Genomic DNA, 55,339 nt, shown 5'->3' with positions numbered 1-55,339 from the left:
TTCCGCGACAGGGCGCTGGGCATCTTCGTGGACCGGGAGCACAGCTACGCGCGCACGTGCGTCAGCGGCCCGGGCCGCCCGTCGAAGGCCGTGGAAGGCGAAGTGCTGGACGTCATGCGCCAGGCCGCGCGCTGGCTGGACGTCGAGACGGGCATGCTGGCCAAGCTGTTCGGTGGCGGCAACGCGGCGCGCAACCTGCTGGCCGCCGCGGTGGACTTCGGGAACGAGCCGGGCAAGCCCATGCCCCCGCCCGAGCCGGACGAGGATGACCGCTTCGTGGAGGCCAAGCTGGCGCAGGCCAAGGTCTACATGGAGCAGTACCTCACCCACCGGAAGTAGGGGCGCGAAATCCGGGGCGCCCCGTGCTAGAGGGGCGCCCATGCCCAAGATCCGCAAAGTGCTCGTCGCCAACCGCGGCGAGATCGCCATCCGGGTGATGCGCACCTGCAAGGAGCTCGGCATCGCCACCGCGGCGGTGTACTCGGAGGCGGACCGCTCCGCCCTTCACGTCCGCACCGCGGACCAGGCGTACTTCGTGGGGCCCCCGCCCTCGCGTGAGAGCTACCTGGTCCAGCAGCGCATCATCGACGCCGCGAAGCAGGCCGGCGCGGACGCCATCCACCCCGGCTATGGCTTCCTCTCGGAGAATGCCTCCTTCGTCCGAGCCTGCGAGGCCGCCGGCATCACCTTCATCGGTCCGCCCGCTTCCGCCATGGACGCCATGGGCGAGAAGACCCGCGCCCGCGCGAACATGATCAAGGCGGGCGTGCCCGTGGTGCCCGGCTCCACCGAGCCCTTCGCCTCGCTGGAAGAGGCGCGCGCCTACGCCCTGAAGATTGGCTTCCCCATCATGCTCAAGGCCGCGGGCGGTGGCGGCGGCAAGGGCATGCGCCGCGTCGAGCGCGCCGAGGACTTCGACTCCTCGTGGCGCGGTGCCAAGGGCGAGGCGATGAGCGCCTTCGGCAACGACGCCGTCTACATCGAGAAGTACCTGGAGAAGCCACACCACGTGGAGATCCAGGTCTTCGCCGACCAGTACGGCAACACCATCCACCTCAACGAGCGCGAGTGCTCGGCGCAGCGCCGGCACCAGAAGGTGGTGGAGGAGACGCCCAGCCCCATCCTCACGCCGGAGATGCGCGCGAAGATGGGTGAGGTCGCCGTGAAGGCGGCCAAGGCCGTCAACTACGTGGGCGCGGGCACGGTGGAGTTCCTCGTCGACGTGCACCGCAACTTCTACTTCCTGGAGATGAACACCCGCCTCCAGGTGGAGCACCCGGTGACGGAGTGGGTGACGGGGCTGGACCTCGTCGCCCTGCAGATTCGCGCCGCCGAGGGCGAGAAGCTCTCGCTCACCGCCGCCCCCGAGCCGCGGGGCCACTCCATCGAAGTGCGCGTGTACGCGGAGGACCCGTCGCGCAACTTCATGCCCAGCCCCGGGAAGATTACGTACCTGCGCGTGCCGGGCGGCCCCAACGTGCGCGACGACTCGGGCGTGTTCCCCGGGTACACGGTGCCCAACTTCTACGACCCGATGATTTCCAAGCTGTCCGTGTGGGCCCCCACGCGGCGCGAGGCGATTGCCCGGACGCAGCGCGCGCTGTCCGAGTACGTCGTGAAGGGCATCACCACCAACATCCGCTACCTGAAGGCGATTCTCGCCCACCCCGAGTTCATCGGCGGCGACTACGACACCAGCTTCCTCACCCGCGAGCACGACACGCTGCTGGGCGTGGAGGACGCGAAGCTGAGCGAGATGGCGCTGCTCGCCAGCGCGGTGCACGCGTACCAGAGAGATCAGAAGCGCGCGAAGTCGCTGCCCGCCGCGAGCGGCCAGGGCGGCGGCAACGGTGGCGTCTCCCCGTGGAAGCTGGCGCTGCGCCGCCGGTAGTCCCTTCCCCTTCGAGCTTTGGAAAAGACCTCCATGCGTTACTTCACGAAGCAGCAGGGCCAGAAGGAAGCCGTGCCGGTGGACCTGGAGCCGCTCGGCAATGACCAGTACAAGGTGACGGTCAACGGCAAGACGTACCAGGTGGACGCGCTCATGCTGGAGCACGGCACCATGACCATGCTGGTGGACGGCCAGTCCTACGGCGTCGAGTTCGAGGAGAACGGCGACGAGGTGGGCGTCCTCCTGCGCGGCCAGGTGAACCGCTTCGACGTGGCGGACGAGCGCCGCCTGCGCCTGCGCGCGGGCAACGCGGCCTTCTCCGTGGAGGGCAAGCAGCTCGTCACCGCGCCCATGCCCGGCAAGGTGGTGAAGGTGCTGGTGAAGGTGGGCGACGAGGTGAAGGAGGGCCAGGGGCTCGTCGTCGTGGAGGCGATGAAGATGGAGAACGAGCTCAAGAGCCCCAAGGCCGGCAAGGTGACGGAGCTGTTCGCCAAGGAAGGCACCGCCGTGGAGAACAACGCGAAGCTGGTGGTGGTGGAGTAGGGCCCTGCACGCGCGGGGACGGCTTCCAGGGTGGAGGCCGTCACCCGTCCGGGGTCGCAGCACCTCACGCCCAGAGCTGCGCGGCCAGCGTGTCCACCAGGGCCGCGGCCGCCTCCGGCGCGGGCATGCCGGCCTCGGTGACGAGCGAATCATCGAGCGGCGCGGCCACCTCCGCGCGCAGCTTCTCCACGGCCTCCCGCTGCGCGGCGCGCAGGGCCTCGCGCTCGGAAGTCGTGAGCCGCTCCCGCGCCCAGCCGTCGATGGCCCAGGACAGCTCGGCGTGCCGCGTCTCGTCGTCCGCGATGCGCACCATGGCGCCGCGCACCTCGGCGTCCCGCGCGTGCAGGGCCTGGTGGTGCGCCACCAGCGCGCCGAACGTCTCCCGCACGCAGCCCTCCACCGCGTTGTCGAGCGCCACCTCGAACAGCGAGCGCAGCGGCAGCGCCGCCACCTCGGGCCGCCGGGGCGTGCCACCGAAGCGGCGGGCCAGCCGCGTGCTGACGTCGGTGTGCAGCACCTCCTCCATCGCGCTCTTCAAGGCCGCGTCCCGCAGCGCGACGTCCGCGCCGTGCAGCTCCAGCTCCTCGCGCAGCCGCAGGAAGGCGTTGATGGAGGCCGCCTCCAGGTGCGCCACCACCGCGAAGTGCCGCCCCAGCGCGTCCGAGCAGACCACCGGTTCCGCGCCACGCAGGCCCACCGGCCGCCGGCCGATGGAGCAGCCCGGGTCCCCCCGCTCGAGGACCTCGCGGCTCACCTCCCGCACCTCTCCGCCAGGCGACACCTCCAGCACGAAGCGCGTCACCGCCGTGCCCTCGCCGCAGGCGAAGCCCTGGGTGCCGATGACGCTGAAGCGCCCGTCGGGCTCCGCCTTCACCGCCCCCCGCGCCAGCGTCTGGCAGGACAGGTCGTAGCCCTCGGCGAAGGCCAGCAGCGCCGCCTCCTGCGTCGTGTCGATGGTGCCCAGCAGGACCCGGAGCGACTCCAGGGACGCATGGGCCTTCACCTCGTCGCCCCGCGTCGTCGCGACGTAGAACGCGGAGCACACGTCCACACAGGTGGTGCTGAAGCCCGTCTCCGAGGTGAGGTGGGCCAGGGCCGACGTGCAGGCAGGCACGTCGGAAGCCGTCGCACAGGGCGTGCCCGAAGAGGCCACCACCGCCTCGCGATGCTCGTCCGAGCCGGGATTGAACCCGATGCCGCGCAATTGCACGACGTCCACCGGCGTCGCGGGCGACAGCCCGCTCACCGCCAGGGAGCCACCCTCACACGCGGGCGCGGAGTAGCCCGTCAGGTCCACGTCCCCGTCACACCCGGCAAGCACCAGCGGCGTGACGAGCGAGGCGCGAAGGGCGCGGGAGAAGATTCGGCGCAGCGACATCGGCGTCATGGAATGGCTCCAGCAGGCGGAGTGATGCCTCCTGAAAGAGCAACACCGATGCCAACCCCTCCCCCCGGGAGCAGAGGGCACCGGGTGGCGCGGCACCCGTGACGGAGGAGGCGCTCGGACTCAGATTTCTGAAGCTCGCGGCCAGCCGCTCGGCTGCCTGCCCCCAGAGCCGCCGATATCCACTGTCCAACCGCCAATCCAGGCTCACGATGACATGAATGGGCATTCATGGTTCGGTCTGGCCACGTGTCCACCGCAGGGTCCATCCGGGATGCATGAGTCCTCCGAAGAGGAGCTGAGGCAGCTGCGGCTCCGACAGTTCCTTCAGTGGATGCTGCCCGTCGCGGTGGGCTTCCTGCTGGTCTACGCCGGCTTCGCGCTGGCGCTGCGCAGCCCCGCGCTCGCGGGGGGCACGGTGGCGGTGGGCGTCTACGCGGTGGCGCTCATCTGGGCCCGCCGGCTGGCCCGGGAAGGGCGGACGTCGCGGGCCGCGTGGGTGACGGGCCATGCGCTGCTGGTGATGGTCGTCATCGGGGCGCTGTTCGTGCACTTCCTGTTCGCCGCGCTGCTGCTGATGCCCATCGCCGGGGTGGCGCTGATGCTGCCGTACCTGGAGCGTCCCGCGCTCGGCCGCTACATGCTCACCGCCCTGGTCGTGGACGCGTGGGTGACGGTGGTGGACGGCCTGCTGCCGCCGCTCGTCGAGCAGCCTCCGCTGTGGCTCCAGCGGAGTGTGCTCGCCCTGGCGGTAGTGGCATGCGTGGCCCTGACGCTGCGAATCCTGTGGGTGGACTCCGCGCGCCTGCTCCGCAGCCTGGGGCTCGCCGAGAAGGCGGTGGCGGCACGGGACGAGTTCCTCTCGGTGGCCAGCCACGAGCTCAGGACCCCGCTCACCCCGCTCGGCCTCCGGCTCCAGTCGCTCCGGCGCGAGCTGTCACTGCCGCCGCCCCACTCCTCCCCCGAGCGCACCCTGCACCACCTGGACGTGGCCCAGCGGCAGGTGAAGAAGCTGGTGGAGCTGGTGGATGACCTGCTGGACGTGTCGCGCATCTCCGCGGGCCGGCTGGAGCTGCACCCCGCGCGGGTGGACCTGACGGACGTGGTACGCGAGGCCGTCCGGCGCTTCGAGCCGGAGGCGATGCGCGCCGGGTGCGCGCTCACGCTGGAGGTGGAAGGGGCCCTCATGGGACGGGTGGACCCGCTCCGGTTCGAGCAGGTGCTCGACAACCTGCTGTCCAACGCCCTGAAGTACGGCGCCGGCAAGCCGGTCCACGTGCGGATGGAGAAGCGGGACGGGCGGGCGCGCCTGACGGTGCGGGACGAGGGGCTGGGCATCGCCCCCGAGGCGCTCGAGCGCATCTTCGACCGCTTCGAGCGGGCCGTGTCGGGGCGCCACTTCGGCGGCCTGGGCCTGGGGCTCTACATCGTCCGGAGGATTGTGTCGGCGAGCGGCGGCACCATCACCGCGGCCAGCGTGCCGGGCCAGGGCGCGACGTTCACCGTCGAGCTGCCGCTGAGCACGGACGCCTCCCTTGTTCCGTTGGTGAGCGGCGGGCGGTAAGGTCCGCCCCGCGCTCGTCGACTCCCGCGCCCCCGAGGTCACCGCATGGAGATGCTCTGCACCCTTCGCAGCGCCACGGAGGCGCAGCGCAACGCCCTGCTCCAGGCGCCCCAGGGCCTGGAGGCCTTCCTCGACGACGAGGAGGACTTCGGCGATTCGAAGGGCGCGGCCTTCGTGGAGCTGGACATCGGCGAGGCGTGGCACGGCCTCCAGTACCTGCTCACCGGCACCCCCTGGGAGGGCGCGCCGCCGCTGGACTTCCTGGTGCGCGGCGGCGAGGACGTGGGGGACATCCCCTCGGACGAGGGCACCGCGCGCGTCTTCACGCCCGCGCAGGTGAAGGCGCTCGCCCAGGCGCTCCAGAAGGTGCCCGAGGCCACGCTGCGCCGCCGGTATGACCCGGTGGAGATGCAGGCCCAGGACATCTACCCCGGCACCTGGGAGGAGCCCGAGGAGGACGTGGACCCGCTGGAGGAGCTGCTCTCCTACTTCGAGGAGCTCCAGAAGTTCGTGGCCACGGTGGCGAAGCGCGGGGACGCGCTGCTGGTGCACATCGGCTGACGGGGCTTCAAGTCAGCCCATCACCACGTCGCGTCCCAGCTTCAGCACCAGCGCCAGCACCACGCCGAGCACCACCTTGCGCACCAGCGTGTCGCCGCCCTTCACCGCGAGGTGCGCGCCGATGTACGCGCCGGAGAACTGGGCCGCGGCCATGGGCAGCGCCACCTTCCACAGCACCACGCCCTTGAGGGCGAACAGCGCCATGGAGGCGAGGTTGGAGGCGAAGTTCACCACCTTCGCGTCCGCGGACGCGCGCGCCAGGCCGTGGCCCAGCAGCGTGGAGAAGGCCACGATGAGGAAGGTGCCGGTGCCCGGCCCGAAGAAGCCGTCATAGGTGCCCAGCCCCAGCGCGATGAGCGCGCCAATCGCCTGCGCGCGAGGGCGAGGCCCGGGCTCGGGCGCGTCGCCGGGGCGCGGGGCCCTGCGGAAGGTGAGGAACACCGCCACCGCGATGAGCAGCACGAGCACCAGCGGCTTGAGCACCTCCGGCTTCACCAGCAGCACCAGCGCGGCGCCCGCGAGCGCGCCCACGAGGCCGAAGGGGAACGTCACCCGCGCCAGCTTCCCGTCCACCAGCCCGGCGCGGGAGAAGCGCACCAGCGCGGCGAAGGTGCCGAAGACGGACTGGCCCTTGTTGGTGCCCAGTGCCACGTGGGGCGGAAGGCCGGCGGCCAGCAGCGCGGGCAGGGTGATGAGCCCGCCGCCCCCGGCGATGGCGTCCACGAGGCCCGCCGTCATCGCGGCGAGACAGAGCAGGATGATGTGCAGCATGCTGACGTCCACGTCCACCGGGGCCCACCTCCGCGCGGGAGGGCGCCTGGGTACCACGCCCCGCCCGCTTGCGTCGCGGCCGCCCGCTTCTTGCGTCCCCGCGCGCCTTGGGCGTCAATGGCGCACGCCCCCCTTTGCGCTTCTCGAGGTCCCCGTGCTCGCTTCCCTCGTCACCGTGCTGGCGCTCACGCTCGCTTCGGCGCCGCCGTCGCAGGACCCGTCCGCGCCCACGTGCCGCTCCATCGACGGCCAGGTGTCCTGCGGCTATGGGTGCAAGTCGGACGGACAGCGGGTGCGGTGCGCGCAGACGCCGCAGGGCCGCTGCCAGGTGGTGGACGGGCAGGCCGTGTGCTTCGACCCGCCGGCCTACGTGCTGAAGGCGTACGGCGACTCGCTGCCGGCGCCCGAGTGCAAGAACATCGATGGCGCGGTGGCGTGCGGCTACAACTGCGCGACGCAGCCGGGGCGGGTGAAGTGCGCGAAGTCCCCGGCGGGCGTCTGCAAGGGCCGCGGCGGCGAGGTGGAGTGCTTCGACCCGCCAGCCATCGTCTTCGCCGTCTACGGCCGCGAGACGCCCGCGGCGGACTGCCGCAGCAACGGGGTGCAGTTGACGTGCGGCTATGGCTGCGTGAATGCGCCGGAAGGGGTGCGCTGCGCCCGGACGCCGGCGGGCGTGTGCAAGCTGACCAGCGGCCGCATCACCTGCTTCGACCCGCCCGCCGCGGCGCTGTGTGCCTGGAAGCGCTCGCTGCCCACGCCCGAGTGCAAGAACAGCGAGACGGGGCCGGTGTGCGGGTATGGGTGCACGACGGCGTTCTCGAAGGCGGCGTGCGCGGCCACGCCCGCGGGGCTGTGCAAGGTGTTCGACACCGAGGTGTTCTGCTTCGACCCGCCCGCCGAGCAGAAGGCGGATGCCGCATGTCTCGCCGCGTTGGGACTGGCGGCGCTGGACGGCGCGACGCCCTGACACGGAGTGCGGGCCTGACGCCCGGCCGTATGCTTTGAGTCGAGGGAGGACGGCGGTAGGGTTCTCCTTTTCTTTCTCTGAACACCGACGGAGTCGAGCGGCGCATGGCCGAGGGTGAGGTCCGGCAGTACTGGGTTCGCAACGACAGGGGCACCATGTGGGGGCCCCTCACCCTGCCGACCATCGAGCTGCTCGTGGATAGCGGCTCCATCAAGGGCAAGCTCCAGGTCTCCGAGGACGGACTCAACTTCGCCTTCCCCTGGCGCTTCCCCGAGGTCCGCGACGTCTTCCCCCGCGCCCTGTGGGGCGACGGAGCGCCGAACGTCCCGGACCCGGCGCCGGGGGCCATCTCGCTCGGCCCCACGCCCGCGCATGGCTCCGGTGGCGTGACTCCCGGTGCGGCGCCCACGGCGGGGCCCATGGCAGGTCCGGGTGCGGCGCCGATGGCGGGCCCGGGCACGGCTCCCATGGCCGGGCACGGTGCAGCTCCGATGGCGGGTCCGGGCACGGCACACATGGCCGGGCACGGCGCAGCTCCGATGGCAGGTCCGGGCACGGCACCCATGGCCGGGCACGGCGCAGCTCCGACGGCGGGTCCGGGCACGGCACACATGGCCGGGCACGGCGCAGCTCCGACGGCAGGTCCCGGTGCCGCGCCGCGAGCAGGCCCTGGAGCCGCGCCGATGGCAGGTCCTGGAGCCGCGCCGATGGCGGGCCCCGGTGCCCGGCCGATGGCCGGCCCTGGAGCGGCGCCGATGGCAGGCCCGGGCGCCCGTCCGGTGGCGGGCACCGCGCCCATGGCCGGTCCGGGAACCCGCCCGCCCGTGGGCCCGGGTATGGCCCCGATGGCGGGAGGGGCGCCCATGGCGGGTCCGGGAGCCGCGCCGTCCATGGCCGGTCCGGGAGCCCAGGCCAACGTCGCTCCCGCGCACCGTCCCACGGTCTCCCCGCAGCCCGGTGTCGCCGGAGCCGTCCAGCGGCCTCCCGTCGCCGGAGCGGCGCCGGGCGCCCCGGGAGCCGCCGCTCCGGGCGCGGTCCCCGGCACACCGCCGGGAGTCGCCGGGGCGCCAGGAGTCGTGCCAGGACGACCGCCAGGCACGCCTCAACCGGCCGCGCCCGCCGCCGCGCGCGGCGCCACGGCGCCCACGCCTGCTCCATTCCCGAACCCCATGGCCGCGCCGGCCGCGCCCGGCCCCGCCGTCGTGGCGGCGGACGCCTCCCCCTTCGCGGTCCCGTCCCAGGGGCAGCTCGACCAGCTCTCTCCCATCCGAATCTACGGCCGCATCGCCGCCGGGGAGCAGACGGGCCTGCTGTTGCTCACCCTGTCGGACCGGGTGGTCCACATCCACTTCCGCAAGGGCAACCCGGAGTTCGTCGACTCGTCCCATCCCGAGGACGCGCTCGGCACGTCGCTGATGGGAGCGAAGCTCCTCACGCCCGAGCAGCTCCAGCAGGCCGAGTCCGCGCGAGCGCGCTTCGGCGGGGACCTGCTCGCGGCGCTCTTCGGGCTGGGCATCCTGCAGCCGGCCAGCGCCTTCACGCTCCTGGCCCAGCGCGCGGTGTTCATCCTGGCCAAGGGCCTGCGCGCCGATTCCGGCACCTTCACCTTCGAGCCCCGCGACCTGCCGGGACAGAAGGCGATGCCGCTCGGGAATCGCTGGGCGGTGCTGAGTGATGCCGTGCGCCGCCTGCCGCCCGCGGACCTCAAGCGGCGGCTGGCCCAGGTGCTCCAGCTCCCCATCATGAAGTCCGGCGGGCTGGTGGCCGCGAGCGAGCTGCGCCTCACCCCGCACGAGGTCCGCACGCTCGCAGTCATCGACGGCGTGCGCTCGGTGGCGCAGCTGCTGAACGACTTCCCGCAGGACGGCGACCACCTGCTGCGCATCGCCTTCCTGCTCCGCGAGCTGGACGCGGTGTCGTTCGCCGCTCCGTCGAGGAGCGCCGCCGTCGCGCCGCCGCCCGGAGCCACGGCCACGCCGCAGCCCGCGGCCGCAGCCACGCCACAACGCCCCGCCGCGCCCCAGCCCGCGGCCGCCGCCACGCCGCAGCGTCCCGCCGCCCCTCAGCCCGCGCCCGGCGCGCCCCGCCCGCCGCCCGTCGTGGGCCCGGCCGCCGCGGGCACGCCCCGCCCCGCTGGCGCCGCGCCAGGAGCCCCCGCCCAACCCGGCGCCGCGCGTCCCGCGCCGCCCGTGATGCACGCGGTTCCTGGAGCCGGCGGACCGCCCGTGGTGAACGCGGCCCCCGGAGCCGCCACGGCGCCTCGTCCCGCGAGCCCGCCGCCCGCGGCCGCGCGGCCCCCCGGTGCGACACCTCCCGCCGCCACGGCGGCGCCCGCGACAGGCCCGGGAGCGGATGAGATTCCGGCGCTGCGCCAGCTGGTCATGGCGATGAAGCAGCAGAACCACTTCCAGCGGCTCGGGCTGACGGAGCAGACGAACTCGAGCGCGGTGAAGATTGCCTACTTCCGCCTGGCGAAGCTGTACCACCCGGACACGCTGCCGCAGGGTGCGCCGCCGGAGCTGGAGAAGCTGAAGGCGGAGGTCTTCGCCTACATCGGCGATGCGTACCGGATGCTCTCGGACGACAAGAGCCGCGCGCAGTACATCGAGGAGCTGAAGGCTGGCGGCGGTGCGGGCACCGAGGTGGACATCAACTCCATCCTCATGGCCGAGGAGCTGTTCCAGAAGTCCTGCATCCTCGTGAAGGCGCGCAAGTTCGCCGAAGCCGTGAAGATGCTGGACGAGGCCATCAAGCTGAACGCGGAGGAGGCGGAGTTCTACGCGTGGCGGGGCTACGCGCGCTTCTTCACGGCGGCGGACAAGAAGGCCGCGCAGCCGGAGGCGTTCCGCGAAATCCAGAACGCCATCAAGCGCAATGAGCGCTGCGCCCCCGCGCACTACTTCCTGGGGGTGATTGCCAAGCTGTGTGGCGACGCTCCGGGAGCCCTGAAGCACTTCAAGCGGACCGCGGAGCTTCAGCCAGACCACATCGACGCGCAGCGGGAGATCCGCATGTCGACGCAGAAGAAGTAGGGTGCGTCCCCCGTCGCTGCCGGCCGGGGCCAGGAGCTCCGGCCATACACCCATGAAGGAGTCGAAGAACGTGCCGCTCACCGGGAAGCAACGCCGCGCCCTGCGCGCGCTAGGACACCACCTGGAGCCGGTGGTCATCGTCGGTCAGTCCGGCGTCACCGAGGGCGTCATCGCCGCGCTCGAGCAGGCCCTGAAGGACCACGAGCTCATCAAGGTGAAGATCAACGAGGGCCCTGAGACGCGGCAGGAGGCCGCGGCGAAGATGGCCGAGAGCACCCAGTCCGAGCTGGCCCAGCTCCTCGGACGCACCGTGCTCCTCTTCAAGAAGCGCAAGGAGAAGTCGAAGTTCGAGAAGTTCTAGGAGTCGAAGTCGCTACCAGGACAGGGCTTCGGGCGCCTCGCGAAAGAGCGCCCGGAGCTCGCGGTGTTGCCGCTGCTGCCGCTTCATCTCCCACCAGACCGTGGGATGTGCCGCCAGCTGGATGGCCTGGATGTGCCTCAAGAGCGCGGCCCGAGAGGCACCCCGCTCGCGCTGGGTAATGTACTCGGAGAGCCGGGCCCGATAGGCGCTGAAGGCCTCTGCCCGAGCCACCGTGAGGAGCTCCCGGTTGAGTCGCAAGATTCGCCGCGTGTAATCAGCCCGCTCGTAGTCGCGGGTGCCCTTCCGGGCACCTGGCTCGAACAGGAAGGTCCCCTGGAGGTCGAGGACGAGGAACGCCATGGGGTCCTCGCTGCGAGGGTCGATGAGCGCGGGCTCGCCCCTGGGAGGGGATGAAGCGGAAGCACCGGTCGCGGCACTGAGCTCGACGGGTTTGCGTGCACGTCGGGGGAATACGGCGAACTGGTTGTTCTTCGGCCCGTTGCACGGGCCACAGGCATACAGGTAGTTGCGCCAGGCGAAGACCAGCTCCGGGTAGAGGTCCTTGGGCCGGATGTGCTCGACCTCGTCGGCGGCGGAGTCCTCGCAGTACCCGCAGCGCTGGGCGCCCGAGCACATCGCCGTGAGCTGCCGGCGGACTTCGATGAACGTCCTGTTCCGTGGGGTATTGCGCTGCCTGAAAAGTCGCTTCGCGACCTCGACCCGCCCGGCGTGGCTCGCGAGCCCATCCACCTCGGCCTGCCAGCTCACGAGCTGCCGCAAAGCGGTCGTCGGCAGAGGGATGTCAGGCAGCTTGATCACTCCCTGCCCCACGCCTCCGATTCATGGACGGTCATCGCCGCAGTGGGCTGGCTTGCGCGCAGGGCGACCTGCTCCTTGCGCTCGGCGGCGGTCAGCCCCTTCTTCAATTCCTTCATGTTCAACTCCGCCAACCGCTGGAGCCGCTCCTTCGAGCGCTCCGAGCGGGTGATGCCCTCTCCAAACACACCTGTCCCATAAGCATCGAGCACGTTTCCGTAGATGAGCCGGTCCAGCTCCACACCGGTCACCTGTCGGGCCTCTTCATCCGTACCCGGCCGGGGCAGCCTCCAGACCGTCCCCTCTTCCGCAGCCTGACAGACCAGGGGGCTGTGGGTCGTGACGATGAACTGCATCTTCGGGAAGTGCTTCCGGAACCAAAGCCCCACCTTGCGTTGCCACGAAGGATGCAGGTGGGCATCCACCTCATCGATGAGCACCACGCCGGGAACATCCACACACGTGGGGTCCTTCGGATGGAAGACCTTCTTGGGGCCATAGCTTGCCGCGAGCTGACGGATAAGCTCGAAGGTCATGCTCAGGACGGAGCGGTAGCCATCGCTCAGTTCCTCGACCGGGACGCGGTACCCATTGCCGTCCAGGAAGACCACCTCGCGGGAAGTAATCTTCTCCAGCTGAGCATGATGCGGAAGGAAGTCGGGCTGATTGATGAACTTCGTCAGCGGCTCGAGCAGCCCGCCCTCCGGATCCTTCTCCAGTTGCTTGAACTTCAGCTGCTGAAGCCACTTCAAGCCCTCGGTGAGAGCGACGCTCTCATCGAAGACGGACAGGTGCCTGGCCAGCCGTGGATAGGCCTCAAGGTGCTGTTCGTAATCCTCATTGCCCCCTGTAAAGCGCCGGAAGGGACCAAACGCAGCCGAGAACCAACCCGCCTTGCTCTCCCACAGGGGTGAAACCTGGTGCGCCGAAGTACCGGGCCCCCACGACCAACCCAATCGCTCTCTATGTCCGAAGGTCTCAACGCCGACATGAACCAGCTGGGCTCGGCCACTCGGCTTCTTGCCCCTGAATCTGTCGAACCGGGGCTCCGGCACCAGGCTCAGTCGAACCCCCGCCGAGGCAGTGCCCCGTTTCCATCGCTCCCAGTCCTGCCGAAGTGCCAGGGCCTCAGCGGGCCCTACGAGGGCCAGCGCAATGGAGCGCAGGACCGACGACTTTCCGGAGCCATTGTCGCCCAGGATGACGTGCCAGCCTGGAGCCTGCTGGAGCGGAACCTTCCACTCCAGACTCCGGATGGCTCGAAGGTTTTCGATGGTGAATCGCGTCAGGTACATGGCTCGGCCGGGCACCCTAGCCGCATCCGCGCTCCGAGCCCAGAGTGGGCAACGAGGCTCTCGCCTGGGCCAAGACAAAGGTCCACCGGCTCGAGACTGCCGCGAGCTCCACCAGCCTCCCCGCCTGAACACCGGGGCAGCCCCGCCCCCTGCCGGATGACACCGTGTCATCCGGCCGCGCTCTGCCTGCTCAGCGCCCGGTGAAGCGCGCCTCGCGGCGCTCGATGAAGGACTGCACGCCCTCGGCCGCGTCCTCGGAGCCGACCAGCTGGAGCAGCCTGGGCAGCAGGGACTTCGCGGCGGCCTCGGGGCCCTCGTGGAGCGTCTGCCGCGCGGAGGCGAGCGTGGCCTGCACACCGAGGGGCGCCTGCTTCGCCACCGTCGCCGCCAGGGCCAGCGCGCGCTCCAGCTGTTGGCCGCGCCCCACCACCTCCTGCACGAGCCCGATGCGATGCGCCTCACGCGCGTCGAACTCGTCACCGGTGAGCAGCCAGCGCATGGCATTGCCCCAGCCGGCCACCTGCGGGAAGCGAATCGTCGCGCCGCCGAAGGGGAAGATGCCGCGCTTGATTTCAATCTGTCCGAAGCGCGCGTCCTCGGAGGCCACGGCGATGTCCGCGGCGAGGATGAGCTCGATGGAGAGCGTGAGGCACAGCCCCTGGACGGCGATGATGAGCGGCTTGGTGCGCACCTCGCCCTGGGTGGCCCACGGGTCGATGGAGCCCTTCGGTGCCAGCCCCTCGCCCTGGGCGAGCGCGGGCGCCACGTTGGCCAGGTCCAGGCCCGCGGAGAAGTGGTCTCCCACGGCATGGACCACCATGCAGCGCACGTCGGGGTTGCGGTCCGCCTGCGTCATCGCCTCGGAGAACGCGCGCAGCATGCCCACGTCGAACGCGTTGCGCTTCTCGGGGCGGTTGATGCCGATGACGGCGATGTGGCCACGCACTTCCAGGGTGATGCGGGGGTCGGTCTGGCTCATGGGGCTCCCGAGGGGGTGAAGAGTCGGCACGCATCTTCACCCGCCCGGAGGACGCCGCGCATCGCCTCGTGGCCGGAACGCGGTGGAGCATCGTCCAGGGCACATCACTCCCCCGCCTGCTCCCGCGAAGCCCCCTCCATCCTTGGAGCGACACCCGCGGCGCGCCCGGCTCCACGCGCCCCACACCCGCGACGTCAGGGCACGGAGTCCGCGGCGCGCGGCAAGCCGCGTGTCCCCCCCGTACCGGCAGCGAAGCTCAGCGCGTGAAGCCCGCCGTGCTCGCCGCGAGCTCGCTCGCCACCGCCAGCTGCTCCAGCAGGGCCGGCCCGAAGTACTGGCGCCGGGACTCACCGCGCGCGTCCTTCACCAGCGCCGGCGCCTCCACATAGCCCACGTACCCATCCGTCAGTCCCAGCACGCCCGTGGCGCCGGTGCGCCGCACCAGCTCCGCGCCCGCGTCCACCGTGGGCTCGCCCGGCACGGCCAGCAGCTCCAGCGGCCCCAGCGCCAGCGCCCCCACCTCCGCCACACGCTGCGCGGAGCTGCACAGCAGGTTGTCCCCCGCGGCGCGAGTCAGCGACGGCACCAGCCGCGACGCATCCGGCCGGGGCATCGCCACCTCCACGCGTGCCAGCGACAGGCGCACCGAGTCCCCCACCGGCGCCAGCGCCACCCGGCCCGCCAGCGCCGCCAGCGCCCGCGCGAAGCCGGACACGCGCTCCAGCGCCTGCCCTTCCGAGAAGGCCACGGAGGCGTTGCCCACCGTCCCCTGCAACAACAGCGTCACGCCGCTGCCCTCGGACTCGCGCAGCGAGCTGAGCCGCCCGGGATAGTCCGGGTCCACCGACGTCCGCTGGCGCGGCACCATCGTCGGGTGCGCGGCGAACAGGAGCAGCTCCGCCACCGGCCCCGCCTGCCCCCGCAGCACCGCGCGCGTCAGCGCCCCATCCGGCGCCGCCCCGCCGCTGCGCGTGTAGACGAGGCCCGGCTCGCGAACCTCCCCCACCTCCAGCTTCACGTCGGCCAGCGAGGCCGCCGCCCGCGTCAGCGCCGCCACCGCCGCGGTGGTGATGGCGTCCACCGACTCCTGCCGGTACCGGCCCGTCCCCACGAGCTGCGCCACCAGCCGCGAGTCATAACCGCCCATGGACGAGTGCGTGTGCGTGGCCATCACCAGCACCTCGCCCAGCCCGGCCGCGGCGGCCTGCGCGCGCACGCGCTCCAGCACCTCGGTGGTGACGGAGAGCAGCTCCAACGACACCAGCCCCACGCGCGTCCCTCCCACCTCCAGCACCACCGCGCGCGCGTGCAGCGGAGGGTCCGCCTGACCCGCCTCGGGGCGGGGCGGCGCGTACCCGGCCACCACCACCGGGAAGGGCGGCACGAGCGCCACCTTCGCCGCGCCCGCGCGCAGCGGCCCTTCGCCGCGCACCTGGGACAGCAGCACGGGCGCCCGCTCCTCCCAGACGCCACACCAGTTCCAGGACGCCAGCGAGTACGCGGCGCCCACCGTGAGCAGAACCAGGGGAATCAGGGAACGCCAGGGGATGCGTCGCAGGAAGAACATTCGCGGCCCAGACTACCCGCACACCGAGGGGGTCGGGAGGCTCGACTGCCCACATCGGCCGACTCTGGCGTCGGGTGGAATACCCACCAGAGGGGCATGCGTTCCTGTTCCGCTCACCGCCTGAAAGGAGTAAGGCAGCGCGCCATGTGCGGCATCTTCGGAATCACGGGGCACGCAGAGGCCTCCAACCTGACGTACCTGGGACTGCATGCCCTCCAGCATCGCGGGCAGGAGTCCGCGGGCATCGTGTCCTCTGACGGCAGCTCCCTGCGCGCGCACCGGCAGATGGGGCTGGTCGCGGACATCTTCGACGCGCCGGTGCTTGCTGGCCTGCCTGGGCAGGCGGCAATCGGGCACGTGCGCTATTCCACTGCCGGAGGCAGCGCGCTCAAGAACGCGCAGCCGCTCTTCGTGCAGTACGCGGGCGGCCAGTGCGCCATCGCGCACAACGGCAACCTCATCAACGCGGCCGAGCTGAAGGAAGAGCTCGAGGCCGACGGCGCCATCTTCCAGTCGGATGCGGACACGGAAGTCGTCCTGCACCTCCTGGCCCGCTCCAAGCAGCCTGGCTTCGAGCAGAAGCTCGTGGAGGCGCTGCGCCGGGTGAAGGGTGCGTACAGCCTCCTGGTCCTCACGCAGAACAAGCTCGTCGCCGTGCGAGACCCGATGGGCATCCGTCCGCTGGTCCTGGGGCGGATGAAGGAAGGCGCGTACGTGCTCGCCAGCGAGACGACGGCGCTGGACCTCATCGAGGCGGACATCGTGCGCGAGCTGGAGCCGGGCGAGCTGCTCGTCATCGAGAACGGCGTCATGCGCACCAGCCGGCCCTTCGAGGAGCCGAAGCGGCTGGCCCAGTGCATCTTCGAGCACGTGTACTTCGCGCGCCCGGACTCCACGCTGTTCGGCAACAACGTGTACGAGGTGCGCAAGCGCCTGGGCATGCAGCTGGCCCGCGAGCAGCCGGCCGAGGCCGACCTGGTCATCGCGGTGCCGGACTCGGGTGTGGCGGCGGCCATCGGCTACTCGCAGCAGAGCGGGATTCCGTATGACGTGGGCCTCATCCGCAGCCACTACGTGGGCCGCACCTTCATCGAGCCGCAGCAGTCCATCCGTCACTTCGGCGTGAAGCTGAAGCTGTCGGCGGTGCGGCAGGTGCTGAAGGGCAAGCGCGTGGTGGTGGTGGACGACTCCATCGTCCGTGGCACCACGAGCCGTAAAATCGTGAAGATGATCAAGGCCGCGGGCGCGGTGGAGGTGCACCTGCGCATCTCCTCTCCGCCGACGAAGTGGCCCTGCTACTACGGCATCGACACGCCGAGCCGTCAGGAGCTCATCGCCGCCACGCACACCACCGACGAGATTGCGAAGTACGTCACGGCGGACTCGCTCGGCTACATCTCCATCGAGGGCCTGGGCGAGGCGGTGGGCGACAAGAAGCGCGACAAGTTCTGCACCGCGTGCTTCTCCGGGCAGTACCTCGTGGGCGAGCTGAACGCGCCCACGGAAGCGCCCACCAAGCTGATTGCCTGAGGCCGCGCGCGTCCCGCGTGGACGGCTTCACGAGGCCCCCTGCCCTCACGGGTCGGGGGCCTTGGCATTTCGCGGGCGTCACGGGACAGGCTCGCGACGCGTGGACGCGGCCATGCAGCCCCGGCCCTTACGGGCCTGGGTGTTTCCGGGCGTCACGGGACAGGCCCGCGACGCGAGGACGCAGCCACGCGCCCCCCTGCCCTCACCGGGCCTGGGTGTTTCCGGGCGTCAGTGCTGGTTGTCGAACTTGATGCCCTGACGGACCTCGTTGAGGGCGCCCTCGGTGAGCTCGATGGCCTTCACGCGGTGGCCGCCCTTGTCGGCATTGGCGTTCTTCAGCGACGTGAGGGCCCGCTCCAGGTGGGCGAGCGCATCGCGCATCTTCGGCTGACGGTCGGCGTACGCGTGATTGGCGAAGCCGCCCAGGAAGAAGGCGGCGGTGGCGGCGACGAGGGTGCGGCGCATGGTGGGCTCCTGGAAGGAAAAAAGGTGTCTTCCCTCCTGAACCCGGGTGCCCGCCGGAAGTTGCGGGGCACGCTCAGGCCGCGTCCGTTTCCGACTCCGGCCGGGCGCCGGGCAGCGGCCTGCCGTCGATGAAGTCGGTGAGGTCCGCGGGCAGCGGCGCCTCGAACGTGACGGCCTCCCTCGAGCCCGGGTGCGGGAAGACGATGCGCGCGGCATGCAGGGCGTGCCGGGGCAGGCGCAGGCGGTGCCATGCCTCGGGCTCCAGGCAGCTCTTGCTGAAGCGGTCGAAGTAGCCGGGGTCCGGCCCGTACATCTTGTCGCCCACGAGCGGGAAGCCCGCCTCGCGCAGGTGGATGCGAATCTGGTGCTGCCGTCCCGTCTCGGGGAAGCAGCGCAGCAGCGCGAAGGGCTCGCCGTCGCGGGAGAAGCGCTGGAGCACCTGGAAGCGCGTGCGGCTCTCCTTCCCCTCCACGGGGTCGATGCGCACGGCGATGCGGATGAGCTCGGTGCCCTCGGCGATGGGCGCGTCCACGACGAAGGAGTCCTCGGGCGGGTGTCCCTCGCAGATGGCGAGGTATTCCTTGTGCACGTCGCGCGACATGAAGAGCCGGCCCAGCACGCGGCAGGACTCGGTGGTACGGCCGCAGACGACCAGGCCGCTCGTCTCGCGGTCCAGCCGGTGCGCGGGCTCCGCGTGCCGCTCTCCGAAGCGCTCGCGCAGGAGCGTGACGAGGGTGCCCTTGTGGTAGCGCGCCGTGGGATGAATCGGCAGCCCCGCGGGCTTGTCGAGCACCATCAGCCACGCGTCCTGGAAGACCACGGGCAGCGCGGTGGGCGTCTCGGGCTCCTCGCTGGCGCGGCGGCGGAGGCGGAAGGTGAGCCCCGGGTACACGGGCGTGGACGGCTTGAGGCGCCGCTCGTCGCAGAGGATGCCGCGGCGGATGACGCCCTGCAGGCGCTCGCGCGTCATGCGGCGGATCTTCTGGCCCAGGTACCGGTCCAGCCGCCACCCCGCGTAGTTGGGCTCCACGACGAAGACGATGTCGACGTAGCCGTCGGGCACTTCATCCGGGGGAGGTGTGTCCTGCTCGCTGTGCATGGGCCGTTACGCGCGCTCTAACACGCCCGGCCCCGCCGCACAGTCCACCAGACATGCAAACGGGCACCACCCCGCTCCCCCGTGGAGGAGCGAAGCCGGTGCCCGTCATCTGCATCCAGAAGTCGGAGCCCGCCGCCCGTTCGGGAGGTGGCGGACTCCCGCCTGCGCCCTTCGGGCGGAGGACTCGCGGAATGAGCATTCCTTCCGCGGCAGCCGGCCGCCGGGGAGGCGGCCCCGGCCACTCGCCCCGTCTTGAATCAGGCCGAGGCCACGCGCAGCGGAGCTCCCTCCACCTTCAGGTAGCGCGCGAACAGGTCGGCGATGCGCTCGCTGGCGCGGCCGTCCCACAGGTCCGGGATGCGGCCCTTCTTGCCCTGGCCATCGAGGACGCGGTCCGCGGCCTGACGGATGCGGTCCGGGTCGGTGCCGACGACTTCGTTGGTGCCCTCCTCCACGGTGATGGGGCGCTCGGTCTGCTCACGCAGGGTGAGGCACGGCACGCCCAGCGCGGTGGTCTCCTCCTGGAGGCCGCCCGAGTCGGTGAGGATGAGCTTCGCCTGCGACGTCAGCGCGACGAACTCCATGTGGCCCATGGGGTCCACGGGGCGCAGGTTCGGGTGACGCTCGAACCAGTGTCCCAGGCCCTGCTCGGCAATCATCTTCCGCGTGCGCGGGTGCACCGGGAAGATGACGGGCAGGCGCGTGGACACGTGGGCCACGGCGGACAGCAGTCCACCGAGCAGCCGCGGGTCATCCACGTTGGAGGGCCGGTGCAGCGTGCACACCGCGTAGCCGCGCGGCGTGACTCCCAGGTCCTTCAGCGTGGACAGCCGCTCCGCCTTCTCCTTGGACGCGATGAGCGAGTCGATCATCACGTTGCCCACGAAGTGGATGCGGTCCGGGTCGCAGCCCTCCTTGAGGAGGTTGGCGTCCGCGTCGCGCGAGGGCGTCAGCAGCAGGTCGGACAGCCGGTCGGTGACGACGCGGTTGACCTCCTCCGGCTGGTGCTGGACGTAGCTGCGCAGGCCCGCTTCGACGTGGGCCAGGGGAATGGCCAGCTTGGACGTCACCAGCGCGGCGGCGATGGTGCTGTTCACGTCGCCCACCACGGAGACGAGGTCCGGCTGGTGCTCCAGGAAGACCTTCTCCAGCTCCACCATCATCCGCGCGGTCTGCTGCGCGTGACTGCCCGAGCCGATGCCCAGGTGGACGTCTGGAGCCGGCAGCCCCAGGTCGGAGAAGAAGACGTCGCTCATCTTGACGTCGTAGTGCTGTCCGGTGTGGACGAGAATCTGCTGGAGCGAGGTGCGCGCGGCGATGGCCTTGTAGATGGGGGCCACCTTCATGAAATTCGGACGCGCACCGACGATGTGGATGACCTTCTTCATGTCGATCGCGAAGCTAGGCACTGACTTCCAGGTGACTAGTGGTTGAAGGTGGGCGCTCCAGGCAGTGGCGGAGATGCGTCCTGAATCTGATAGACGGGATGTGTCATGCCCGCGTCGCCCGCCTCCAGGACTGTCGCCGTCATCCCCGCCCGCCACGCCAGCACGCGCTTTCCGGGCAAGCCGCTCGCCCTCATCGCCGGCCGGCCGATGATTGAGCACGTGTGGCACCGCTGCCAGGAAGCCAACGCCTTCGACGAGGTGGTGGTGGCCACCGACGACGAGCGCATCCGCGCCACGGTGGAGGGCTTCGGCGGCCGGGTGGCCATGACGAGCCCCGACTGCGCCACCGGCACGGACCGGGTGGCGGAGGTCGCACGCGGACGTCCGGACGTGGACGTCTGGGTGAACGTGCAGGGCGACGAGCCGCTGGTGGACCCGGCCGCCCTCCGGGTGCTCGCGAAGCTCTTCGAGGACCCCACGGTGCGCATGGGCACGCTGGTGCGCCCCCTGGAGCCGGACGAGGCGGGCAGCCCCAACGTGGTGAAGGCGGTGCTCGCGCTCAACGGGGACGCGCTCTACTTCAGCCGCAGCCTCGTGCCCTTCGTCCGCGAGCCGGGCACGCCCGTGAAGCGCTGGGGGCACATCGGCCTCTATGGCTACCGGCGGGACGTGCTGCTGTCACTGGCGGGCCTGGCGCCCACCCCGCTGGAGGAGGCGGAGAAGCTGGAGCAGCTCCGCGCGCTGGAGCACGGCATCTCCATCCGCTGCGCGCAGGTGTCCTGGCGCACGGTGGCGGTGGACGTGCCCGAGGACGTGGCGAAGGTGGAGGCCGTCATGCGCGAGCGGGGACTGTAGCCATGGGCTTCTGGAGCGACCTCTTCGGCGGGGGTAGGAAGCAGGAGCCCGCCGCCAGCCCCCCGGGCACGGAGCCACCGGCCGCGAAGGTGGAAGGAACCCCAGCCCCGAAGCCGGAACCCGCACCGAAGCCGAGGCAGGAAGCGAAGCCGGAGCCCCGCAAGCAGCAGCAAGAGGAGGACGAGGACATGGAGGGCGTGCAGCGGCTGTTGTCGCGGAAGGTGGAGCGGGTGCTGGAGCAGCTCGGCGCGCTGGCGGCGCGGGCGCGCACGGGTGAGGAGGTGCCGTCGCTCACCGTCACGCTGCACCTGGCGCACGGGCACTCGATGACGGGCGAGGTGGTGGACTACGTCCCGCGCGAGTCGGTGCTGATGGCGCTGGGCAAGGAGGGGCTGCTGCGCTCCGCGTCGGTGGCCTACGTGGACCTGACCACGGTGGTGGCGGTGTCGGTGGGCAACGCGGACAAGCTGCTGGACCTCGCGCCGCTGGTGCGGCCGAACCCCACGCGGCAGGACCTGATGTCGCTGATGGAGAAGCTGCCGCACGCGCTCACCGAGCAGTTCTGGCCGGGCGAGGCGACGCTGGGCGGACGCCCCCTGCGCTTCGAGGTGGACTGGGTGGGGCTGGACGACGAGTCGGGCCGCCGCGCGCTGGAGACGGCGATGAACGTCGCGGGCCACGCGCTGCGCGCGCTCGCCCAGGAGCAGGGGCGCGAGGTGCTGCGCCGCATCACCACCGTGCGCTTCATCAAGGGGCGCGACACGCGCGCCGCCGTGGAGGGAGAGACGGGCACGGTGACGGTGGCCCCCGGCTCCGCGGACCCGACGATGTCCAGCTTCCGCAAGGCCTTCGCCGCCGCCCTCAGATGACGGGCAGCTCGCCGCTGTCCGGGCCGAGCGGGAAGGCCGCGTCGATGCGAGCCAGCTCCTCGGCGGACAGCTTCAGCGACGCGGCCGCGGCGTTGTCGCGCATGTGGGCCTCGCGGCTGGCCTTGGGAATGGCGAACAGCGAGGGCCGGCGCACGAGGAACCGCAGCGCCACCTGGTACGGGCTGACGCCGTGCGCGCGGGCAATGGCCCCCAGCACCTTGCCGCCCTGGCTGTCGGGCGTCGGGAAGTTGCCGTTGCCGAAGGGGCTGTAGCCCACCACCGCCACGCCCCGCGCCTCGCACCACGGAAGCACGGCGTGCTCAATCGCGCGCTCCTCCAGGTGGTACAGCACCTGGTTGCACGCGATGCGCCCCGGCCCCGCCAGGGCGAGCGCCTCTTCCAGGTCCTCCACCCCGAAGTTGCTCACGCCCCACGAGCGAATCTTCCCGTCCGCCACCAGCTTCTCGAAGGCGCGCACCGTGTCCTCCAGCGGGTGCGGCCCCGGCCAGTGCAGCAGGTAGCAGTCCAGCCTGTCGGTGCGCAGCCGCTTCAGGCTCCGCTCACACGCCGCCAGCGTGCCCGCGTAGGTGGCATTGGAGGGCATCACCTTCGACACGAGGAACACCTCGTCGCGGCGGCCGGCAATCGCCTCGGAGACGATGCTCTCCTCCACCTTGCCGTGCCCGTACAGCTCGGCCGTGTCCACGTGCGTCAGGCCCAGGTCCAACCCGGCCCGCAGCGCGCGGATTGCGCCTGCCCGGTCGTCCTCCTCCATCTGCCACGTGCCCTGCCCCAGCACGGGAACCGACACACCGGTGCCACCAAACGGGTGCTTCTCCATGCCACACCTCGCTCTCGAGCCATCCGCCCGGGAAGGATTAGCACCGTCCCGGAGGACGGGCAGCCCCCTGGAGTGCACGCCCGGAGGGCCCGCGTTAGTCTCCGGCGGTGTCTTCCCCAGAAAAATCCCCCGCGCCCCAGGTCTCCGCCCGCGTCACGCTGCGCCGCCTGCTCGAACTGGGGCGCCCGGAGCTGCCCACCCTCATCGCCGGCACCCTCTTCCTGCTCGTGAGCAGCGCGTCGATGCTCGCCTACCCGCGCGCCATCGGCGACCTCGTGGACGAGGCGCTCAGCACCCGCAGCCAGCAGATGCTCGACGGGCTCGCCCTGACGATGCTCGCCGTCTTCGTCGTGCAGGGCGTGGCCATGGCGCTGCGCGCCTACTACTTCAACACCGCCGGCGAGCGGGTGGTGTCACGGCTGCGCAAGGACCTCTTCCGCGCGCTCCTGTCGCAGGAGGTGGCCTTCTTCGACGCGCGCCGCACCGGCGAGCTCACCAGCCGGCTCGCCTCGGACACCGCCGTCCTGCAGAACACCGTCACCACCAACATCTCCATGGCCCTGCGCTACACCATGCAGGCCCTGGGCGGCGTGGCGCTGCTCTTCTACACGTCCGCGCGCCTCACCGGCGTCATGCTCGCCGTCATCCCCGCCGTGACGCTGGGCGCGGTCATCTACGGCCGCCGCGTGCGCGACATCTCCCGCCAGGTGCAGGACGCGCTGGCCGCCAGCAGCGAGGTGGCCGAGGAGGACCTGTCCGGCATCCGCACCGTCCGCTCCTTCGCCGCCGAGCGCAACGAGGTGGAGCGCTACGGCGTCGCCGTGGACCGCTCCTTCACGCTCGCCAGGGAGCGCACGCGCCATTCCGCCATCTTCATGGGCGCCGTCTCCATCGCCGGCTACGGCGCCATCGCCGCGGTGCTCTGGTACGGCGGCCGGCTGGTGGTGCAGGGCCAGCTGAGCGTGGGCGCGCTCACCTCGTTCCTCATCTACACCATGCTGGTGGCCGTCTCCTTCAGCTCCATGGCGGAGCTGTGGGCGGAGTTCATGCGCGCCAGCGGCGCCGCGGACCGCGTCTTCGAGTTGCTGGACCGCAAGCCCGCCATCGACTCCGGCGGCGCGCACCTGCCGGAGGTGCGCGGCCACGTGGAGTTCCGCGACGTGCACTTCGCCTACCCCACGCGCCCCGACATCACCGTGCTCCAGGGGCTGAATCTGGAGCTGCGTCCGGGTGAGGTGGTGGCGGTGGTGGGCCCCTCGGGCGCGGGCAAGTCCACGCTGGCCTCGCTGCTGTCGCGCTTCTATGACCCGCAGGGCGGCGCGGTGCTGCTGGACGGCCACCCGCTCACCTCGCTGGACCCGGAGTGGCTGCGCCGCAACATCGGCATGGTGGCGCAGGAGCCGCAGCTGTTCTCCTGCTCCATCGCGGACAACATCCGCTACGGCCGGCCGGACGCCACCGACGCACAGGTGGAGGAGGCCGCCCGCGCCGCCAACGCCCACGCCTACATCCAGCGCTTCCCGGAGGGCTACCACACCCAGGTGGGCGAGCGCGGCGTGCAGCTGTCCGGCGGCCAGAAGCAGCGCGTGGCCATTGCCCGCGCCGTGCTGAAGGACCCACGCCTGCTCATCCTCGACGAGGCCACCAGCGCCCTCGACGCGGAGAGCGAGCACCTGGTGAAGGACGCCCTCGAGCGCCTCATGCAGGGCCGCACCACCCTCATCATCGCCCACCGCCTGTCCACCGTGGCCAACGCCCACCGCGTGCTGGTGCTGGAGGGGGGCCGCGTCAGCCAGAGCGGCACCCACTCCGCCCTCATGGGCCAGGACGGCCTCTACCGCCGGCTCGTGGAGCGGCAGTTCGTCTCCGCCTGAACGCTTGCCCACCCTACAGGCCCATTAATGGGTCCAAGGAGTATGGCGCGGGATTTCGGCCGGGATTAGATCCGGGTCCTCGAAAGGAGGTGATGCCTTGACCGACAGCAACTCCAAGGCGTCCACCTCCGCTTCGCTGGCCTGAAAAGGCCGCGCAAGCGGTGGCAGACGCCGGCAGTTCGGGCCCGTTCCCGCCTCGGTGGGGACGGGCCTTTTTACGTCTGCTCGGGAATGCCCACCCGACCTCCCTGTTCCGACGCGCCGGGGGGAGTGGCCGACCCATCACGTTCCATTGCCGGGAGTCTCACGCCGTGTCCATCACCCCTTGCCCCAGCCCCCTGCCCACCGCCCTCCGTGACGAGGAGGCCGTGGACACGCAGCGCAACCTGTTCTGTCCCAACTACGACGCCTGCCTGCACCTGGTCGTCAAGCGCGGCTGGGAGGGCTGGAGCTGCCGCAACTGCGACCTCCGCAGCTTCCGCGTCGGACAGCCGACCGCCCGGGAATTCGCCCAGTCCCGCCCCGGTGGTTGGGACGGCAACTGACGCCGACCCGCCCGGTTGTCTACCGGAAACAGAATAATTGACGCATCCCTGCCTGAGTTGGCAGAACGGGACATGCGCTCCAAGAAAACCAAGTTCATCTTCGTGACGGGCGGAGTGGTCAGCTCCCTCGGCAAGGGCCTCGCCTCGGCTTCCATTGGCGCCCTGCTGGAGAACCGCGGGCTGGCCGTCACCCTTCTCAAGCTGGACCCGTACATCAACGTGGACCCGGGCACGATGAGCCCGTTCCAGCACGGCGAGGTGTTCGTCACCGAGGATGGCGGTGAGACGGACATGGACCTCGGCCACTACGAGCGTTTCACCAACGCCCGGATGAGCCGTCTCAACAACTTCACCTCCGGCCGCATCTACAACTCCGTCATCATGAAGGAGCGGCGGGGCGAGTACCTGGGCAAGACGGTCCAGGTGATTCCGCACGTCACCGACGAAATCAAGGCCAACATCCGCCAGGCCGCGCAGGACGCGGACGTCGTCATCGTCGAAATCGGCGGCACCGTGGGCGACATCGAGTCGCTGCCCTTCCTCGAGGCCATCCGCCAGATGCGCTACGACGTGGGCAGTGAGAACGTCGTCTACGTCCACCTCACGCTCTTGCCGTACATCGGCGCGGCCGGCGAGGTGAAGACCAAGCCCACGCAGCACTCCGTCATGAAGCTGCGGGAAATCGGCATCCAGCCGGACTTCCTCGTGTGCCGCACGGACCGCGAGGTGTCGCGCGAGCTGAAGGACAAGATTGCCATGTTCTGCAACGTGGACACGCGCAGCGTGTTCACGTCTCCGGACGTGAAGAGCACCTACGAGCTGCCGCTGGAGCTGCACCGCCAGGGCCTGGACGAGCGGCTCGCGGAGGTCCTCAACATCTGGAGCCGCGCCCCCCACCTGGAGCGGTGGGAGAACATCATCCGCAAGGTGTACGAGCCCGGCCGCGGACAGGTGCAGGTGGCCATTGTCGGCAAGTACGTGAATCTCACGGAGAGCTACAAGAGCCTCAACGAGGCGCTGCTCCACGGCGGCATCGCCAACGACGTGAAGGTGAACCTGCACTTCGTGGACAGCCAGGACGTGGAGGCGCAGGGGCCGGAGAAGCTCCTGGCCGGCGTGGACGCCATCCTCGTGCCCGGCGGCTTCGGCGTGCGCGGCACGGAGGGCAAGATTGCCGCCGTCCGCTACGCGCGAGAGAAGAAGGTGCCCTTCTTCGGCATCTGCCTCGGCCTGCAGATGGCGGTGGTGGAGTTCAGCCGCACGGTGCTGGGCCTGGCGCAGGCCAACAGCCTGGAGTTCAACGAGCACACCCCGCACCCGGTGGTGACGCTCATGGAGAGCCAGGTGAAGGTGCTGGACAAGGGCGGCACCATGCGCCTGGGCAGCTACGCGTGCGCGCTGAAGCCCGGCTCGCTGGCGCACAAGCTCTACAACGAGGACACCATCCAGGAGCGCCACCGCCACCGCTACGAGGTGAACAACGCCTACCGCGGCCGCCTCCAGGAGGCGGGCCTCGTCATCTCCGGCCACAACCCGGAGCTGAACCTGGTGGAGATGATTGAGCTGGCGGACCACCCGTACTTCGTCGGCTGCCAGTTCCACCCCGAGTTCAAGAGCAAGCCCTTCGCCCCCCACCCCCTCTTCTCCGGCTTCATCCGCGCGGCGCTCGAGCAGCGCGACGCGCACGCGGCGGCCGGCCAGGTGCGCGCATGAGCAACGGCACGCTTCCCATTGAACTCTGTGGCTACAAGGTCGGCCCGGGGCAGAAGCTCTTCGTCATCGCCGGCCCGGACAGCATCGAGTCCGAGGACATGGCCCTGCGCCACGCGCGCATGCTCAAGGAGATGACGTCCCGGCTGGGCGTGCCGTACGCCTTCAAGTGCTCCTACGACAAGGCCAACCGGACCAGCGGGAAGTCCTTCCGCGGCCCGGGCCTCAAGGAAGGGCTGCGAATCCTGAAGCGCATCCGGGATGAAGTCGGTGTCCCGGTGCTCACGGACGTCCACGAAACCAGCCACGTCGGGCCTGCCTCGGAAGTTGTGGATATCATCCAGATACCGGCCTTCCTGTGCCGGCAGACGGACCTGGTGGAAGCCGTGGCGAGGACTGGAAAGGGCGTCAACCTCAAGAAGGGGCAATTCGTGGCCCCCAAGGACATCGTCCACTCGGCGCGCAAGGCGTTCGAGGCGGGCAACCCCAACGTGCTCGTCACCGAGCGCGGCTCCACGTTCGGCTACAACAACCTCGTCGTGGACATGCGCGGCTTCGCCCAGATGCGCGAGGCGGGCCTCGCCGTCTGCTTCGACGCCACCCACTCCGTGCAGCTGCCCAGCGCCGGCAACGGCGAGACGGCCGGCGAGCGGAAGTTCGTGGCCTTGCTCGCCCGTTCTGCCGCAGCTGCCGGGATTGACGCGTTGTTCACGGAAGTCCATGAAGATCCGGACCGTGCCCTGTGTGACGGTCCGTGTTCCCTGAATCCACAGATGTTCGAGGACGTGGTACGAAACGTGCTGAACATCCGCCGGGTGTTGGGACACGAGCCCGGTTGATGCGGCTGCGATACGGGGAGGAGCCAGGCAAGCCATGGTGACGGAAGCGCCTTCCAAACCTGGAAAGGAAGAGCTCACGTCTCGCGCGGCACGCGTCCGCCTGCTCGTCTTCGACGTGGACGGGGTCCTCACCGACGGCGGCCTGTACTACGGCGCCCAGGGTGAGCTGATGAAGCGCTTCGACGTGAAGGACGGACACGCCCTGGTCATGGCCCGCCTGTCGGGCCTGCCCGCCGCCGTCCTCACCGCCCGCACCTCGAGCATCGTGGAGGTCCGCGGACGGGAACTGGGGCTGGCGGCCGTTTTCCAGGGCCGCCGCGACAAGGGTGCCGCACTGGACGAGCTGCTCCAGCAGCTCGCTGTCCCCCCCGAGGCCTGCGCCTATATGGGGGACGACCACAACGACCTGGCCCCGCTTTCACGCGTGGGGCTGGCCGCGTGTCCCGCGGATGCGGTTCCAGAAGTGCGTCAGGAGGTCCACTTCGTTACGCAGAGTCCAGGCGGCCGAGGGGCCGCTCGGGAGCTCGTGGAGCTCTGCCTCAAGGCCAGTGGCCGCTGGGACGACGCAGTGGGTCTCATGAGAGGGGCTGATGGACGCGGTGCGCAAAGAGTTGAACAAACCCCGTATTCAAGGTAGGTGAATTACTCCATGGGCAGCGGAATGATGCAGCAAGAGGGGAGTACGGCGATGACGGACCAGCTCTACACGACGCACGACATCAGTCGTTTGCTTCAGGTGGATCCGTCCACGGTGAGCAAGTGGATTGACCGCGGCATCCTGATGGCTTTCAGGACGCCGGGTGGCCATCGCCGGGTGCGCTCGGCGGACCTGCGCACGTTCCTCATCACCCATCAGATGCCGGTGCCCGAGGAGCTGGGCAGCGGGACGGTGCGCCTGCTGGTGGTGGACGACGAGCGTCCGGTGCTGGAGGCCATCAAGCGCGCGTTCAAGCCGTATGCGGCGCAGGTGGAGCTGCAGACGACGACGAGCGGCGTGGAGGCCCTGCTGCTGGTGTCCGAGCAGAAGCCGCACGGCATGATCATCGACCTCAACATGCCGGACATCGACGGCCTCGAGGTCTGCCGGCGCATTCGCGCGCGCAAGCAGATGGAGGGCGTGCGGCTCATCACCATGACGTCCCTGCACTCGCCCGAGGTGGTGGACCAGTCGAAGCAGGCCGGCGCGCTCGCGTGCATGGCCAAGCCGCTGGACGTGCAGGAAGTGCTGGAGCTGTTCCGCGTGCCGCTGGCGCTGAGCGCCAAGCGCTAGGAAGACAAAAGGCTTCCGCTCCCCTCGCGGAAGCCCCCGGGAAACTAGGGAGGAAGCCGCGCCCGTCCTGCTGGCAGCGGCCTCCCTGGAACGGGTCTGCGCGAAAATCAGCCCTGGACCTTGACCTCGATGACGCGGGGCTTGGACTCCTCACGCCGGGGCAGCGTCAGCGTCAGCACGCCCTGCTCGTACTTCGCCTCCACCTTGGAGGCATCCACCGTGTCCGGCAGCGCGAACGAGCGCGCGTAGGTGCCGAAGCCGCGCTCCTGGCGGCGCACGGTGATGCCCTCGGCCCGGGCCTCCGCCTTGCGCTCGGCCTGCACGGTGAGGACGTCGTTCTCCACCTTCACCTGGATGGCCTTCGCGTCCAGCCCGGGCATGTCGAGGTGCAGCGTCAGGCCGGCCTCGGACTCGAGGATGTCCGCCGAGGGCACGCGCTCACGCGGGGCCTGACGCCACACCGGCTGCGTCAGCTCGCGGAAGAGGGAGTCGAAGTCGCGCATCAGCGGGTTGACGACGACGGCGGAGTTGAACGGGTTGCGGGTCTGCATGGTCTTCTCCTGTTCGTGTCGCCCATTCAGGCGCACGTCATGTGCTGCAAGGGTTGTCCTGGTTCGCGGTCGCCGCGGCTCCCCACCGGGGCTCCAGCGCCGCCTCACAAGACTCAAGAGAACCATGGATGAAGACGTGTCAAGCAACGCCCCCCACGCCTCGGGGCGCCCCCTCCACGCGCACTTCGCCTGCCCGCCTGCCCTCCTGGCGGCCCGGCGTCAGTCGTCGTCGCGCCCCAGGTGGACGGAGACGCTGTCCTCCTCGCGGGACACGTGGACGTTCCAGGGCCGGCAGCACACCGGGCAGTCCTCGACGTACGTCTCCGAGTGGGCGCCGATGGGGTCCACGTCGACCTCCACCTCCTCACCGCAGTAGGGACAGAGTCGGGTGGCGGCTTCCGCGAAGGGTTGCATGGGGTGCGTCCTGCCTTTCGGGGCGGCATGTGCGTCATGGACTGAGCGTCCGCCCTTTCAGACGGTAGACTCCCGGACCATGGCTGCTCCTTCCCGCAATCGCATCGGAGAAATCCTCGTCAAGGCACGCGTCATCGACGACCTGCAGCTGCGCAGCGCGCTGGCCACGCAGGACCAGTGGGGCGGACGCCTGTCGCGCATCGTCGCGGACCTGGGGCTGGCCAGCGAGGAGACCATCGCCGAGGCCATCTGCCAGGGCATGGGCATGCAGCGCGTGCAGCTGGGCAACATCACCCGGGACGCGGGTGCGCTCGCGCGCGTGGACGTGAGCCTGGCGGAGCAGAAGGGCATCTTCCCGGTGGGCCTGAAGGACAACGGCAAGACGCTGGTGCTGGCCATGGCGGACCCCACGGACCTGGCCACCATCGACCAGGTGGTGGCGAAGAGCCGCGCCCGCGTGGTCGTCATGGTGGCGAGCGAGCGCGAAATCGCGCACGCCATCCTGCGCCACTACCGGAACCAGGAGCCGGTGACGAGCACGCGCTACGGAGGCCCCCGGCCGCAGAAGGACAGCAGCGAGCTCGAGGACCAGGGAGACGACGACGACTTCAAGGTCGTCGACATGAGCGGCAAGACGGTGGTGAAGCGCATCGCCGACATCCTCCCGCCGGAGTCGCCCGCCGCCGCGCCCACGCCGCCGCCCGTCGCCGCGCGCGCCGCGGAGAAGCCCGCCCCGCCCGTCGCCGGCTCGAGCGCCGCGGACATCCTCGATGAAATCCTCGCGGGCGGCACGCCCACGTCCGAGTGGACGGACGAGGACCTGCAGCGGCTGCAGACGGTGCAGCAGAACCAGGAGAAGAGCTCCAAGATTCTGCGCGCCCTCCTGGAGCTGCTCCTGGAGAAGGGCCAGCTCCAGCAGAAGGAGCTGGCGGCGCGGATGCGGATGTAGACGCGCGCAAGGCTTGCGCGGACCTGCGTGCGCGCGCAGGACTTGCGCGGGCGTCGCCTTCAGCCCGCTTCCTGGAGCTCCCGCGCGGTGAGCCCCAGGAGGTACAGGATGGCGTCCAGGCCGCCCGCGGAGATGGACGTGTCGGCCGCCTCGCGCAGCTTCGGCTTCGCGCGGAAGGCGATGCCCAGGCCGGCCTTCTCCAGCATCAGCAAGTCGTTGGCGCCGTCGCCCACGGCGATGACCTGGTCCAGGAGGATGCCCTCCTGCTTCGCGAGCGACTCCAGCAGCTCCGCCTTGCGGCGCGCGTTGACGATGGGGCCCACGGTGCGGCCGGTGAGCTTCCCGTCCTGCGCCTCCAGCACATTGGAGTACGCGTGGTCGATGCCCAGCCGCGCCTTGAGCGCCTCGGCCGCGACGGAGAAGCCGCCGCTGATGACGGCGGTGCGGTAGCCCAGGCGCTTGAGCACGCGAATCAACGTCTCCGCCCCTTCCGTGAGCGGCAGGCTGTCCGCGATGCGGCGCAGCACCGCCACGTCCAGGCCCGCCAGCAGGGCCACGCGCTGGCGCAGCGACTCGTCGTAGTCCATCTCCCCGTGCATGGCGCGCTCGGTGATGCGCGACACCTGCTCGCCCACGCCGTGCGCGCGCGCCAGCTCGTCGATGACCTCGATGCGGATGAGCGTGGAGTCCATGTCCATCACCACCATCCGCTTGCCGCGCCTGAAGAGGCTCTCGCGCTGCAGCGCCACGTCGAACGAGCCCGCCTCCATGGACAGCGCGAGCAGCGCGCGCTTGAGCGCGTCCGGCGCCGTGCCCGGCGGCAGCGTGAGGTGGAACTCCACCGAGCCCAGGTGCGTCTCGGTGAGGCGCGTAATCCGCTCGATGTTGGCGCCGTGCGCGGCCAGGCGCGCGGCCACCGCGTGCAGCTCGCGGGCGCCCAGCGCGCGGCCCACGGCGGTGACGACGTAGCGCACGGGCCCTGCTTCCGGGGCCGCGGGCGCCAGGGACGAAGGCGCTGGAGACGGCGCGTCCACCACCTGGAAGTCCAGCGCCACGCCCAGCTCGTGCGCGGCGAAGAGCAAATCCTTGAGGACGCCGCGCGCCCCGGGCAGGTGCACCAGGAGGCAGAGCGTGAGCCGGCCCTGCACCACCACCTGCTCCACGTCGAGCAGCTCGGCGCCGGAGTCGGCGAGCAGGCCGGTGAGGCGGGAGGTGATGCCGGGAGCGTCTCTCCCGGTGACGGTGACGAGCACTCGCTCGGACGACGGGCGCGGAGTCATGGGCGCCCGTCAGTGTGGCAGCCCCGCCCGCGCCCGGCGAGCCCGGAGTCGGGCGCCAGGCCGCCCACCGGACGGTTACTCCTTCGGCGCGTCCGAGGAGAGGACGAGGTCGCCGCGGGCGAGGAACTCCCGCTCCGGGAAGGCCTTGTAGAAATCCTCCAGCATGGCGTCCACGTCCGGGTAGCGCTGCTCGCGCTTGTCCTGGGTGGCCTTGTCGAAGAGCTGGTCCAGGCCACTGGGGGCCTCGGGGTTGACCTCCGAGGGCAGCGGCGAGCGGCGGCCCGGAATCTGCCCGGTGAGCATCTCGTAGAGGAGGATGCCCAGCCCGTACACGTCCGCGGCGGCGCCCGGCTCCTTGGTGCCCCGGTTCATCAGCTCCGGCGCCATGTAGGCCATGCCACCGGTGCCCACGAAGACCTGGGGCATGCCCTTGGTGGCGTCCACCTCCACCACGCGGCCGAGGCCGAAGTCGGCCAGCTTCGCGTTGCCGTACGCGTCGAAGAGGACGTTCTCCGGCTTGAGGTTGTGGTGCGTGAGGCCGGCGGCGTGCGCGGCCCTGAGGCCGTAGGCCATCTGCAGGAAGGCGCGCAGCGCGAAGGGCACGGGCACGCCGTTGCCGCCGCCCGCCTCCAGCCGCTCCTTGAGGCTGCCGTGCATCAGCTCCAGCACGAAGTAGGGCCGCGACGCTTCCACGTTCTGGTCCACCACCTGCACCACGCCCGGGTGGCGCACCTGGGCCTGGGCGCACAGCTCCTTCTTCAGGCGCTTGAGCACCTCGCCGCGCTGGAGGAAGGAGAAGTAGCCGAAGATGTCCTTCAGCTCCTTGAGGCAGATGTCCAGCCCCAGCGCGGTGAAGCGGCCCTTGAAGACGGTGCCGAGCGGCCCGGTGCCGATGGGGTCGAACTTCTGGTAGCGCAGGTCCAGCTCCGCCCCCTTCGAGGCAGGAGCAGCGGCGGCCGGGGCGGCGGGAGCGGGAGCGGCGGGAGGAGGCATGGGGGCGGCGAGCGGAGAGGTGATGGAGGGCAGCGGCGAGGTACCGGGCGCCGGCGTGGTGGGGGCGAAGGGCGCGGGCGCGATGATGGTCGCCTCCCTGCGCGCCTCGGGGGCGGGGGGCTCCACGCGGGCCATGGGCGGAGCCGCGGCGACAGGTGCCGAGGGCGCGGGAGGCGGAGGCAGCGGGAGCGGCGTGGCCTGCGGCACCGTCACCTCCAGCGCGGGCATGGCCGTGCGCGAGGGGCGCTGGGCCGGAGGCACGGGCGGAGGCGGCGCGAGCGGGGCCGGCGGCGCGGGCGGCACCACCACCTCCGCCTCGTCCAGCAGCAGCTCCGGCGGGGGCGGCGGCACCAGCATCGGCTCGTCGGTGCCCTGCGCCACGGGGGGCTCGTCGTCGGCGGGCACGAGCTGATCCGCGAAGAACTCACCCACCTCGGTGGTGAAGCGGTCCTGCAGGTCGCCTCCCGCCACGCGCTCGCCCTGCTCGGTGAGCTTGAGCTGGGCCTCGCGGTCCATGGCGATGTAGTGGAACTTGCGCAGGAAGAAGAAGTAGTTGTCGAACTCCAGCGACACGGACGGCTCGAGCGCGGCCTTCACATCGGCCAGCTTGTTCGAGCGTCCAAGACGGCCGTTCTCCCTCAGGTTGCGGAGGATGAACAGCGCCTCGCCACTGACGGTGTCGCGATTGATGGCGGGCTTCGGCATGGGTGGGAGACTCTACGCCGTCCCCGCGCCACCGCTCAACGTGGGACTGCCGGTAAAGACGTGCCGCGGCCGCTACTTGATGCGCAAGAGCTGCTTCACCGTCTCCAGCACTTCCACGAAGCGCACGGGCTTGCGCAGGTAGATGTCCACGCCCAGCTGCAGGGCGCGGTCCTGCGCCTCCTTGCCGCCGGCGGAGATGGCGATGATGGGGATGGCCCGCAGGGCCTCCTCCTCGCGGATGCGCTCCACGAGCGCGAAGCCGTCCATCACCGGCATGTACAGGTCCGTCATCACCAGGTTGAAGCGGCCCTCGCGCAGCATGAGCAGCGCGTGGTGCCCGTCCGGCGCGAAGTGGACCTCCAGGGGCACCTTCCCGTGCAGCTCCCCGCTGGCCAGCTTCTTGAGGACGTAGCTGTACATCTCGATGATGTGCGGGTTGTCCTCGACGATGAGCACACGGTACCCCTCGTGCTCGGCGTGGGACGCGTGGCTGTCTGCTCCTGCCGCACTCAAGATGTCACCCAGTTTCCGCCGGTCCTCTTCGCGCTCCACGCGGACGCCAACGCCCCCGGGATGATCGGAGGCCGCCGGCCTGACCCAGGCCACGGTTCCGGCCACTTCTACCGGATCCAGCAGTCCCGGGAAAGAAAGTGCGAGCCGCACCGGGTCTCCCAGGGTGAATGCCTGCTCGGTCTGCACGAAGAGTCCCGTATGGGACAGGTTCTCGGTCACGTCCCGGGCCTGGCGCCCGTCCGTGTAGTCCACCCTCAGCACGGCCGGGACCCGGGTGTGCTGGCGCTTGTTCTCTGGTCCCGGGCTCATAACAAGGCGTTGAAATCGCTCGGCAATTTGCTGATGGCCGCCCAGTGTAGCGTCGAGGGTTTATGTTGACAACGCAGCCATTGGGGCAATACGTACGCCCCGCCATGGCGGAGCCCCTGTTCACCCCTGAAGAGCAGAAGAAGTTCGACGCGGGAATCGCGGAGATCATCTCCCACTACCCCCCGGATCGCAAAAGCGCGGGCATGCTCCCGGCGCTGCGGCTGCTGCAGGAGCTCAAGGGTTGGCTCCCGCCGGAAGGCCTGAGGCTGGTGGCCAAGAGCCTGGAAGTCACCCCGGAGCGCGCCATGGAAGTGGCGAGCTTCTACGTGATGTACCACCTCAAGAAGCCGGGCAAGTACGTCATCGACGTCTGCACCAACCTCTCCTGCTCCCTCTGGGGCGCGGAGAAGATGCTCGCCTACCTGGAGGAGAAGCTCGGCCTCAAGGCAGGTGAAGCCAACGAGAAGTTCACCTTGCGGGAGACCGAGTGCCTCGCCTCGTGCGGCACCGCGCCCTGCCTGCAAATCAACGAGGATCATCACGAGAGCCTCACCCGGGCGAAGCTGGACGCCATCCTCGCCAAGCTGAGCTGATCCTCCACCCCTTCCCTTTCAGGACGTCATCCATCATGGCCTCTACGGCAAAGGCGATTGAACCGATCATCTCGGCGGCCTGGGGCAAGCCGCAGTCCTGGACCCTGGACAGCTACCGCAAGCGCGGCGGCTACGAGGCGCTGAAGAAGGCGCTGGAGATGCAGCCGGCCGCCATCATCGACGAGGTGAAGAAGTCCAACCTCCGCGGGCGCGGCGGCGCGGGCTTCCCCACCGGACTCAAGTGGAGCTTCGTCCCCAAGGACAGCCCCAAGCCCAAGTACCTCGCCGTCAACGGCGACGAGTCCGAGCCGGGCACCTTCAAGGACCGCTACATCCTCAGTGACGACCCGCACATGATGCTGGAGGGCATCGCCATCGCGTCCTACGCGCTGGGCGTGCACACCTGCTACGTGTACCTGCGCGGCGAGTTCAAGTTCCAGGCGGAGCGCACCCAGGCCGCCATCGACGAGGCCTACAAGGCCGGCATCTTCGGCAAGACGCTGTTGGGCAAGGACTTCGAGCTCAACTGCTACCTCGTGCGCGGCGCGGGCGCGTACATCTGCGGCGAGGAGACGGCGCTGCTGGAGAGCCTGGAGGGCAAGAAGGGCTGGCCCCGGCTGAAGCCCCCGTTCCCCGCGGTGGTGGGCCTGTTCGGCTGCCCCACGGTGGTGAACAACGTGGAGACGCTCGCCAGCGTGCCCGCCGTGTTCCAGCAGGGCGCGGAGGCCTACGCGAAGCTGGGCACCGACAAGTCCGGCGGCACGCGCCTCGTCTGCCTCTCCGGTTCGGTGAACCGGCCGGGCGTGTACGAGGTGTCCATGTTCACCACGCTCTCCGAGCTCATCTACGACGACAAGTACGGCCGGGGCCTTCCGGCGGGTCGCAAGGTGAAGGCCGTGATTCCGGGCGGCTCCTCGGCGCCGGTGCTGGCCGCGGACGAGCTGGACGTGGCCATGGAGTTCGAGGCCCTCAAGGTGAAGCAGACCATGGCGGGCTCCGGCGGCGTCATCGTCATGGACGACGCCACCTGCATGGTGCGCAGCCTGTGGCGCGTGGCGCGCTTCTACGCGGAAGAGTCCTGCGGCCAGTGCACGCCGTGCCGCGAGGGCACGCCGTGGCAGACGCGCCTTCTGCGCAAGATTGAAGAGGGCCGCGGCGAGCCGGGCGACATCGACATGCTGTCCAATGTCGCGTCCTCCATCGCCCCCTACCCGCCCATCGGCCTGGGCAACACCATCTGCGCGCTCGGCGACGCGGCGGCGCTGCCCACGCACTCGTTCCTCATGCGGTACCGGGACGAGTTCGAGGCCCACATCCGTGAGCACCGCTGCCCGTTCGGCGACAAGCCCTGGGGTTCGTTCGGAGACTGGTCTTGAACATCGAGCTCATCCTCTTCGGGGCGTTCGCGCTCCTGACGCTGCTGTCGGCCGGCATGGTCATCTTCGCCCGGAGCCCCATCAACTCCGCCATGGCGCTGGTGTCCACGTTCTTCTTCCTGGCCGGCATCTACGTGCTGCTCTGGGCGCACACCGTGGCGGTGATGCAGGTGCTCGTGTACGCGGGCGCCATCATGGTGCTGTTCCTCTTCGTCATCATGCTGCTCAACCTGGGCGAGTCGCCCACGCGGGGCCGGCCCACGCTGGCGCGCCTGGCGGGTGGCGCGGCGACGGTGGGCCTGTTGGCGGTGCTCTCCATCACCCTGCTCAAGCTGCCCGAGGGCTCCAGCGCCATGGGCCCGGAGGTGCAGGCCTCCTTCGGCACCATGGCGACGATGGGCCAGGTCATCTTCACCCAGTGGCTCTTCCCCTTCGAAGCGGTGAGCCTGCTGTTGCTGGTGGCCATGGTGGGCGCGGTGGTCGTGGCCAAGTCGCGAATCTGATCGCCGTTTCCGGACAACTTTCTGTGCTACATGGCGGCGCACGGTTGCCGCTCGCGAGGCCCCGAATCGGCCCATGGTCCCCATCACCTACTACCTCCTGCTTGCCGCCGCGCTGTTCTGCATGGGCATGTTCGGCGTGCTGGTGCGCCGCAACGCCCTGGTCGTCTTCATGTGCGTGGAGCTGATGCTCAACGCGGCGAACCTGACGTTCCTCGCCTTCGCGCGCATGCGCGGTGACAGCATCGGCCACGTGTCCGCCTTCTTCGTCATCGCCGTCGCGGCGGCGGAGGCGGCCATCGGCCTGGCCATCGTCATCGCCGTCTTCCGCAGCCGTGGCAGCGTCCTGGTGGAAGACATCCGGACGATGAAGCACTGACGCCCGCCCCGCCAGGAGCCTTCTTCCCATGAACCTTGCCGAATTCTTCCAGGTGGCGCCCGTCGCGCCGGAATTGCTGGCGCCCTCCCTGGGGCTCATCATCCTGCTGCCCCTTCTGGGCGCGTTCATCTGTGGCGTGTTCGGCCGGATGCTGGGCCGCGCCAACGTGCACCTCATCGCCTGCTCGGCGGTGGCCGGCGCCTTCGTGCTGAGCGTGCTGGCCTTCTGGGCCACCAGCCACACCGCGCCCGGCGCGGGGGACGGCGCGCGGCGGCTGCTCGCCTTCTACCGCAACCCCTTCGGCATCGAAGCCGACTTCGTGCGCTACGCGCTGGCGTATGACTACGGCACGTGGTTCGCGGTGGGCGACTTCCGGGTGAACTTCGGGCTGGCGGTGGACCACCTGTCCGGAATCCTCCTGCTGGTCATCACCGGCGTGGGCTTCCTCATCCACCTGTACTCCACCAGCTACATGGAGCACGACGACGGGTACTGGCGGTACTTCGCGTACCTCAACCTCTTCGTCGCGGCGATGCTGACGCTGGTGCTGGCCGACAACCTCGTCCTGCTCTTCGTGGGCTGGGAGGGCGTGGGCATGGCCAGCTACCTGCTCATCGGCTTCTGGTACACGGACCCCGCCAAGGCGTGGGCGGGGCGCAAGGCCTTCGTCACCAACCGCATCGGTGACTTCGCCTTCCTCATCGCCACGTTCCTGATGGTGCTGCTGGTCTCCGCCTACACGCGCCAGGCGAACACCGCCGACTACGCCATCTCCGGCAGCAACGCCCAGCGCTACCAGTCCGCGCTGCAGGACAAGGGTCCCCTCACCTTCAAGGGCCTGGAGAAGATGGCCGAGGGCCTCATCGACTCCAACAGCGACAAGGTGGACCTCTCCACCCCCATCGAGGAGGGCCCGCTGGAGGGCTACACCTTCGGCGGGGTGATGACGGCCGCGCTGCTGCTGTTCCTGCTGGGCGCGGCGGGCAAGAGCGCGCAATTGCCGCTCTACGTCTGGCTGCCGGACGCCATGGCCGGCCCGACGCCGGTCTCCGCCCTCATCCACGCGGCGACGATGGTGACCGCGGGCGTCTACCTCTTCAGCCGCATGTCCGCGCTGCTGGTGCTGAGCCCCACCGCCATGGCCACGGTGGCCATCATCGGCGCGCTCACCTCGCTGCTGGCGGCGCTCATCGCCTTCGCGCAGGACGACATCAAGAAGGTGCTCGCCTACTCCACCGTGTCCCAGCTGGGCATCATGTTCATGGGCGTGGGCATGGGCATCTTCTGGGCGGCGGTGCTGCACCTGGTGACGCACGCGTTCTTCAAGGCCTGCCTGTTCCTCGGCGCCGGCAGCGTCATGCACGGCAACGGCGACGAGACGGACATCAAGAAGCTGGGCGGCCTGCGCCACGAGATGAAGTGGACGTGGGGCACCTTCCTGGTGGCCACGCTGGCGATTACGGGCATCATCCCGCTGTCCGGCTTCTTCTCGAAGGACGCCATCCTCCACGGCGTGCACCACAACCACCTGGCGGGCCTGCACTGGGTCTCCAGCGCCGTCTACTACCTGGGCCTGGTCATCGCCGCGAGCACGGCCTTCTACATGACGCGCCTGTACCTGCTCACCTTCGAAGGCCCCCGCTCGAAGGAGGCCCGGGTGGCGCACGCGCACGAGAGCGCCTGGCAGATGACGCTGCCGCTGGTGGTGCTGGCGGTGCTCAGCGTGGTGGCCGCGGTGTACGCCTTCCCGCTGATGCGCTCGTCCTCCGGCCAGCCGCAGGCGGTGTTCGAGAACTTCCTCAGCCCGGTGTTCGGCGCCATGACCCGCATCACCAATGCGGCGAAGACGGTGGAGCTGGACACCAGCGTCCCGCACCTGGGCGACTACGTCTTCGCCTGGCTCGTCGCGCTGTCGGGCGGCGCGGCGGCGGCCTTCCTGTACCTGCGCTTCTTCCCGGCGCGCGCGGGCCAGCCGGTTCCGGCCTTCGCCCGGGCGGTGCGCCGCACGGCGCAGAACAAGTTCTACGTGGATGAGCTGTACGAGCTCATCGTCATCCGGCCCGTGAAGTTCATGAGCTTCATCCTCTTCCGCGTGGTGGACGCGCTCCTCATCGACACCGTCGCGGTGCGCGGCACGGCGTGGGTGACGGCCCGCGTGGGCAGCGCGCTGCGCTACGTGCAGACGGGCGACGCCCAGGCCTACGCCGCAGTGATGGCCATCGCCCTGCTGGGCGGAGTGGCCTACGCCCTCATCCAGGTGATGCAATGAGCTTCTTCGACACCCACCTGCTCAACCTCGTCGTCTTCCTGCCGCTCCTCTTCGCGGCGCTGGTGCTGGCGCTGCCCTCGGGTGAGCACGGGCAGATTCGCACCGTCACCTTCATCGCCATGGTGGTGGACGCCATCTTCGGCGTCTGGGCCTACCTGCGCTACGTGCCGGGCGGGCCGGAGTTCCAGCTCGAGTACCGGGTGCCCTGGTTCGAGATGTTCGGCACCAGCTACCACGTCGGCGTGGACGGCCTGGCGGTGAGCCTGCTGCTGCTCACCGTGTTCCTGGGCCCCCTGGTGGTGCTGGCCTCCACCACGTACATCAGCCACCGCATCAAGGAGTTCCACCTGGCGCTGCTGGTGCTCCAGACGACGATGCTGGGCGCGCTGGTGTCGCTGGACGTGCTGCTCTTCTACATCTTCTTCGAGGCCATGCTCATCCCCATGTACCTGATGGTGGGTGTGTGGGGCGCCGAGGACCGGCAGATGGCGGCGGTGAAGTTCTTCCTCTACACGCTGGCCGGCTCGCTGCTGATGCTGGTGGCCATCATCGCCGTGTACTTCATCAGCGCGCCCGCGGGCGGCCGCTCGTTCGACTACGCCGCCATGTACAACGGCCTTTTGGACGCCAACCGCCAAGTGACGGCGTGCATGGGCGGGCCGGAAGGGGCGTGTGACTCGCTGAGCGGGCTCGCCAGGACCATGCATACCTGGGGTCCGTGGATGTTCGCCGCGTTCGCGCTGGCGTTCGCCATCAAGGTGCCGATGTGGCCGGTGCACACGTGGCTGCCGGACGCGCACGTGCAGGCGCCGGTGGCCGGCTCCATGATTCTGGCCGGCGTCATGCTGAAGATGGGCACCTTCGGCTTCTGGCGCTTCGCGATTCCCTTCTTCCCCGCGGCCGCGCAGAACGCCCGGCCGTTCCTGGCGGTGCTGTCCGTCATCGGCATCGTCTACGGCGCGCTGATGTGCCTGGCGCAGCGGGACATCAAGAAGCTGATTGCGTACTCGTCGGTGAGCCACCTGGGCTACTGCATGCTGGGAATCCTCGCCGTGACGGCCGAGGGCGCCACCGGCAGCGCGTACCAGATGCTCAACCACGGCGTGTCCACGGGCGCGCTGTTCCTCCTGTTCGGCTTCCTCTACGAGCGGCGCCACTCGCGGCTCATGGCGGACTTCGGCGGCATCGCGAAGGTGATGCCGGTGTTCACCGCGGCCTTCCTCATCATCACCTTCTCGTCGGTGGCGGTGCCGGGCACCAATGGCTTCATCGGCGAGTTCCTGGTGCTGCTGGGCACCTTCAAGAGTGACTTGGGCGCGGCCGCCGGCAACGCGCACCTGACGGCGGTGTTCGGCGCCTTCGCCACGCTGGGCGTCATCCTGGGCGCGGCGTACATGCTGTGGATGGTGCAGAAGGTGTTCTTCGGCGGGCTCACCCACCGGGAGAACCAGCACCTGCGCGACATGAACCTGCGCGAGGGGCTCACCGTGCTGCCCTTCATCATCCTCGTCGGGGTGATGGGCCTGATGCCGCAGCCCTTCCTGGACCGGCTCGCCCCGTCCACGGACCGCTTCCTCGCCCGCGCCCGCGTGGGCAACCCCGGAGTCCCGGTGCAGGACGACCAGGTCCGTGTGGAGGTGATGTCGCTGCCCTCGAGCGTCACCGCCGCCTCGCCGTCCGCGCCCGTTCCGCTGGCCGCCGTCCCCTCGCAGCGGCAGTAGGCCGAAAGAGCTTCCACCATGAACCTGCCCAATCTCGTCCTGGCAGACTTCCTCCCGCTGCTGCCCGCCATCATCATGGTGGTGGGTGCCTCCATCCTGCTGTTGTCCGAGGTCTTCCTCTCCGCGACTTCGTCGCGCGCCTACCAGGCCGTGCTGACGGTGGCGACGGCGGTGGCGGCCGGCGCGGTGGCGGTGGCGGTGATGTTCGAGCCGCCGCGCGAGGTGATGCTCGGCTTCGGCGTGCTGGACCCGTTCTCCAGCTTCCTCACCCTCGTGGTGTGCGTGGGCCTGGCGCTGGCGGCGCTCAGCGCCGTGAGCTTCCTGCGCAAGCGCGGCGCGGAGCGCGGTGAGTTCTACGCGCTGATGCTCTTCGCGTCCGCGGGCATGAGCCTGCTGGCCATGTCCAACGAGCTCATCACCATCTTCGTCAACGTGGAGGTGCTCTCCATCGCCACCTACGCGCTGACGGCGTACCTGCGCCGCGGCACGCGGCCGAGCGAGGCGGGCTTCAAGTACTTCATCCTCGGCGCCTTCTCCTCCGCGGTGCTGCTGTACGGCGCGGCGCTGCTGTACGGCGCCACCGGCACCACGCAGCTGACGGCCATGGTGGGTCCGCTGGGCGCGGCGATGCAGAGCCAGCCGGCGCTGGTGTACGCGGGCATCGTGCTGGTGGGCGCGGGCTTCGCCTTCAAGGTGGCCGCGGTGCCCTTCCACATGTGGACGCCGGACGTCTACGAGGGCGCCCCCACGCCCGTCACCGCGCTGATGAGCGCGGGCGTGAAGGCGGCGGCCTTCGCCTCCATGGTCCGCGTGTTCATCACCGTGGGCAAGGGCATCGACCCGCAGATGCTGCTGGCGCTGTTCTCCACCCTGGCCTTCCTCACCATGGTGGCGGGCAACCTGCTGGCCATCCCGCAGCGCAACGTGAAGCGCATGCTGGCGTACTCGTCCATTGCCCACGCCGGCTACCTCCTGGTGGGCGTGGCGGCGCTCTTCGTCACCGCGCCGGGTGAGAGCTTCCGGCTGCTGGGCGCCTCCGCGCTGACGGGCGGCACCGCACTGGACGTGGCCCGCGCCGAGGCGCTGCGCGGCATCCTCTACTACCTGCTGGCCTACACCTTCAGCGCGGTGGGCGCCTTCGCCATGGTGTCCGCGCTGGAGCGCCGCGAGGACGAGGAGAAGGGCACCGCGTGGGACTTGGAGCGCTTCAGCGGGCTGGCGCAGCGCCGGCCGGGCTGGGCCTTCGCCATGGCGGCCTTCATGCTGTCGCTGGGCGGCATTCCCCCCACCATCGGCTTCATGAGCAAGCTGCTCATCTTCCAGGCGGCGGTGGACGCGGGCCTCATCGGCCTCACCATCGTCGGCGTGCTCTCCAGCGCCGCGGGCGTCTATTACTACCTGCGCGTGGTCGTCTACATGTTCATGCGGCCGGTGCCCGAGGGTGCGCACACCCTCGAGCGCAGCTGGTCCACCGAGCTGGCGCTGGTGCTGTCCACCGCGGCGGTGGTGGTGCTGGGCATCATCCCCGGCCCGATTATGGGCTGGCTCGTGCAGGCCAGCACCATCTTCGGCCAGTAGCCTCGCGCAGGGCGTGTCCCCTGCTCGCATCCCCGCCCGCCCCGGCCTCGTGCCAGGGCGGGCGTTGTCGTTTCAGGGCAGCGGGCCGCGCAGCTCCAGCGTCTCGTTGCGCACCTCCGCGCCCGCCGCGCGCAAGAGCGCGTCCAGCGGCGCGTCGTCCGTCACCACCACGTTGAGCGCATCCACCGCGTCCCCGCACCGGGCGAAGGCGTCCTCCAGCAGCGCCCGCGCATGGCCGGGCGAGGCCGCGAAGAAGGGGAAGAGGAGCTCGGAGGAGGCGCGCAAATCCATCAGCCCCGGCGGGCCTTCCGCGTCCCGGCCCGGCGCGTCCAGCCGCAGCAACCGGTGCGACGCCTTCGTGGCGAAGCGCGCCAGCTTGCCCGGCATCAGCCCGAAGGCGGCCGTCAGCACCTCATGCTCCGCCGGCGCCACCGGCACCACCCGCAGGCCCGGCGGCGCGGCGGGCAGCGCCGCCACGTGGGCCCGCCTCAGCTTGAGGTTGGCCGCCTGGCGCGCGGGCCGCAGCCCCACCGAGGCGTAGAGGTTCAGCGCGGGCGTGTTGTCCCGCTTCACGTACAGCGCCCACCGCTGACAGCCCTGCGCCCGGAGGCCCTCCGCCAGCCGCGCCATCATCCACCGGCCCAGCCCCTGCCCGCGGGCGGACGCGTCCACCACCAGCTGCCCCACGTAGCCCACCTCGCCCAGCGCCTCCGTCACCCCGTAGGCCACCACCCCACCCGGGCCTTCCGCGAAGACGGTGAGCGGCGCGAGCTCTACGGTCCACTGCGGCGGTGGAGGCGGCGGGTCGTCCACCCCCAGCTCCCGGAACAGCCGGGTGAATACCGCATGGTCCTCGGGCCGCGCGCGCCTCACCACCCACGGTGGCGCCTTCTGTCCCACTTCCACAGTCATCAGCCACCCCTCCCAGCACATTGGAAGAGCAACGACGAGGCGAGGGAACTTTCCGGACGTAGAAAAGAAGGCGGCCCGGCACCCCAGAAGGGTGCCAGGCCGCGGGTCTTCTCAAGGTGACTCACCGGAAGTGCTGAAGGGGTGGGGGGGAACCGCCTTCAGCCTCGCTTCGATGTGTCCCGCGCATTCCTTTAGCAGCCCTCGTGCCAGCGTCTCCTGGGAGGCAAAGTCCAATTTTCTCAAGGACTTAGCCCATCACCTGACGTTGCTGGCACCCCCTCATTGCATTGCAGCCCTGAAATGGAGTTGCAGATGTGAAAAGGGCCAGTAATTTCAACCCTTTGGCCTTTTCACCGATGAACCCCGCCCATTTCGGATCTGAATCCATGAGTGCGGAAAAGTTACACCGGTATGCCCAGGCCCTACCCTGTCGCTATTCGCGGGCCAGATCTGCGGGCGGGCGGAGGTTGAGGCGCTTCATCTTCCGCCAGAGGGTGGTGGAGGAGACGCCCAGCTCATCCGCGACGCGGGCGAGGTCCACGCCGTGCCGCTCCAGGGCCTGGGTAATGGCGTGGCGCTCGGCCTCCTCCACCACCTGGGCCAGGGTGGGCCCGGTGCCGGCGGGGCGGCTGCCGCCGCCCTGCCCGTCCAGGAAGGCCACGCTGGGGGTGCCGTGGGAGGGCGTGAGGCGGCCCTGGCGCAGGGGGAAGTCCTCGGGCAGCAGCTCGTCGCCTTCCGAGAGGGCGGCGGCCTGCTCCACCAGGTTCTCCAGCTCGCGCACGTTGCCGGGGAAGTTGTAGCCCATCAGATGCGCCACCGCGGAGGCGGACAGGCGCCTGGGCTTGGGGCTGCGGGCGTTGGCGCGCTCAAGGAAGTGCTCGGCCAGGGCGGGCACGTCCTCCAGGCGCTCGCGCAGCGGCGGCACGCGCAGGGCCACCACGTTGAGGCGGTAGTAGAGGTCCTGGCGGAAGCGCTTCTCGCGCACCTCCAGCTCGATGTCGCGGTTGGTGGCGGCCACGGTGCGCACGTCCACGCGCAGCGCGGTGGACTCGCCCACCCGGCGCACCTCGCCCTCCTGCAGGGCGCGCAGCAGCTTGGACTGGAAGGTGGGGCTGGTCTCCGTCACCTCGTCGATGAAGAGCGTGCCGCCGTCCGCCTCCTCGAAGAGGCCTCGGCGGGCCTTCACCGCGCCGGTGAAGGCGCCCTTGGCGTGGCCGAACAGCTCGCTCTCCAGCAGCGACTCGCTGATGGCGGCGCAGTTGACGGGAACGAAGGAGCGCACCTTGCGGCGGCTGTGCGCGTGGAGCGCGCGGGCCACCAGCTCCTTGCCGGTGCCGCTCTCGCCCTGGATGAGGACGGTGGCGTCGCTCTGGGCCACGCGCATGAGGCGCGAGGTGAGGTCCCTCATGGCGGGACTGCGGCCCACCAGCGCGGACAGGCCGTGGCGCTGGTTGAAGTCGGTGGCGAGGTTGTCCCTGTCGCGCAGCACGCGGGCGCGGTCCAGGGCGCGCTCCACGCGGTAGCGCAGCTCGCTCTCCTTGAAGGGCTTGGTGACGTAGTCGTCGGCGCCCAGGCGCATGGCCTCCACCGCGCTCTCGATGGAGCCGAAGGCCGTCATCATGATGACCTGCAGGCGCGGGGCCACCTCCAGCGCGCGCTTGAGCAGCGTGAGCCCGTCCATGGGCTCCATCTTCAGGTCCGTCAGCAGCAGGTCGATGCTGCCGCCGGCCAGCTGGGCCAGGGCCTCCTCGCCGGTGGCGGCCTCGAAGACGGTGTAGTGCTCCGCGCGCAGCAGCAACGCGGTGGTGGCGCGCATGTTGCGCTGGTCGTCCACGACGAGGATGCGTCCACGGGAGGGCGGGGTGTTCGCGTCAGTCATGGGAAGGACGGGGGCTGCGACAGGGGCAGCCGGAAGGTGAAGGTGGTACCGCGGCCGGGCGTGCTCTCCACGGCGATTTCTCCCCGATGCTCCTCGAGGATGCGCTTGACGACGGCCAGCCCCAGTCCGGTGCCCTGGGCCTTGGTGGTGAAGAAGGGCTCGAAGACGCGGTGGAGCAGCTCCGCGGGAATGCCCGGCCCCTGGTCCGCCACGTCGATGCGCAGCTGGTCCTTGCCCGCGTAGGCCTCGCGGCGCGCGCGCACCTGCACCAGGCCTCCCTGCGGCATGGACTGAATCGCGTTGACGGCCACGTTGACGAGCGCCTGGCGGATGAGCCGCCGGTCCATGGGCACCGGCGGCAGCCCCGGCTCCACGTCCGAGTGGATGTGGACGGGCCGGTCCGCGCCCCCGCCCTGCACCCGCGCGGCCTCCAGCGAGTCCTGCAGCACGCGCCCCAGGTCCTCGTGCTGGAGCACCGGGTCTCTCGGGCGCGTGTAGTCCAGCAAGTCACCCACGATGCGGTTGAGCCGGTCGCTCTCCTCGCCCAGGATGTCCAGCAGCATGGCCGCGTCGCCGCCCGGGTCCAGCAGCCGGCGCAGCGAGGCCACCGCGTTGAAGATGACGCCCAGGGGGTTTCGCACCTCGTGGGCGACAATCGCGGACAGCTCGCCCAGCGCGGCCAGCCGCTCGCGCTTCACCATCTCCGCGCGGGTGGCGGCCAGCTCCGCGTAGCTGGCCCACAGCGACTCGTAGAGGCGCGCGTTGGCGATGGACAGCGCCAGCTGGCCACAGGTGGCCTCGGCCAGCTCGATGAGCTCCGGCCCGAAGGCGCGCGCCCGGCGCGTGTCGTCCACCACCACCACGCCGATGAGCTCCTCGCGCGAGGTGAGCGGCAGGGCGAGCAGCGCCTTCTCCCCGAAGCGCTGGGCGAGGTGCGAGTCGAAGCCGCCGCCCGTGGCCATCACATCCTCGATGGCGATGGGACGGCGCTCGCGGGCCACGCGCGTGGCGAGGCTGTCCCCGTGCAGCGGCAGCACCACCGTGCGGAAGAAGTCGCGGTGGGCCGTGGAGGCGGCGGCGCCGCGCAAGAGCTTCGCCCCCTCGTCGTACAGCATGATGTAGCAGTTGGACACGTCCAGCAGGTGGACGAGGAAGTCGGACGCCACGTCGAGGATGCTGGAGGTCTCCAGCACGCCCGACGTGGTGCGCGCCAGGTCCAGCAGCAGGCGCGTCTCCGCGAGCTGGCGCGAGGACTCCGCGCGCAGCCGGCGCTGCTCCAGCAGCGTCACCAGCAGCTCCGCCAGCGTCCCCAGCAGCCGCACGTCCCGCGCGTCGAAGGGGTGGCCGGCCGCGCGCAGCAGCTGGAGGGTGCCGCACACCTCGCCGCCCCGGGTGAGGCGCGCCACCGCGCCACACCCCAGCCGCCCGCCGGACAAGTCCCCCAGCGCCGCGCCCTGGGCCTCGGTGGACAGCCCACCCTCCCCCTCCGCCGCCACCGCCAGCAGGCCGGTGAGCCGCGCCGCGTGCTCGCCGTCGCGCACCAGGTCCGCCAGCCCCACGTGCGTGGCCAGCGCCAGCGCGCCGCCCTGCGGGGGCGTCAGGTGCAGCGCCGCGGCGCTCCCCTGCAGCAGGTCCGCGACGCGCGCCAGGAAGTCCTCCAGCGAGGGCGGGACCGGCTGCGCGACGAAGCGCGCCACCTGGGCCACGGCCTCCATCTCCCAGCGGCTGCGCGCGCCGTCCGCCTGCACGCGCGCGTCCGTCAGCGCGGCGCCCACCACCTTCGCGAAGAGCGTCAGCACCGAGCCATGGCGGGGCGCCACCCACGGCCCCTGCACCCACAGCACCTCGTCCTGCGGACCGCCCACGGGGATGTAGACGTGCGAGGGCGAGGCGCGCTCCGTGCCGCCGAACACGGGGCGCCCGTCGGCCAGCGACTCCAGACCCAGGCGCACGTCCTCCGGCAGGGGCTCGCCGTCACGCGCCAGCAGCCGCTCGCCGTCCCAGCGCAGCAGCCGGACGCGGAAGCCCGCGTCCTGGAGCCCCTTCAGCGCCACGCGGCGCACCGCGTCCTCGGAGTGCGCGGACACCAGGCCCGCGGACGTGTCCACCAGGCGCTCGGCGACGGTCATCTCCGGCGGCGTGTCCTGGAGCGGCAGGCAGTTGAGCAGCCGCGCACTGCCGCCGCCCTCCAGCTGCACGCGCGTGGAGTACAGGGCCACCTCGCGGGTGACGCCGCCCGCGCAGGGCACCTGGTAGACCTGCGTGCGCGGGTCCATCGTCGCGTCGCCGGACTCCTGCAGGCGGTAGCGCTCGGACAGGCGGCTGCGCTCCTCCGGCTGGACGAAGTCCATCACGGAGCGGCCCTCCACCTGCTCGCGAGGAAGCCCCAGCAGCCCGAGGTAGGCCGCGTTGACAGCGGACACGCGCCCGTCGACGACCGCCACCATGGGGTTGTCGAAGGGCTCGATGAGGGCGCGCAGGTCGGCCTCGCTGTAACGCTTCATGCTCATCCGCGACGCAGCACCCGCTTCTCGCCCACCCTGAGTGTGACCTTCTCCCGGTCGAAGTACTCCGACAGCGGGATGACGAACTTGCGGCTCTGGCCGACCATTTCCTTGAAGGCCTGGGTGGTAATCTCCTTCTTCTCGCGAAGGTGGGCAACCAGGCGCTCACGCAGGCCCGCGAGCGCTCCCGCGTCGAAGCACAGCTCGTCGCTGACGCGCACCGCCATCCCCCCCGCCACCATCACCTTCAACAACTCCTGGAGCCGGGGCATGGGCAGCTGGAGCTTCTGCGCCAGCTCATTGAGGGTGGGCGGCGCCAGCCCCGCGGCGGACAGCTCCGCGGCCAGCTTCGTGCGGGCCGCCTCGTCCCCCAGCGACAGCGTGCGGCCCCGCCCCTTGAGGCGCACCACCTCCCTGTCCAGCTCCACCTTCCCCGCGTCCACCAACGCCTGCGTCACCCGCTGGAAGGTGCGCGAGTCCAGCTCGGCGGACAGGCGCTGGCGCAGCTCCTCGCGCGGCAGGCCTTCACGCAGGGGCTCGCGCTCATGGAAGGCGGCCAGCAGGGCCAGCGCCCGCCCCTGCAGTCCCTCGAAGACCTCGCCGGAGAGGTACAGCCGCCGCTCGCGGTCCACCAGCAGCGCCCCGCCCCGCGCGCCCAACAGCTCCAGCGCGCGCGAAAGGACTTTCGGCCCCAGCCCGGAGCGGCCGAACAGCTCCGGCTGCGTCAGCCCCCGGTAGCCGGCCTGGCGCAACAGCCACGCCACCTGCCCCGACGGCTCCGCCTCCAGGAGCGGCGCCACCACCGCCGAGCCCCCCTTGCGGCGCCGGGGCGGCGTAATGGACAGGATGCGGCCCCCCGCCACCGTGGCCCCGCGACCGGGCAGCGCGCGCGAGCCGCGCAGGATGAAGCGCTGCCCCACCAGCGCGCCCACGGGCCCGTCCAGCCGCAGCTGCGCCAGCGCCGTCTCGCCGGGCTCCAGCCGCTCCACGTCCAGCAGCGCCACCGTGGCCTCCACCTGCGCGGTGCCCAGGTGCAAAAGCAGCTTCCGGCGGCGGGGCAGCGCCGCCTCCGCCGCGGGCAGCAGCGCCAGCTCCACGTCCAGCATGCGCGTCTCCGGCAGCTCCCCCGAGCGCACCAGCACCATGCCCCGGTGCAGCGCCTCCGGCTCCACGCCGGTGACATTCACCGCCGCGCGCTGGCCCGCCTCCACCTTCGGCACCGCCTGCCCGTGCACCTGCACGCCGCGCACGCGAAAGGGGCCGGGCAGCCCGGGCAGCAGCGCCACCGCGTCCTCCACCGCCACCGCGCCCGACAGCAGCGTGCCCGTCACCACCGTGCCGAAGCCTTTGATGGTGAAGACCCGGTCCACCGGCAGGAAGGCGGGGCCCTCCGAAGGACGCTTCGGCAGGGCGCGGGCGGCGCGGGTGAGCGCGGACTTGAGCGCGTCCAGCCCCTCGCCCGTCTTCGACGAGCAGGGCACCACGGGCGCGCCCTCCAGGAAGGTGCCCGCGGTGAGCGCCCCCAGGTCCGCCTCCACCAGCGCGCGCCACTCCGGGCCCAGCTCCGCCAGCAGGTCCGACTTGGTGAGCGCGATGACGCCGGCCCTCACGCCCAAGAGCCGGCAGATGTCCAGGTGCTCGCGCGTCTGGGGCATGACGCCCTCGTCCGCGGCCACCACCAGCACCGCCAGGTCCACGCCGCCGGCGCCCGCGGCCATGGCCTTCACGAAGCGCTCGTGGCCGGGCACGTCCACCACGCCGGCCACCGTGCCGTCGTCCAGCGTGAGGTGGGCGAAGCCCAGCTCCAGGGTGATTCCGCGCCGCTTCTCTTCCTTGAGCCGGTCGGTGTCGATGCCGGTGAGCGCCTTCACCAGGGACGTCTTGCCGTGGTCGATGTGCCCCGCCGTCCCGACAATCATCGCCCCACCGCGCCGGGGCTCACGCCCCCGCCTTGTCCGGGTCCTCGTCGAAGCGCGCGTCGCCGGTGGCCGGCTCGTAGTCCCAGGGGAAGACCACCAGCGTGGCGGTGGCCAGCGCGCTGTAGTCCGGCGCGAAGCCCTCCGGCCGCGCCACCAGGCACGCCGTCTCCACCTTCTTCGCGCCCACCTCGCGCGCCAGCTGCGACGCCAGCTCCAGCGTGTCACCGCTGGAGGCCACGTCGTCCACAATCAGCACGCGGCGGCCCTTCAGCTCGCGCGGCATCTCCCCGGCGACCTTCGGCTTGCCCCGGCCGCGGGCACCCTCACCCCTGTCCCGGCTGCGGCGGCTGATGCGCACCGGGAAGAACTCGCAGCCGAGCGCCGACGACAGCGCCCCGCCCACGAAGACGCCGCCGTGGGCCACGCCCACCACCGCCTGCGGCGCGAAGGACGCGCGGATGGCGCCGGCCAGCTCCTGCACGGCGCGGTCGAACTCCGCCCAGGTCAGCTCGCGCACGCCTCCGGCGGACTTCTTGCGCGACTGGTCCTTGCCCGTGGGCTGGCGGGGGGCCTCCACCTGCGGCGCCAACACCATGTCCGCGGGAATGGAGACGAGCTTCTCCGCCTGCCTCCGGTCCGCCTTCGACGCGGAAGGAGAGGGAGGGGAGGACTTCTTCGGGGAGGACTTCGCGGTGGGCTTGCGCTTGCCCTGGGCCTTGGGCCCGGGCGCTGCCCGCTTGGTGGCCACGGCGTTGACTCCGGCTGGGGTGCGTGCGGGCCCCGTCATACCCCGAGCCACACGCCCTGGCCACATCCGGCCGCCTCTTCATCGTCGGAAGACGAGGAGAGGCGGCGCGCGGACCCGGCCGCCCTCAGGCGGCCAGCTTCTCTTCCACCATGCGGTCGGCCACCTGCTCGGGGCGGAGGCCGGAGTCCTTCGCGCGGGCCAGCACCGTGTCGATGGTCTCGAAGATGAGCGCGGCGCGGGCGTAGGCCTTCTCCCGGTTGTACCCCGCCCACTCCTGGGCCACGTTGATGAGGCCGCCGGCGTTGGCCGCGTAGTCCGGCACGTACAGGATGCCGCGCTTCGCCAGCTGCTCGCCGTGGCGCGTGGTGAGCAGCTGATTGTTGGCCGCGCCACACACCGCCTTCACGCGCAGCAGCGGCAGGGTGGTGTCATTGATGGCGCCGCCCAGCGCGCAGGGGGCGTAGATGTCCGCCTCCATGCGGTGCAGCTCGTCGGCCGTCACCGAGGTGGCCCCGTACTGCTTCACGGCGTGCTCCACGCTCGCGGGGTTGATGTCGCTCACCCACACCTTCGCGCCGCGCTCGTGCAGCTCCTTCACGAGGTACATGCCCACGTGGCCCACGCCCAGCACGGTGACGCGCAGCCCCTTGAGGTCCGGCCGGCCGAAGAGGTGCTTCGCCGTGGCCTCCATGGCGCGCGCCACGCCGTACGCCGTCACCGGCGACGGGTCCCCGCTGCGCTCCTTCAGGCCGACGACGTTCTTCGTGTGCTTGCGCACGTGCTCCATGTCGTCCGGGCTGGTGCCGCTGTCCTCGGTGGTGATGTAGCGGCCGCCGAGCGACTCCACCGCGCGGCCGAAGGACTCGAAGAGCTTCGCCCGGTCGAAGTTGCCGCGGGGCAGCATGATGACGGCCTTGCCGCCGCCGTGCGGCAGTCCGGCGAGCGCCGCCTTGTACGTCATGCCCCGCGCGAGCCGGAGCGCGTCCGCGACGGCTTCCTCCTCGCTCGTGTAGGTCGCCAGCGCGCGCGTGCCGCCCAGGCCCGGCCCCAGCCGCGTGTTGTGCATGCCGACGATGGCGCGCAGCCCCGTCCGCGAATCACTGAGAAGGTGGACGGCCTCGTAGCCGCCCTCGAGCAGTTGCGTGAAGTAGCTCATGGCGCGGCGGCAAGTACCGTTGAGGCCCTCTCAAGTCAAATCTCGCCGGCCTCCAACATGGCCCGAATTTCCTCTCCTGGAATGACGTAGCGCGTCGTGCAGAACTGGCACGTGGCCTCCGCCTGTCCTTCCTTCTCCAGGAGGTCCGTCAGCTCCTCGCGCCCCATGGCCAGCAGCGCGCGCTTCACGCGGTCCTTGCTGCACGAACAGCCGAAGCGCAGGGGATACCGCGACATCACCTCGAAGTCGGACTCGGGCAGCAGCGCACGCAGCACCGCCGAGGCGCCGGCCGCCGCATGCGCCTGGAGCACGGGCACGAAGTCGCGGCGCAGCCGCGGGCCCATTTCCTTGAAGGCGTCCATGTCCCCGCTGGGGAGCGGCTGGACGAGCAGGCCCGCGACGATGCCCAGCGACTCGGCCGCGCCGTCGCCCCCGGAGGGCACCTGGGCGAGCAGCAGGTGCGAGGGGAGCTGGTCGGACTGGTGGAGGTAGCGCTCCATGTCGGCCGCCAGGTCGAAGTGCACCAGCTCCACCGAGGAGCGGTAGAACTCGCCGCCGCCCTGATCGCGCAGCACGGACAGGAAGCCCTTGTTCCCCAGCACGGGACGCCAGTGGTACTGGCCCTCGCCGCCCACGTACTCCACCTGCGGGTTCTTCACGTAGCCGCGCACCAGCCCGGAGGCGTCGCCGTCCACGAAGAGGCCGCGCAGGGGGCCGTCGCACTCCACCTGGAGGTTGATGCGCGCGTCGTGCTTCTGGAGGGCGCCCAGGAGGGCGGCGGCGGTGAGGGCCTGCGACAGGAGGGCCGCGGCGGCGGGGGCGGTGCCATGGGTGGCGCGCGCCTGGCGGGACAGCTCCGGGGTGGTGGCCAGCACCACGCGCAGGTCCGTCTTCTTCAGCAATCCACTGACGAGCTCGTCGGACATAGGGAAGCGACTAGCGTGCCCGAGCCCGCATTGCCCGCCAACGACAGAAGGCGGGCGCCCCTCCGCCCGTCGGGGGAGCAGCAGCCCACCCCGGGGTGACGCATAAGGTCAGCCTTATGCCTCCGTGTGGGGCGGCTGGTATCCGGGGATGCGGAAGAAATCCAGCCTCCCGGCCGGAACGGTTATAAACCGCCGTCCGACTGTCACCTGACATTGACTTGGACGCGGTACCCGCCCGCGCGCCGTCGCTGGAGACCCGATGAGCAGCCAAGCCGCCGCAGCCGTTCCGACGAAGACACCGCTCCTCAAGTCCCGCCTGGGCTCGTTCCTGGCCGTGGTGCCCCTGTCCATCTGGGTCATCAACCACATCTGGGACAACCTCTCCGCCTTCAACGGCGCGGCGGCGTGGGAGGCGTCGGTGACGACGTACTCCAACCCGTTCGCCCAGGCCTTCACCTTCCTCATCGTCATCCTGCCGCTGCTCATCCACACCGGTTGGGGCCTCGTGCGGCTGTTCAGCTTCAAGCCCAACAACGGGCGCTACAACAACTACGGCAACCTCAAGTACATCGTGCAGCGCATCAGCGCGGTGGGCGTGCTGTTCTTCCTCGGCGCCCACATCTGGCTGGCCTTCCTGCACCCGCGCCTGGTGGAGGGGCACCCCGAGCCGTTCTCCGACATCGCCCGGGAGATGCACCACCACATGCCCACGCTCATCGTCTACCTGCTGGGCACGCTGGGCACCGCGTACCACCTGGCCAACGGCCTCCAGGGCTTCGCCATGTACTGGGGCATCTTCGCCAGCGACCGCTCCATGCGCCGCTTCGAGCCGGTCGTCATCGGCCTGTTCCTGCTCCTGACGGCGATGAGCTGGGCGGTCATCTACGCGCTCTACACCGCGGGCGCCGCCTTCAGCCCGGTGGGCGCCACCCCTCCGTGACGTGAGCCCCGGGGCCCGCGCCCGCGGGCCTTCACGGAGACGCGAAAGACAACCGGCCGCCCCCCAAGCCTCGGGGAGCGGCCGGTTTCATTTCCAGGGGCTATAGCAGGTCAGAACGGGATGTCGTCGTCACCACCGGCGTGGCCACCACCCATGTTGTTGCTGTCATCCATGGGGGGCGGCTGGCCGTAGTCGGAGTCCATGCCGTTGCCGCGCTGGGGACCACCCGAGGACCGGCGTCCGCCGCCACCACTGCCGGCGCTCATGCCCTCTCCGGCGTCACGACCGCCGAGGAACGTCACGGCGTTGGCCACGACCTCCGTGGTGTAGTTCTTCCGGTTCTCCTTGTCGGTCCACTCGCGCGTCTGCAGGCGGCCCTCGACGTAGCACTGCCGTCCCTTCTTCAGGTACTCGCCGCAGAGTTCCGCGAGCTTTCCCCAGACGACGATGCGGTGCCACTCGGTCCGCTCCTGCTTCTGGCCATTCTTGTCCGTCCAGCTCTCGCTGGTGGCGATGCGGAAGTTCGCCACCGCCTGACCGCCCGGGGTGAAGCGAACCTCGGGGTCCGCCCCCAGGTTGCCGATGAGAATGACCTTGTTCACGCCTCCAGCCATGACTGCGTTCCTTTCACGAGAACCGACCCACCACGGGCCGGTTGCACCCCGCCAGGACAGCTCCTGGCAGGTTGGCTTCCACCTATAGCAGTGCACACCGACATCCGGCTGGGCGCCAGAAATGTTCCGGGGGGGCTGTCAGCCTGCCTGCTCCCCGGGCGAGGAGGCCCACGCCCGGGGTTGGTGGTGCCTGGGAACGCGGTGCTACCCGCCGGGACGCGTCTCGGCGGTGCGTGACTCGGGCGGGCTGCCGGGGCGCGGCGCGTTGCCGGCCGGGGCCACCACATTCACGGGGGTGAGGCCGTCCTTGGGCGGGGCCTTGGCCTCGGCCACCTTCTGCGACAGGGTGGAGTCCAGCCCCTTGGCGAAGGCGGCGAGCTGCGGGTCCGTGGCGCCCAGCGTGCGGCGCAGGGACTTCCAGAAGGGATGGTCCGCCTGGCCGGCCTGCACCAGCGCGCGGGCCAGCAGCGTGGTGGAGGCCTCGCGGTCTCCAGCGCTGGCGCCTCGCAGGGCCACCACCAGCTCCTCGGGGGCGGTGCGGGCCACCTCGCCCAGCGCCTCGGACATCTCCCGCTGCGACTGCGCGTCCGTCCCG

Annotated in this window: 50 protein-coding genes (2 of these 50 cut by a window edge); 26 read left to right on the top strand and 24 right to left on the bottom strand. The window is 70.6% G+C overall.

Annotation, left to right across the window (positions count from 1 at the left end):
- The 3 genes in view from ACX9TP_RS07280 to ACX9TP_RS07270 are tightly spaced (at most 40 nt apart) and all read left to right on the top strand, a layout consistent with a single transcriptional unit that may run on beyond the window.
- A protein-coding gene (locus ACX9TP_RS07280) for a hypothetical protein (RefSeq protein ID WP_482978995.1) crosses the window boundary here: on the top strand, positions 1 to 339 show its 3' portion. Its footprint begins 270 nt before the window's first position; the window shows 339 of its 609 coding nt (coding positions 271-609); the start codon falls outside the window, past its left edge; it ends in the stop codon at positions 337 to 339.
- A 40-nt stretch (positions 340 to 379) separates the two neighbouring features.
- Entirely contained in the window at positions 380 to 1,891 is a 1,512-nt protein-coding gene (gene accC, locus ACX9TP_RS07275) for an acetyl-CoA carboxylase biotin carboxylase subunit (RefSeq protein ID WP_482978994.1), read from the top strand.
- Between the two features lie 33 nt (positions 1,892 to 1,924).
- Positions 1,925 to 2,434, top strand: a complete 510-nt coding sequence (locus ACX9TP_RS07270) for a biotin/lipoyl-containing protein (protein WP_482978993.1) — start codon at positions 1,925 to 1,927, stop codon at positions 2,432 to 2,434.
- A gap of 64 nt (positions 2,435 to 2,498) precedes the next feature.
- Here ACX9TP_RS07270 and ACX9TP_RS07265 read toward each other — a convergent pair whose 3' ends face one another.
- On the bottom strand, positions 2,499 to 3,821 hold the full coding sequence (locus ACX9TP_RS07265; protein ID WP_482978992.1) for a ferritin-like domain-containing protein: 1,323 nt from the start codon (positions 3,819 to 3,821) through the stop codon (positions 2,499 to 2,501).
- Positions 3,822 to 4,092: 271 nt separating this feature from the next.
- Between ACX9TP_RS07265 and ACX9TP_RS07260 the strand changes: the two genes are divergently transcribed.
- Both ACX9TP_RS07260 and ACX9TP_RS07255 read left to right on the top strand, forming a co-directional pair.
- Positions 4,093 to 5,382, top strand: coding sequence for a sensor histidine kinase (locus tag ACX9TP_RS07260; RefSeq protein WP_482978991.1), 1,290 nt, complete (start codon positions 4,093 to 4,095; stop codon positions 5,380 to 5,382).
- Between the two features lie 45 nt (positions 5,383 to 5,427).
- Positions 5,428 to 5,943: a YfbM family protein gene (locus tag ACX9TP_RS07255; protein WP_482978990.1), complete on the top strand. Its 516-nt coding sequence runs from the start codon at positions 5,428 to 5,430 to the stop codon at positions 5,941 to 5,943.
- A gap of 12 nt (positions 5,944 to 5,955) precedes the next feature.
- Here ACX9TP_RS07255 and ACX9TP_RS07250 read toward each other — a convergent pair whose 3' ends face one another.
- Positions 5,956 to 6,714: a TSUP family transporter gene (locus tag ACX9TP_RS07250; RefSeq protein ID WP_482978989.1), complete on the bottom strand. Its 759-nt coding sequence runs from the start codon at positions 6,712 to 6,714 to the stop codon at positions 5,956 to 5,958.
- A gap of 154 nt (positions 6,715 to 6,868) precedes the next feature.
- Between ACX9TP_RS07250 and ACX9TP_RS07245 the strand changes: the two genes are divergently transcribed.
- The 3 genes from ACX9TP_RS07245 (at position 6,869) to yhbY (ending at position 11,074) form a co-directional block, all read left to right on the top strand.
- Positions 6,869 to 7,681, top strand: a complete 813-nt coding sequence (locus ACX9TP_RS07245) for a hypothetical protein (protein WP_482978988.1) — start codon at positions 6,869 to 6,871, stop codon at positions 7,679 to 7,681.
- Positions 7,682 to 7,785: 104 nt separating this feature from the next.
- Positions 7,786 to 10,713: a J domain-containing protein gene (locus tag ACX9TP_RS07240; RefSeq protein ID WP_482978987.1), complete on the top strand. Its 2,928-nt coding sequence runs from the start codon at positions 7,786 to 7,788 to the stop codon at positions 10,711 to 10,713.
- A 52-nt stretch (positions 10,714 to 10,765) separates the two neighbouring features.
- On the top strand, positions 10,766 to 11,074 hold the full coding sequence (gene yhbY, locus ACX9TP_RS07235) for a ribosome assembly RNA-binding protein YhbY (protein ID WP_482978986.1): 309 nt from the start codon (positions 10,766 to 10,768) through the stop codon (positions 11,072 to 11,074).
- Positions 11,075 to 11,086: 12 nt separating this feature from the next.
- Here the strand turns inward: yhbY and ACX9TP_RS07230 are convergent, their stop codons facing one another.
- From ACX9TP_RS07230 to ACX9TP_RS07215, 4 genes are all read right to left on the bottom strand, one after another.
- A complete protein-coding gene (locus tag ACX9TP_RS07230) occupies positions 11,087 to 11,893 on the bottom strand; it encodes an HNH endonuclease family protein (protein WP_482978985.1) in 807 nt (268 codons plus the stop codon).
- Positions 11,890 to 13,185, bottom strand: a complete 1,296-nt coding sequence (locus tag ACX9TP_RS07225) for an AAA family ATPase (protein ID WP_482978984.1) — start codon at positions 13,183 to 13,185, stop codon at positions 11,890 to 11,892. The genes ACX9TP_RS07230 and ACX9TP_RS07225 overlap by 4 nt, the downstream gene beginning before the upstream one ends.
- 190 nt (positions 13,186 to 13,375) lie before the next feature.
- Positions 13,376 to 14,164, bottom strand: a complete 789-nt coding sequence (locus ACX9TP_RS07220) for a crotonase/enoyl-CoA hydratase family protein (protein WP_482978983.1) — start codon at positions 14,162 to 14,164, stop codon at positions 13,376 to 13,378.
- A gap of 256 nt (positions 14,165 to 14,420) precedes the next feature.
- Complete coding sequence (locus tag ACX9TP_RS07215; RefSeq protein WP_482978982.1) at positions 14,421 to 15,731, bottom strand: neutral/alkaline non-lysosomal ceramidase N-terminal domain-containing protein; 1,311 nt, start codon at positions 15,729 to 15,731, stop codon at positions 14,421 to 14,423.
- 144 nt (positions 15,732 to 15,875) lie between these two features.
- Between ACX9TP_RS07215 and purF the strand changes: the two genes are divergently transcribed.
- Positions 15,876 to 17,261, top strand: a complete 1,386-nt coding sequence (gene purF, locus ACX9TP_RS07210) for an amidophosphoribosyltransferase (RefSeq protein WP_482978981.1) — start codon at positions 15,876 to 15,878, stop codon at positions 17,259 to 17,261.
- Positions 17,262 to 17,489: 228 nt separating this feature from the next.
- On the opposite strand, the gene ACX9TP_RS07205 is transcribed toward purF, so the two are convergent.
- The 3 genes from ACX9TP_RS07205 to wecB all read right to left on the bottom strand — a co-directional run bounded on the left by ACX9TP_RS07205 (position 17,490) and on the right by wecB (position 20,213).
- On the bottom strand, positions 17,490 to 17,726 hold the full coding sequence (locus ACX9TP_RS07205) for a hypothetical protein (protein ID WP_482978980.1): 237 nt from the start codon (positions 17,724 to 17,726) through the stop codon (positions 17,490 to 17,492).
- 73 nt (positions 17,727 to 17,799) lie between these two features.
- Positions 17,800 to 18,825, bottom strand: a complete 1,026-nt coding sequence (locus ACX9TP_RS07200) for an RluA family pseudouridine synthase (protein WP_482978979.1) — start codon at positions 18,823 to 18,825, stop codon at positions 17,800 to 17,802.
- A gap of 257 nt (positions 18,826 to 19,082) precedes the next feature.
- On the bottom strand, positions 19,083 to 20,213 hold the full coding sequence (gene wecB, locus ACX9TP_RS07195) for a non-hydrolyzing UDP-N-acetylglucosamine 2-epimerase (RefSeq protein WP_482982127.1): 1,131 nt from the start codon (positions 20,211 to 20,213) through the stop codon (positions 19,083 to 19,085).
- A 105-nt stretch (positions 20,214 to 20,318) separates the two neighbouring features.
- Here wecB and kdsB point away from each other — a divergent pair, with 105 nt between their 5' ends.
- A complete protein-coding gene (gene kdsB, locus ACX9TP_RS07190) occupies positions 20,319 to 21,068 on the top strand; it encodes a 3-deoxy-manno-octulosonate cytidylyltransferase (RefSeq protein ID WP_482978978.1) in 750 nt (249 codons plus the stop codon).
- Between the two features lie 2 nt (positions 21,069 to 21,070).
- Positions 21,071 to 21,937 (top strand): hypothetical protein, encoded by an 867-nt coding sequence (locus ACX9TP_RS07185; RefSeq protein ID WP_482978977.1) that lies wholly within the window; start codon positions 21,071 to 21,073, stop codon positions 21,935 to 21,937.
- Here the strand turns inward: ACX9TP_RS07185 and ACX9TP_RS07180 are convergent.
- Positions 21,930 to 22,778, bottom strand: a complete 849-nt coding sequence (locus ACX9TP_RS07180) for an aldo/keto reductase (RefSeq protein ID WP_482978976.1) — start codon at positions 22,776 to 22,778, stop codon at positions 21,930 to 21,932. The two genes, ACX9TP_RS07185 and ACX9TP_RS07180, sit on opposite strands and share 8 nt — an antisense overlap.
- Before the next feature lie 107 nt (positions 22,779 to 22,885).
- Here ACX9TP_RS07180 and ACX9TP_RS07175 point away from each other — a divergent pair, with 107 nt between their 5' ends.
- The 6 genes from ACX9TP_RS07175 (at position 22,886) to ACX9TP_RS07150 (ending at position 29,016) form a co-directional block, all read left to right on the top strand.
- On the top strand, positions 22,886 to 24,652 hold the full coding sequence (locus tag ACX9TP_RS07175) for an ABC transporter ATP-binding protein (RefSeq protein ID WP_482978975.1): 1,767 nt from the start codon (positions 22,886 to 22,888) through the stop codon (positions 24,650 to 24,652).
- A 311-nt stretch (positions 24,653 to 24,963) separates the two neighbouring features.
- Positions 24,964 to 25,197 carry a hypothetical protein gene (locus tag ACX9TP_RS07170; protein ID WP_482978974.1) on the top strand — a complete coding sequence of 78 codons (234 nt, stop codon included), beginning with the start codon at positions 24,964 to 24,966 and terminating at the stop codon, positions 25,195 to 25,197.
- Positions 25,198 to 25,269: 72 nt separating this feature from the next.
- Positions 25,270 to 26,910, top strand: coding sequence for a CTP synthase (locus ACX9TP_RS07165; protein ID WP_482978973.1), 1,641 nt, complete (start codon positions 25,270 to 25,272; stop codon positions 26,908 to 26,910).
- Positions 26,907 to 27,746, top strand: a complete 840-nt coding sequence (kdsA, locus tag ACX9TP_RS07160) for a 3-deoxy-8-phosphooctulonate synthase (protein ID WP_482978972.1) — start codon at positions 26,907 to 26,909, stop codon at positions 27,744 to 27,746. Before ACX9TP_RS07165 ends, kdsA begins: the two co-directional genes overlap by 4 nt.
- A 34-nt stretch (positions 27,747 to 27,780) precedes the next feature.
- Positions 27,781 to 28,383: a KdsC family phosphatase gene (locus tag ACX9TP_RS07155; protein WP_163990584.1), complete on the top strand. Its 603-nt coding sequence runs from the start codon at positions 27,781 to 27,783 to the stop codon at positions 28,381 to 28,383.
- Positions 28,384 to 28,395: 12 nt separating this feature from the next.
- Positions 28,396 to 29,016 (top strand): response regulator, encoded by a 621-nt coding sequence (locus ACX9TP_RS07150; protein WP_163990582.1) that lies wholly within the window; start codon positions 28,396 to 28,398, stop codon positions 29,014 to 29,016.
- A 107-nt stretch (positions 29,017 to 29,123) separates the two neighbouring features.
- On the opposite strand, the gene ACX9TP_RS07145 is transcribed toward ACX9TP_RS07150, so the two are convergent.
- Entirely contained in the window at positions 29,124 to 29,567 is a 444-nt protein-coding gene (locus ACX9TP_RS07145; RefSeq protein ID WP_482978971.1) for an Hsp20/alpha crystallin family protein, read from the bottom strand.
- A gap of 219 nt (positions 29,568 to 29,786) precedes the next feature.
- Complete coding sequence (locus ACX9TP_RS07140; RefSeq protein WP_482978970.1) at positions 29,787 to 29,981, bottom strand: CPXCG motif-containing cysteine-rich protein; 195 nt, start codon at positions 29,979 to 29,981, stop codon at positions 29,787 to 29,789.
- A gap of 79 nt (positions 29,982 to 30,060) precedes the next feature.
- Between ACX9TP_RS07140 and ACX9TP_RS07135 the strand changes: the two genes are divergently transcribed.
- The gene (locus tag ACX9TP_RS07135) at positions 30,061 to 30,930 is read left to right on the top strand and encodes a GspE/PulE/PilB domain-containing protein (RefSeq protein WP_482978969.1); all 870 of its coding nucleotides are present in this window, start codon (positions 30,061 to 30,063) and stop codon (positions 30,928 to 30,930) included.
- Positions 30,931 to 30,989: 59 nt separating this feature from the next.
- On the opposite strand, the gene serB is transcribed toward ACX9TP_RS07135, so the two are convergent.
- The 3 genes from serB to ACX9TP_RS07120 all read right to left on the bottom strand — a co-directional run bounded on the left by serB (position 30,990) and on the right by ACX9TP_RS07120 (position 34,730).
- Positions 30,990 to 32,210: a phosphoserine phosphatase SerB gene (gene serB, locus ACX9TP_RS07130; protein WP_482978968.1), complete on the bottom strand. Its 1,221-nt coding sequence runs from the start codon at positions 32,208 to 32,210 to the stop codon at positions 30,990 to 30,992.
- Between the two features lie 75 nt (positions 32,211 to 32,285).
- Positions 32,286 to 33,908 (bottom strand): serine/threonine-protein kinase, encoded by a 1,623-nt coding sequence (locus ACX9TP_RS07125; protein WP_482978967.1) that lies wholly within the window; start codon positions 33,906 to 33,908, stop codon positions 32,286 to 32,288.
- A gap of 72 nt (positions 33,909 to 33,980) precedes the next feature.
- Positions 33,981 to 34,730 (bottom strand): TIGR02266 family protein, encoded by a 750-nt coding sequence (locus tag ACX9TP_RS07120; protein ID WP_482978966.1) that lies wholly within the window; start codon positions 34,728 to 34,730, stop codon positions 33,981 to 33,983.
- A gap of 104 nt (positions 34,731 to 34,834) precedes the next feature.
- Here ACX9TP_RS07120 and ACX9TP_RS07115 point away from each other — a divergent pair, with 104 nt between their 5' ends.
- From ACX9TP_RS07115 to ACX9TP_RS07085, 7 genes are all read left to right on the top strand, one after another.
- Positions 34,835 to 35,323: an NADH-quinone oxidoreductase subunit NuoE family protein gene (locus ACX9TP_RS07115; protein ID WP_482978965.1), complete on the top strand. Its 489-nt coding sequence runs from the start codon at positions 34,835 to 34,837 to the stop codon at positions 35,321 to 35,323.
- 35 nt (positions 35,324 to 35,358) lie between these two features.
- Positions 35,359 to 36,699 (top strand): NADH-quinone oxidoreductase subunit NuoF, encoded by a 1,341-nt coding sequence (nuoF, locus tag ACX9TP_RS07110; RefSeq protein WP_482978964.1) that lies wholly within the window; start codon positions 35,359 to 35,361, stop codon positions 36,697 to 36,699.
- Positions 36,696 to 37,202 (top strand): NADH-quinone oxidoreductase subunit J family protein, encoded by a 507-nt coding sequence (locus ACX9TP_RS07105; protein WP_482978963.1) that lies wholly within the window; start codon positions 36,696 to 36,698, stop codon positions 37,200 to 37,202. The genes nuoF and ACX9TP_RS07105 overlap by 4 nt, the downstream gene beginning before the upstream one ends.
- Positions 37,203 to 37,275: 73 nt before the next feature.
- The gene (gene nuoK / locus ACX9TP_RS07100; RefSeq protein ID WP_163990562.1) at positions 37,276 to 37,578 is read left to right on the top strand and encodes an NADH-quinone oxidoreductase subunit NuoK; all 303 of its coding nucleotides are present in this window, start codon (positions 37,276 to 37,278) and stop codon (positions 37,576 to 37,578) included.
- A 28-nt stretch (positions 37,579 to 37,606) separates the two neighbouring features.
- Positions 37,607 to 39,847: an NADH-quinone oxidoreductase subunit L gene (nuoL, locus tag ACX9TP_RS07095; protein WP_482978962.1), complete on the top strand. Its 2,241-nt coding sequence runs from the start codon at positions 37,607 to 37,609 to the stop codon at positions 39,845 to 39,847.
- Positions 39,844 to 41,568, top strand: a complete 1,725-nt coding sequence (locus ACX9TP_RS07090; RefSeq protein WP_482978961.1) for a complex I subunit 4 family protein — start codon at positions 39,844 to 39,846, stop codon at positions 41,566 to 41,568. Before nuoL ends, ACX9TP_RS07090 begins: the two co-directional genes overlap by 4 nt.
- Positions 41,569 to 41,586: 18 nt before the next feature.
- Complete coding sequence (locus ACX9TP_RS07085) at positions 41,587 to 43,146, top strand: NADH-quinone oxidoreductase subunit N (protein ID WP_482978960.1); 1,560 nt, start codon at positions 41,587 to 41,589, stop codon at positions 43,144 to 43,146.
- A 72-nt stretch (positions 43,147 to 43,218) separates the two neighbouring features.
- Here ACX9TP_RS07085 and ACX9TP_RS07080 read toward each other — a convergent pair whose 3' ends face one another.
- The 7 genes from ACX9TP_RS07080 to hslO form a co-directional block, all read right to left on the bottom strand.
- The gene (locus ACX9TP_RS07080; protein ID WP_482978959.1) at positions 43,219 to 44,058 is read right to left on the bottom strand and encodes a GNAT family N-acetyltransferase; all 840 of its coding nucleotides are present in this window, start codon (positions 44,056 to 44,058) and stop codon (positions 43,219 to 43,221) included.
- A gap of 433 nt (positions 44,059 to 44,491) precedes the next feature.
- Positions 44,492 to 45,937, bottom strand: coding sequence for a sigma-54-dependent transcriptional regulator (locus ACX9TP_RS07075; protein ID WP_482978958.1), 1,446 nt, complete (start codon positions 45,935 to 45,937; stop codon positions 44,492 to 44,494).
- On the bottom strand, positions 45,934 to 48,447 hold the full coding sequence (locus ACX9TP_RS07070; protein WP_482978957.1) for an ATP-binding protein: 2,514 nt from the start codon (positions 48,445 to 48,447) through the stop codon (positions 45,934 to 45,936). The genes ACX9TP_RS07075 and ACX9TP_RS07070 overlap by 4 nt, the downstream gene beginning before the upstream one ends.
- Positions 48,444 to 50,360 (bottom strand): selenocysteine-specific translation elongation factor, encoded by a 1,917-nt coding sequence (selB, locus tag ACX9TP_RS07065; protein ID WP_482978956.1) that lies wholly within the window; start codon positions 50,358 to 50,360, stop codon positions 48,444 to 48,446. The genes ACX9TP_RS07070 and selB overlap by 4 nt, the downstream gene beginning before the upstream one ends.
- Positions 50,361 to 50,379: 19 nt before the next feature.
- On the bottom strand, positions 50,380 to 51,108 hold the full coding sequence (locus ACX9TP_RS07060) for a phosphoribosyltransferase (protein WP_482978955.1): 729 nt from the start codon (positions 51,106 to 51,108) through the stop codon (positions 50,380 to 50,382).
- Between the two features lie 124 nt (positions 51,109 to 51,232).
- Positions 51,233 to 52,264, bottom strand: a complete 1,032-nt coding sequence (locus ACX9TP_RS07055; protein WP_482978954.1) for a Glu/Leu/Phe/Val dehydrogenase family protein — start codon at positions 52,262 to 52,264, stop codon at positions 51,233 to 51,235.
- Between the two features lie 35 nt (positions 52,265 to 52,299).
- Positions 52,300 to 53,190, bottom strand: a complete 891-nt coding sequence (hslO, locus tag ACX9TP_RS07050; RefSeq protein ID WP_482978953.1) for an Hsp33 family molecular chaperone HslO — start codon at positions 53,188 to 53,190, stop codon at positions 52,300 to 52,302.
- Between the two features lie 259 nt (positions 53,191 to 53,449).
- On the opposite strand from hslO, the gene ACX9TP_RS07045 reads away from it, so the two are divergent.
- Positions 53,450 to 54,130, top strand: a complete 681-nt coding sequence (locus ACX9TP_RS07045) for a succinate dehydrogenase/fumarate reductase transmembrane subunit (RefSeq protein ID WP_482978952.1) — start codon at positions 53,450 to 53,452, stop codon at positions 54,128 to 54,130.
- 110 nt (positions 54,131 to 54,240) lie between these two features.
- Here ACX9TP_RS07045 and ACX9TP_RS07040 read toward each other — a convergent pair whose 3' ends face one another.
- The gene (locus ACX9TP_RS07040; RefSeq protein WP_482978951.1) at positions 54,241 to 54,744 is read right to left on the bottom strand and encodes a single-stranded DNA-binding protein; all 504 of its coding nucleotides are present in this window, start codon (positions 54,742 to 54,744) and stop codon (positions 54,241 to 54,243) included.
- A gap of 204 nt (positions 54,745 to 54,948) precedes the next feature.
- Positions 54,949 to 55,339, bottom strand: the end of a protein-coding gene (gene dacB, locus ACX9TP_RS07035) for a D-alanyl-D-alanine carboxypeptidase/D-alanyl-D-alanine endopeptidase (protein ID WP_482978950.1). It continues 1,868 nt past the right edge of the window; only the last 391 of its 2,259 coding nucleotides appear in the window; its start codon lies beyond the right edge, outside the window; it ends in the stop codon at positions 54,949 to 54,951.

It is taken from the genome of Pyxidicoccus sp. M15, assembly GCF_056858435.1.
The sequence above is the reverse complement of the archived record's forward strand: the minus strand, read 5'-3'. Positions and strand labels throughout refer to the sequence as shown.

Bases quoted from the DNA above. Each gene is read 5' to 3' on its own strand.
- wecB (WP_482982127.1), bottom strand. From the start codon at position 20,213: ATGAAGAAGGTCATCCACATCGTCGGTGCGCGTCCGAATTTCATGAAG.
- yhbY (WP_482978986.1), top strand. From the start codon at position 10,766: ATGAAGGAGTCGAAGAACGTGCCGCTCACCGGGAAGCAACGCCGCGCC.
- ACX9TP_RS07145 (WP_482978971.1), bottom strand. From the start codon at position 29,567: ATGCAGACCCGCAACCCGTTCAACTCCGCCGTCGTCGTCAACCCGCTG.
- ACX9TP_RS07250 (WP_482978989.1), bottom strand. From the start codon at position 6,714: ATGCTGCACATCATCCTGCTCTGTCTCGCCGCGATGACGGCGGGCCTC.
- ACX9TP_RS07140 (WP_482978970.1), bottom strand. From the start codon at position 29,981: ATGCAACCCTTCGCGGAAGCCGCCACCCGACTCTGTCCCTACTGCGGT.
- ACX9TP_RS07090 (WP_482978961.1), top strand. From the start codon at position 39,844: ATGAGCTTCTTCGACACCCACCTGCTCAACCTCGTCGTCTTCCTGCCG.
- ACX9TP_RS07080 (WP_482978959.1), bottom strand. From the start codon at position 44,058: ATGACTGTGGAAGTGGGACAGAAGGCGCCACCGTGGGTGGTGAGGCGC.
- ACX9TP_RS07070 (WP_482978957.1), bottom strand. From the start codon at position 48,447: ATGAGCATGAAGCGTTACAGCGAGGCCGACCTGCGCGCCCTCATCGAG.
- nuoK (WP_163990562.1), top strand. From the start codon at position 37,276: ATGGTCCCCATCACCTACTACCTCCTGCTTGCCGCCGCGCTGTTCTGC.
- ACX9TP_RS07120 (WP_482978966.1), bottom strand. From the start codon at position 34,730: ATGAGCCCGGGACCAGAGAACAAGCGCCAGCACACCCGGGTCCCGGCC.
- selB (WP_482978956.1), bottom strand. From the start codon at position 50,360: ATGATTGTCGGGACGGCGGGGCACATCGACCACGGCAAGACGTCCCTG.
- kdsB (WP_482978978.1), top strand. From the start codon at position 20,319: ATGCCCGCGTCGCCCGCCTCCAGGACTGTCGCCGTCATCCCCGCCCGC.
- ACX9TP_RS07135 (WP_482978969.1), top strand. From the start codon at position 30,061: ATGGCTGCTCCTTCCCGCAATCGCATCGGAGAAATCCTCGTCAAGGCA.
- ACX9TP_RS07115 (WP_482978965.1), top strand. From the start codon at position 34,835: ATGGCGGAGCCCCTGTTCACCCCTGAAGAGCAGAAGAAGTTCGACGCG.
- ACX9TP_RS07220 (WP_482978983.1), bottom strand. From the start codon at position 14,164: ATGAGCCAGACCGACCCCCGCATCACCCTGGAAGTGCGTGGCCACATC.
- ACX9TP_RS07265 (WP_482978992.1), bottom strand. From the start codon at position 3,821: ATGACGCCGATGTCGCTGCGCCGAATCTTCTCCCGCGCCCTTCGCGCC.
- accC (WP_482978994.1), top strand. From the start codon at position 380: ATGCCCAAGATCCGCAAAGTGCTCGTCGCCAACCGCGGCGAGATCGCC.
- ACX9TP_RS07270 (WP_482978993.1), top strand. From the start codon at position 1,925: ATGCGTTACTTCACGAAGCAGCAGGGCCAGAAGGAAGCCGTGCCGGTG.
- ACX9TP_RS07180 (WP_482978976.1), bottom strand. From the start codon at position 22,778: ATGGAGAAGCACCCGTTTGGTGGCACCGGTGTGTCGGTTCCCGTGCTG.
- kdsA (WP_482978972.1), top strand. From the start codon at position 26,907: ATGAGCAACGGCACGCTTCCCATTGAACTCTGTGGCTACAAGGTCGGC.
- ACX9TP_RS07185 (WP_482978977.1), top strand. From the start codon at position 21,071: ATGGGCTTCTGGAGCGACCTCTTCGGCGGGGGTAGGAAGCAGGAGCCC.
- ACX9TP_RS07075 (WP_482978958.1), bottom strand. From the start codon at position 45,937: ATGACTGACGCGAACACCCCGCCCTCCCGTGGACGCATCCTCGTCGTG.
- ACX9TP_RS07215 (WP_482978982.1), bottom strand. From the start codon at position 15,731: ATGTTCTTCCTGCGACGCATCCCCTGGCGTTCCCTGATTCCCCTGGTT.
- ACX9TP_RS07240 (WP_482978987.1), top strand. From the start codon at position 7,786: ATGGCCGAGGGTGAGGTCCGGCAGTACTGGGTTCGCAACGACAGGGGC.
- ACX9TP_RS07045 (WP_482978952.1), top strand. From the start codon at position 53,450: ATGAGCAGCCAAGCCGCCGCAGCCGTTCCGACGAAGACACCGCTCCTC.
- ACX9TP_RS07155 (WP_163990584.1), top strand. From the start codon at position 27,781: ATGGTGACGGAAGCGCCTTCCAAACCTGGAAAGGAAGAGCTCACGTCT.
- purF (WP_482978981.1), top strand. From the start codon at position 15,876: ATGTGCGGCATCTTCGGAATCACGGGGCACGCAGAGGCCTCCAACCTG.
- ACX9TP_RS07165 (WP_482978973.1), top strand. From the start codon at position 25,270: ATGCGCTCCAAGAAAACCAAGTTCATCTTCGTGACGGGCGGAGTGGTC.
- ACX9TP_RS07040 (WP_482978951.1), bottom strand. From the start codon at position 54,744: ATGGCTGGAGGCGTGAACAAGGTCATTCTCATCGGCAACCTGGGGGCG.
- ACX9TP_RS07055 (WP_482978954.1), bottom strand. From the start codon at position 52,264: ATGAGCTACTTCACGCAACTGCTCGAGGGCGGCTACGAGGCCGTCCAC.
- serB (WP_482978968.1), bottom strand. From the start codon at position 32,210: ATGACTCCGCGCCCGTCGTCCGAGCGAGTGCTCGTCACCGTCACCGGG.
- nuoF (WP_482978964.1), top strand. From the start codon at position 35,359: ATGGCCTCTACGGCAAAGGCGATTGAACCGATCATCTCGGCGGCCTGG.
- ACX9TP_RS07085 (WP_482978960.1), top strand. From the start codon at position 41,587: ATGAACCTGCCCAATCTCGTCCTGGCAGACTTCCTCCCGCTGCTGCCC.
- ACX9TP_RS07125 (WP_482978967.1), bottom strand. From the start codon at position 33,908: ATGCCGAAGCCCGCCATCAATCGCGACACCGTCAGTGGCGAGGCGCTG.
- ACX9TP_RS07255 (WP_482978990.1), top strand. From the start codon at position 5,428: ATGGAGATGCTCTGCACCCTTCGCAGCGCCACGGAGGCGCAGCGCAAC.
- ACX9TP_RS07150 (WP_163990582.1), top strand. From the start codon at position 28,396: ATGGGCAGCGGAATGATGCAGCAAGAGGGGAGTACGGCGATGACGGAC.
- hslO (WP_482978953.1), bottom strand. From the start codon at position 53,190: ATGTCCGACGAGCTCGTCAGTGGATTGCTGAAGAAGACGGACCTGCGC.
- ACX9TP_RS07205 (WP_482978980.1), bottom strand. From the start codon at position 17,726: ATGCGCCGCACCCTCGTCGCCGCCACCGCCGCCTTCTTCCTGGGCGGC.
- nuoL (WP_482978962.1), top strand. From the start codon at position 37,607: ATGAACCTTGCCGAATTCTTCCAGGTGGCGCCCGTCGCGCCGGAATTG.
- ACX9TP_RS07260 (WP_482978991.1), top strand. From the start codon at position 4,093: ATGCATGAGTCCTCCGAAGAGGAGCTGAGGCAGCTGCGGCTCCGACAG.
- ACX9TP_RS07225 (WP_482978984.1), bottom strand. From the start codon at position 13,185: ATGTACCTGACGCGATTCACCATCGAAAACCTTCGAGCCATCCGGAGT.
- ACX9TP_RS07200 (WP_482978979.1), bottom strand. From the start codon at position 18,825: ATGCACAGCGAGCAGGACACACCTCCCCCGGATGAAGTGCCCGACGGC.